Below are 57,671 nucleotides of genomic sequence, written 5' to 3' on the forward strand. Positions count from 1 at the left end.
CACAATGGTGAGAAAATGAATGTGACACTTTGGAAGAACTCGAAAGTGTACATTATTCAAAAGCTTTTATCAAATGGGTATTTTAGGAAAATGAAACTGTATGATATGAGTGCTCAAGAGGTTGGATTGTTGTCAAGTGGTAACATCACTTGGAGAGAACTTTCAGGAGCCTAATACGGAAAACGTACGTTGGGTTCTGTGAGAGCGATGAGGTCGAGATTAATTACCTTGACCTCTAGCTACTCGATTTATAGAAACTAAATTACATCACTAAGGATGGACTGAAGACCTTGGTATCTTATTTGGATATAAGACTTAATTTGTGAAAACTCACAAAAAACTTTGTAAGGATAGTATGGCAAAAGTGATGTATAATAAATTTGGAAACGATTCAAATTGGTTTTTAGTCGATATTCTGGGTATAGAAAAATTGAATCTATGTCCATGAATGAGGAGGTTTTATGAAATTGTTAATGCCAAACTTCGATGATTTATCACTTATTAAGACTGGTGATATGCCTGGTGACAAAGTGGAAATAAACGAAAAACATATAAAAAATGCTGGGACAATCATCGAGAAGTTAGATGCAATCGGTATCAAGTCTAAGTCACTGATATCTGTTCATGGTGGGTCTGGTGTTGGTAAATCTGAGACAGCTTCCATACTCGGTCATATACTCAATCATAATGGCCTGAATACATATATTTTATCCGGGGATAATTATCCTAGAAGAATTCCATCTAAAAACGACCAAGAACGTTTGAGAGTTTTTAGAGAGTTTGCCTTGAAAGGACTCGTTAAATCTGGACAATATTCTAAAGAAAATAGAGACATCATCTTTGATCTAATGGAAAATGAAGATGATTTGAACGAAAAAAATGTGAGCCAGTATCCATTTTTAGAGATATACATTGAAGAAGGTAAAAAAGGTCTATCAAAATACCTGGGCACTTCTTCTGAAATCGACTTTGATGAAATCAATGCAATCATAGGTGATTTCAAGTCTGGTAAAAAAGACATCTATTTAAAGCGTATGGGTAGAAGTGACCATGTTTTATGGTATGACAAAGTAGATTTTTCTGATATTGATGTCTTAATTGTTGAATGGACCCATGGTAATAATAAGAACTTAGAGGGTGTAGATATTCCAATTTTACTTAACTCAACACCTGAAGAAACACTTGCACATCGTTTAAGCAGAAGCCGTGATGGCAAGGTAGACAGTCCATTTGTAAGTATAGTCCTTGAGTTAGAGCAAAAGAAGATATTTGAACAAAGTCATCTGGCAAAAATCATAGTATCTAAATCTGGTGACTATATACCTTATGAAGCGTATTTAGAATTAATGGGAGATAAAAATGAAAAGTAAAGTAACAAGTGGTGTTATGTTAAATGCCTATCCAGATAGCATGGGTCAGAACTTAAATGATATATTATCTGTTTTAGATAAAGACCAGTTAAAGGGTGTATTTGACTCATTTTATATCCTGCCTAGTGTATTTAATACAGATTTAGACAGGGGTTTTTCAATCATTGACTATGGTCTTAATACTGTCTATGCTTCTAAAGATGATATAGATAGACTTAAAAAAGCCGGCATCAGTTTAAAATTTGATTTTGTTTTAAATCACTTATCAGTATTATCCAAACAATTTCAAGATCTTATTAAAAATGGTAGTAAGTCTGCTTATAAAGACTTCTTTATCAACTGGAATGAGTTTTGGAAGGGAACAGGCCAAATAGAAGAGGGTGTTTTAAGACCGGATGAAAACTACATCAAAGACATGTTCTTTAGAAAACCAAGTTTGCCTATTTTAATGGTCAATCACCCAAATGGTGAGAAGCTGCCTTACTGGAATACCTTCTATCAAGAAGAAAAGTTTAGTCCTGTTAATGAACAAGAATTGATGTTTGCATTAGACCTTCAATACTTACAGGCATGTGTTTTAAGAGATAGAATCAATGGTGTGTTAAAAGAAGGTGGCAAGCTTGATCAAATTGATTTTTCAGGCTATGAAGCTATACAGGAAAAGATTGTTGATTTATTAGAAACAAAAAAACAGTATCTTGGTCAAATGGACTTAAATATACAGTCTCCACTGGTTTGGGACTTCTATGAAGATACTCTAGAGAAACTTTCAGACTACGGTGCAAGTATAGTAAGATTGGATGCCTTTGCTTATTCAAGTAAAAAAGTGGGCAAAAGAAACTTCTTCAACCTGCCTGAAACTTGGGATGATCTAGACAAGGTTAAGCAGTTGGCTGATAAACATCAGATAGAGTTACTGCCTGAAATTCACTCTAAATACGAAGAGAAGTTACATGAAGAAATATGTGAAAAAGGCTTCTTAACTTATGACTTCTTCCTACCAGGATTGATCATTGATGCTCTAGAGAGAAGTACAAATGAAGTGTTAATCAAGTGGATTAATGATATTCAATCTAAGGGATTAAAAGTTGTCAATATGCTTGGTTGCCATGATGGTATTCCTTTATTAGACTTAAAGGGCTTACTTTCTGATGACCAAATAGAAGATCTGATTAAAATTGTCGTGGATAGAGGCGGTTACGTTAAAGAGCTTCATGGAAAGAAGAACATGTACTACCAAGTTAATGCAACCTACTTCTCTGCACTTGGTGAAGATGAAAAGAAAATGAAGTTAGCCAGAGCCATTCAGATCTTTATGCCTGGTAAACCGCAGGTTTGGTATTTGGACTTATTTGCAGGTACCAATGATTATGAGGCCGTTAAAAGAGGCGGTGCTGGTTCTCATAAAGAGATTAACAGAACCAATCTAAGTTTAGAAGACATTGAGTCTAGACTTGAAAATGATTTGGTTAATGAACAAATAGAGCTTTTAAAACTGAGAAATACCCATAAGGCTTTTGGCTTTGATTCTAAGTTGACGCTTACACAGAGTGAAAACCATTTACTAGAAATGAAGTGGGAAAACAAGGGTGAAAGCATCAAACTTCTTGCCAATTTAAAAGATTACTCTTACACAATTGAAAAATAAAAACTTTTGGCTGATGCCAAGATTCTTTACAATAAAAAAAGTCTTCCAATACGGAAGGCTTTTTATTCTCTTGAGATTAAGTATTTGTTGAAAAACCAAAAGAATATACTGTAGATACTTGTGACACATGTAATAACAATCACCCAGATCGTGATATTTATAAATCCCATTTCCATCATCAAACTGATATCTGTAAGAAGACTTACAAGCGATATGACAAGGCCACCAAACATGAAGAAAAAAAGATTCTTAATAAAAAGCCATTTTTCCTTATGTCTTAGTCGTGGCAAGAAGCTTATTAAGTATTTGTGCTGGATAAAGTCTAAGATACCAATCATAAGGATGACCCATATAAAACCTATAGGAGGTGGGAAGTCAGCACCTAAAAACATGATCAGTGTCCATCCTATGAAAAATAAAATATCATGTAGTTTTATTATTTTTAAGTTATTCATCGACAAGTCCTTTTAAAGTCTTAATTACGTCGGAATTAATATTTTTTAGAGTACTTTTGTATTAGGTGATTGTTTCGAAATATCATCTTACTACATCCGTAGTTTGTCTCAAATCTATATCTACATAAGAGTTTTGATGATATCATTAAACACATTTTCAAACTCTTCAGGTGTGCGTTTACATCCTGTGTTAACCCATTCTCTTATTAAACCTGTTGTCCCATAGTACATGAATCTGTTGATTGCAACTTTAGTAACATCATCTGTCATATTTGCTGGTATGGGCTGTGTATGAAGTTCTTTTTCAAGCAGTTTTCTGATTCTGTCACTTTCTAAGTGATTTAAGAAAAACTCTCTGTAGAAACCTTGATTCTTGTAAATAAGATTTAGAAGTGTGTTGATTGAAAATGTTTGATCTGAATCTGATAAGATTTTGTCAATAAACTCTGTTTCTATCTCTTCAAAAAGGTCATAGATATCTTGATAATGTCTATAAAATGTGCCCCTGTTGACATCAGCATCTATACAAATATCCTTGATGGTTATTTTACCTAATGGATTGTTTTCTAATAGACCCAGTAAACTTTCCTTTATAACGCGTTTGGTATAAACAACTCGACGATCACTTTTCATAAAAAGGCTCCTTATGCGACACATGATGGCTAAGTGTCACTTATATGACACATAGCATCAGATTATTGATTGAATGGACTTTATAAGATTAGTATAATGAACATACGATTTAAAAGCAACACGCGTTCACAAACGAGGAGTATTAAATGAAGAGAAAATCAAATAAGAAAAAAATAATTATCGGTATCTTTGCTGGACTATTGGCTCTAGTACTTGTTTTTACAGGCTATGTAAACATTAAATACAGTCATATAGATTCGTCTTTAAGGTTAAAAGGCTATTTAGTTGATAAGATGATGAACTTTGATGACCAAGCTTCCATGATTGAGTACAGCAACAAGAGTAGGGCGTCCATGAGACCAGTAGCTGTAGATGATGATGTTACAGTTGATGAGCAAATCATTAAAGGCAAGGATGGGCATGATATCAGAGTTTTGGTGTTTAAAAATAAAGAAGCAACTGGTGATGCAGTTGGCCTTTTATGGATCCACGGTGGTGGTTATGTCATCGGTGCGCCAGATCAAGATGGTCTAATGATTAGCGAGTTTATGAATGCTGCCAATACAGTTGTTGTAGCGCCGGATTATAGATTGTCTGCCCAGGCGCCTTATCCAGCAGCTCTAAATGACTGTTATGATTCACTTTTATGGATGAAAGAAAATGCAGACGCATTAGGAATCAATCCTGACCAGCTATTTATAGCAGGGCAAAGTGCTGGTGGTGGTTTAACTGCAGCAACATCTTTATATGCTAGAGATATGAATGAAGTGAATGTAGCCTTTCAAATTCCAATTTATCCTATGATCAATTCTAAAATGGACTTACCATCTGCAATTGGTAATGAGGAATTCTTATGGGATTCAAAGAAAAACCATGCAGCATGGCAACTTTATTTAGATGATTTGTACATGACTGAGGATATTCCAAAGTATGCATCACCAAGTGAGGAAAAGGACTGTGAAGGCTTGCCGCCAACCTATACATTTGTAGGTAGCTTAGATCCTTTTTATGATGAGACCATTCAATATATCAATGAGCTAAAAGCCGATGGCGTTGAAGCAAGTTATGATTCCTATGAAGGTGCTTACCATGGCTTTGACATTGTGGGTATGATAGGAAGTGAGTCAAAACTAGCAAGACAGGCACTTGATAAGTTAATGGAAGCCTATGTCTATGCCAGTGAGAATTACACAGCACCACAAAACTAATATTTAAACCCCAAATTCTTTAAAGAACTTGGGGTTTGTTATTTTTTACTTCTTTTCATTTGAATCAATGATTGATTGAAGGACTTTTTTTAAAACTTCTTGTTCATCTTCACTATAACTATGTAAGTACTTATGGTTCATATCCTCTACAACAGACTCAATACCTTCTTTAAGAGACATAGCTTTTTCAGTAGGAGAAACGATAATGGTTCTTCTGTTGTTGGGATCAATTTTTCTGTCTATTAAATCTTCTTTTTGCATTCTATCTAATACACCAGATACTGATGAAGCTTCTAATTTCAAAATGCTTCTTATTTTAGATGGGTTCATTTCCCCATGGCTCCAAAGACAGCTTAAGACACCATACTGAGCTGGTGTAACACCGTATTTTGAGAGTTCTCCGGCAAAGTATTTGTTGACGATATTTTGTGATGCACTTAAAAGAAAGTTGATACAATTGTTAATTTCCATATTTTCACCTCATATTCCTATTGACAGTATACCATAATTCTGATATTGTTCAAGATGCAAATAGTTCGTAATAAGAAATATTCATAAATAAAATAATATCTATTAAGAAGGAGAAGTTATGAAAGAAAAGTTTAATGCATTAGTAGTGCGAGAAAAAGATGGTATTGTAAACCATGCCATAGAAGAAATTACAAGCGACATGCTTTCAGAAGGTAACGTAGTGGTGGAGGTTCATTATTCTTCAGTTAACTACAAGGATATGCTAGCAGTTCAAACTAAAGGTGGGGTTATTAGAGACTATCCAATGATTCCAGGCATTGATTTAAGCGGTAAAGTTGTATCATGTGAAAACGGTGAATTTAAACCTGGCCAAGAGGTCTTGGTTACAGGTTTCCAAACAGGCATGACACATACTGGCGGTTATTCAGAGTATGTACGTGTACCAGCAGAATGGGTTCTACCATTACCTGAAGGCTTATCATTAAGAGAAGCTATGGTTATTGGCACAGCTGGTTTTACTGCAGCACTCTCAATTATGTCACTTGAAGCAAATGGTATGTCAGCAGATAAAGACCAGGAAATTCTTGTTACTGGTGCATCGGGTGGCGTGGGTAGTGTAGCCGTTCAGCTTTTAAAGGCAAGTGGCTATAAAAACATCCATGCACTTGCAAGAAAAGAAGATGAAATACCAAAACTTTTATCATTGGGAGCAAGTCATATTTTACTAGCAGATGAGACTATTCCTGAAAAACCGAGGGTTTTAGGAAAGCAGAGATTCCACTACATTTTAGATGTTGTAGGTGGCAAAGTGGCATCAGGTTTATTACCTCAAATCTACTATGGTGGCAGCATGAGCATGTGTGGTAATGCTGGTGGTATTAAAATGGAGACGACAGTTATGCCTTTCATTTTAAGAGGTGTTAATCTACTCGGTATTGACTCTGTAAATTACCCAATTCAAGGAAGACAAGCTATATGGGAGCGTTTTGCAGGTGAGTGGCATATCATGAGCGAAGCCATTGTTAAAGATGTTAACTTAGATGAGTTAACACAAGTCTTTGATAATATTAAAGCCGGTAAACATATGGGCAGACATGTCTTAAAGATGAAATAAAAAGTATCAAGACTGCTAGGTTTTATTAGGATTCATTGGTGTATGTTAAGTAAAAAACGTTGCGTGAAAAACTATGAATGAAGGTATATGGATTGCATAATTCTATGACGTTCTGTTATCATAAGACTGTTGATAAAGATTTAAGACAAGGAGAGTAAGATGACATTTAGCTATGCATATATTTCAGTCACAATTATTTCACTCATATTGATACTGGGCATATTAGGGATTACATTTACACGGAGGGATAAAGAAGGTGTGAAAGCTTTTAGATTGGTAATCACCTTTATGTTTATTGCTTCACTTTGCGCCTTGTTTGAAAGGTCAAGCACAACATATGAGACCATGCATTTTTGGAGAAACATAAGCCAAATAGGTTTTTTTCTTTTGCCTGCATCTTCATATAATTTTGTTATGGCCTATACCAGGGAAGAAAACAAACTATTTAAAAGCTTAAGGTTGATTAACTTCATCTTTGCTATAACCTGCGTATTACTTATTTTTACCAATGGTTTTCATGGTATTATGCGTTCAGCAGTTTATTTAGGTGAAAGCAGTGCTGGCTACACAGTATTAAAGGTTGATCAAACCTTGATTGGCAAGATATGTGTTTCTATAAATACACTTATGAATGTTATTGCTTTAATTAAGTTATGGATATTTATGAGGACAACTTCTAAATCATCACGAATGCAAGTGCGTTTGGTTTTAATTGGCTTTTTCATACCAGTTGTTTTTACGTATACAAAATCTGCTATATTTTCTGTATTAAACATAGAAGTACCAGCAGCTTTTTCATTCCTGTTGGGTATAGCCATAGTTATGTTTGGTATGTATAGATATGATTTTATGTCCATTTCTCCAATTGCTAGAGATTGGGTAATTGATGAAATTAAAAGTGGTATGGTATTTTGTAAAAGAGATGGTACTGTAGTGGATGTAAACGCCTATATTCGTGAGCAGTTTGCTGCAACTTATGAAGGTGTCGAAAGTTATATTAAAGAACATTCGACTTGGTACGAAAGTATCATTAAAGGTGGAGACCATCAACTTGAAATTCAGACAGAAAATAAAACTTATGCTATTAAGGTGCATGATTTAACCAAATCCAATAAATCATTGGGGTCGGTTTCTTTAATAGATGATGTGACTAAGGAACGTTTACACCAAGAACTGTTAATGCAGCGTGCAGAAAGAGACAGTATGACAGAAGTGCTTAATAGGGCCTTCTTTGAAAAGAAGATTAAAGCTTACATAGATGCTTGTGAAGTCGATGATGAAGAGAGTGCAATGATCATTTTTGATATTGATTATTTTAAGCAAATTAATGACACCTATGGACATCAAATAGGTGATGATGTGATAAAAAAAGTAGTTGATGTCATTAATCTATCGAGTCGAAGTGGTGATCTTGTTGGACGACTTGGGGGTGACGAGTTTGGAATGTTCCTTAAAAATACTAAGGTCGAGTATGTCAATCAAATCGTTGAAAGAATCCAAGAAACATTAGATAGTTACAAGTTTAAGTATAATGGTTCTGAGTTTACACAGACTTTAAGCATTGGCGTTTCTATAAGAGAAACCAAGCAAATGACCTTTGATCTTGTGTATAATGAAAGTGACCAAGCTCTTTATAAAGCCAAACAGGCAGGGAGAAACACAGTGCGTTATTTTCATATAATCAATGGTTAAATCAATATTTCAGATGATTAAAAGGAGTTCGAAAGAACTTCTTTTTTGATGGATACACAATGGATATATGATGCCATTAAAATGGAGTTAGATTAATAAAGGAGCGAATAATATGAAGAAAATATTGCTAATCATTTTAGGATTAATTTTAATAGTTGGTATCTATTTTGGAGCTAAGTTTATGGGCGTGGGTTATAAAAAAGTGACAGAAACACCACTTGAAGTACCAGAGTGGAAATCAACTGGTGAGGTGACCAATGAAAATTACATGACTTATGTTGATGAGTATGACATCAACAAGGATACATCATCATTAGGTGGTGCACAAAGTAAATTCTATTCGAAATTCATTGAGTATACAGCACTAAATGGCAAGCCTATCAGAATTGTTGCCATGGATAAAGTCACAGACGACCAAATGCTTTATGCATATAACTTGTTGAGTTTTTATTTAAAACATGTTGGAGATGATGTAGCCAATCAAATGGCTATTAATAAGTCGGTTTTAATTCTTCCTAATGGTGCGGATAAAGATGGAAAAACACCTGCAGCAGCACTTGCGCTTGGACAGAACTTAAATCAAATGGAGATTGCCAATATTGGTTCAGCTTGGTATATCAACAACAACTACGAACACAGGGATGCCGCATTTGAAGAGATTTTCCATATGGTACATGATTATGGTATTGGTACGTCTAAGAACAAACAGGCATCACCAGAGATTTCAAAGCTTATTGCAGATGCTGAAAAAAATGCTTTGCCAACTGATAATAGTAAGTGGGGAAATGAAGGACTTTGGGGATTATCTTCAAAATCATGGTTGGATGAACTTGCAAAAGAAGGTTCTTTAGAACAAGAGTACATTGCATCTGTTATTGATTCTTATTATGGCTTATGGGAACCGTGGACAGAAGGTCAAGGTGGTATGTGGGGAATTTATGTTGCTAAGACAAGAGATGAGATTGCATCAAAAGATCCAAATGGTCTAAAGACCATAGAGTCAATTTTACCATCTGCTATTGATCAGATGATGCGTATAGATCCTACATTTAAAGGTGATTTTTATATGACAAAAGACGAAAGTAAGCCTTATACATTCAAGTCTCAATATCTGAAAAACATTACTTTGACGGGTAAAGAAAATTCTAATATATTGGCGAATGATCTTGATAATGTTTTAATGGGCAACAGTGGCACCAATACCATTGATGGTGGTAATGGCTATGATGTATTTCAGCTCAAGGGCAAACTTGAAGAATACATTATTGAGGAAGATGATGGTCTTATTACTGTGACGGATTCAGTCTCAGGCAGGGATGGCGTAAACATCTTGAAAAATATAGAAGTTATAAGAGCAATTGATGAAGATTATGATATAAGTAATGAATAGTTTTTAAGGAATAATAGTAGACTGATTACTATTTATAGCTGATACAAATAAAAATAAGCCAAAATCGGCTTATTTTTTGTTTGTATATTTTTTTCTGAATTGTAAAGGGGCTAATTGTTCTGAAGTTTTAAAGACAGTATAGAAGCGGCTAAGGCTTTTAAAGCCACACAGATCAGATACTTCATGAACACTGTACTTATCTTGTTTAAGCATTAGTTTTGCATGTTGAATACGTTCATGATTCACTAGTTCTGTAAATGTATTGCCTGTTAAGTTTTTAATGAGTCTTGATAAATGTCGTTCTGAATAACCAAGCTTTTTAGAAATTTCTTTTATAGAAAGCACCTCATTAAAAGACTGTCTAATGTATTTTATCACATCACTTACTGGATAAGGATAATTGATAGTTGCTCGATTTTCTCTCTCTTTCAAATAGCCTTTTAAGAAGCTGATACTGTATCTTTCCAATTCCTTCATACTATTTTTATTAGACAAGTTTGTGATGAAGTTATGCATAACCAAGACGTTTAAATCTAGATGATAACCAGAATGAACAAACTCAAGAGTTAATGATGAATAGGCAAACATGATGTAATACTTCATTATATCTAGTGATAGATTTTCTTCATGTTCGTTAAAGAGTTTAAATAGATTAACAAATAGTGCTTCTGCATCTTCTGTATGACCATTTTTAATAGATTCTGTCAAACTAGTAATGTTTTCAATGATGTCATAATGGGTGACAGTATTGACCAGGTCAAGTTGATTGGACTCAATATGTAGTTCATCATCTGATTCAAACTCTATAATGGGTGATGGTAAATTATCTAGATTACTTAAAATCATGATTTCTGTGGCAATCAAGGAAATAGAATCGGTCTTTGAAACTGGTCCAAGTACCGTATAAGCAATAACTTGATGATTTTCAGTAAGAGACTTAAAGAGATAATCTTGTCCGTCCTTGTTAATCTTGTATATTTTTTCATCATTAAAGTTGACTGGTACATCTATAGCATCCGGTAAATATATAGAAGTAGATAGAGAGGTGGCGTGAATAATTAACTCTCTAATACGATTTAACTTCTGCTGTTTGTGAAATATATTTTCTTTCATAATCTATCCTCTTTTAAACATTATAGCATGTATTAAGAGGCAATTTTATGAGTTTGATTACTTGAACCCAGTGATTTTGTTTGTTTGAACATCAAGATCAAACAAACAATGAAACTGACTAAATCAGAAAGTGGTTGTGCATATATCAAACCATATTTATCAAAGAAAAGAGGTAAGATAAACATAGCTGGTATTAGAACAATGACCTGTCTTGTTAGGGCAATTATCATAGATTCCTTCGCCTTACCTAGAGCTGTAAATAATGTAATTGCTGTTATGATTACACCCATAAGTGGCAAAAATGTTGAGACGGCTTTTAAAATAATAACCGATTCAATAATTGTTTCAGGAACATTTGAAAATAGAGATAAAACCTTTTCGCCCCAATTGGTAAATACCAAGTAGGATGCAGTTGAAATGATAACTGATGTTATCAGAGTATAGAGTGTTGCTTTTTTTAGTCTCTCAAAGTTTCCAGCACCGTAAGCATAGCCCGCCAAAGGTTGATAACCATTTGAAAGGCCTATCAAGATCATAATAGCAAGGGCAACTACTCTAGTAGATAGTCCCATTGAGGCAATAAAGGTATCACCATATTTTGCACCTAGTATGTTAAATAGTGAGAATGAAAGACTCATTAAAATTGAGAGCATAGCGCTAGGGACTCCAAGTGTTATAATATGCTTTAATTTATTTAACTTATATTTATATGATTTTAGGTCAATTGAAAGAACAGACTTGCCTCTCATGTAAAAATTTATATAGTAAGCAGCTGAAACAAGAGCCCCTAATGTTGTTGCAAGTGCAGCTCCGCTAATGCCCATATCAAAATAAAAGATAAATAATGGGTCAAGTACAATATTAACAAGTGCACCTATAACCATACCTATAGTAGAAATATTTGTAGCGCCTTCTGAGCGTATCAATGAGTTTAAAACGTTGTTCATAATGGTAAAGAAGTTGCCGATAAAAATGATTCTGGCATACTGTAAAGCATAGGTCATAACGAGTTCACTTGCACCAAACGTCCTTAAAAGATTGGCTGGAAACAAAGACGTTAATAGACTGAAAACTATAGCTATAAGACCACTAGATACTATCGTTGTAATAAATGTCTTAGATACATTTTCATAATCTTTTTTTCCAAGGGCCATAGATATAATAACAGCACCTCCAGTCCCAAATATAGCGCCTATAGCACCTAATATCATTAGAATAGGCATAACAACCATAATAGCAGCCAATGCGGTCGTATCATTAAGTTTTCCGATAAAGAAGGTGTCAGTCATACTGTAAATCATGTTGATGAGCATGGCAGCAATAGATGGAATAGCAAGTTTATAGAGGGCTCTTCCTACTGGCATAGATGATAAAATTTCTTCACGTTGATTCATATTATTTCCTTTCATGTATATAAGTTTTCATGAAAGATAATAACATTTCTTTTTAGTTTCACTTATTGTTTTAGGACGAAATTATTGAATAAAGACACAACTTAGACATTATGAGTATTGATAAAGGCATATATTTTACCCAGGATATTTAAATACAATTGTGTATGGTGTTTAAGATAAAACGAACTAAATAGGTTGGACCACTTCAGATGGCGTTTCAATTAAGTGAAATAATAGAATTATTTACCATTTGTATAGAAAAATAATTACTTTATATGGTAATATGAAGATATAAGAAAAGTATGATATTCAATTATATTATAAGTTCTTTGTTAAAAGTAATGTATGATATTGGAGGTTGAAATGAAAAAGATAATAATGATACTTCTTGCTGTTATGATTTTTTCAACAGGAGTATATGCAGAAAATGTTGATGTAACGATTCCAGAGTTTGATGTAAACCTAGGTGGAGAAAGCATTGATAATGTCAATAATGCTTATCCCTTAATCGTTTATAAGGACATTACATATTTTCCTATGACATGGAATTTTACTAGATCACTTGGCTTGAAAACCGATTGGAATCCTGAACAGGGCTTGATGATTGGTAAGACAGAAGAAACAGAGAAACTGAAGTTAGATACATCAGTTACAAATGATTTAAACAAGACTTATCAAGCTGAAATAGCCAACTTCAATATTGGCTTGAATGATAAAAACATCGATAACAGTCAAGAGGAGTATCCAATTTTACTCTTTAGAGATGTGACTTATTTTCCACTTACGTGGAGATTTACAGTAGATGAGTTTGGCTGGGAATCAAACTACGATGCAAATACAGGACTGAGTATTGTCAATAACAATATTTCCACAAACATAAATGTAGATAAAAGTGATAATAATACAACCACTGTGACAGATGTTTCTAAGAGTGAAGTTGTTATTACAAACAATAACATTGATAACAGTGTGAATAACAGCAACAACACCTACAACGATTATTCGACCAATATTGTGACCAATATTGATAACAGTATTAAGGTGGATGTTACTGAAGATCGATTAGATGAAATCATGAATCAGATAGAGTCTCTTAAAGACAATGGCATCACAAAAGGCAACACAGACATTACTTTCATAATTCAAGATAGTGAGACTGAGGATCCTATAGAAAATGTAGTTGTATATCTGAATAACAACCCAGTAGCAATCAGTAATGAAAAGGGTCTTGCAAACTTTGAAGTTTATCAGTATGTACAATATACATTTGATCTTGCAAAAGCAGGTTATTCATACGATACTTTTATGAAGTCTTATACTAAGAGCGAATCTGTCACCATAGATATGGTTAAAGATGAGACGGAAGAAGAACCAACAGAAGAACCAACAGAAGAACCAGTAGATGAACCAGTAGATGAACCAGCAGAAGAACCAGCAGAAGAACCAACAGAAGAACCAACAGAAGAACCAACAGAAGAACCAACAGAAGAACCAATAGATGAACCTGTTGATGAGATTGTTGAAGATTTTATTTCAGGCAAACTATACTTAGAAAATCATGGTCTAGCCAAAGAGGACATGACTTTTGTTGTTAACCTTTATGACTTAACTTCAAACAAGGTTCAATTACTTGATTCTAAGGAGCTTACATTAGATAAGGGCCAAAACACTTTGACTTATGCTTTTGATAAACCAGATGAAACTGCGGAGACTTATGGCATTTCATATGAAATCACCAGTGTAAGCGAAGACTATGTTAAAATGGGTACTTACAATCCATCAGGCTATGAAGCTTATATTGATCAAAGCGAAGGGTTCAGTGTAAAAGAATCAGCTGATCATATGGACATAGAGGTATTATCAGGTAAACCTTTAAACGGATGGCTTCACTTACCAACAGGGGTAGTCGCACCACAAGGTGGACTAGATGTAGAAATCAGAGTTTATCTTGAAGATGATCAAGAGATATTTAGAGACCAAGTAACCATAGATGAAGAGACAAATGCAACTAAGTTTTCATTTGCTATTCCAGAAATGTATGAGAAAGACCATATGAAATTGAGATATGAAGTGCTGACTGACTTTGAAGATTACTTCCATTCTAAAGCTTATTATGATGGTTTAGGCAGTGTTAGAGATAGCGAGAAAGCTGTTATGGTATATTGGTTCTATGAGCATATTTTCTTTGACATTATACCAAATGAAAAATAAGGAGACTTATGATGAAGAAAATTACTTTGATGATTTTTCTGTTTGTTTTTCTAACCACTTCCCTTGTATATGGAGAGAGTGTAGAGGTAACAATACCAGAATTTGATGTGACGGTGGATGGCCAAGCCGTTGATAATGAAAACAATGCTTATCCCTTGATCGTTTACAATGACATCACCTATTTTCCTATGACTTGGAACTTTACAAGATCGCTTGGGCTTAAGACCGATTGGCATGCAGACACAGGTCTGGTTATTGGTAAAACAGATCCTCTTGAAAAGCTTCAGATTGATACTTCTGTAAAGAATGATTTAAGCAAGACCTATACAGCAAGTGTCGCAGATTTTAAGATTGGACTTAATAATAAGACCATTGATAATAAAACAGAGAAGTATCCGATTCTTTTATTTAGGGATGTGACTTATTTTCCTTTAACATGGCGATTTGCGGTAGAAGAGTTTGGTTGGAAATCCGATTTTAATCCGACTTCAGGCCTTAATATTGTCAACAACAATATCACTAATAATGTGACAGTAGACCAGAGTTCAAATAATACGACGACTGTGACGGATGTAGAAAACTCTTCAGTAGTTGTCAATAACAACAACATTGATAATAGTGTGAATGACAGTAACAATGTTTACAATGATTACTCAACACATATTACCAATAACATTGATAATAGCGTATCTGTAACAACTGAAGAAAAAATAGACTTGCTTTTAGAAGAAATTATGAAGTTAAAATCGACAGGTGGGACAAGTGGTAACATTCTAGTTACTTATTTGATTAAAGATCAGGTGACTGGTGAGCCGATTCAAGATGCAGTTGTATATATGAACGATCAACCTGTTGGCATAAGTGGTGAAGATGGTTTGGTAAAAATAAGTGTTTTCCAGTTTGCCCAGTACTCTATTCAAATAGAGCACCAGTCATTTGATAAAATGGACTTTGTAGAAGCCTACAATGATTCATCTATTGTTGAAAAGAAGATGAGAAAAGACTTGGGGCCTTTGTCACCACTTGATGTGGATTACGCCATCAGCGAAGCTGGTGTAGAATCTATGGTGGGTCTAGAATTAGAGTTTGAAACGCTAAAAGTGGACCATAGTTTTAAAGATCCAGGCTATAAAATTAATTCTTTAGAAAAAGCAAAGCTAGACGATTATATCTATATAAGAATTGATTATATGGCACCTGAAGATGTTGATTCTGTAGGTATGAGATTTGCTGGTGATAAAGATGGCCTATGGGCCTTTGTTAGAGAAGGACAACCTGTTGTTCAAGGCAGAAATGTCTTAGTGTTTAAGATCAGCAGGCAAACACTTTTAGATGGCAAAAGAGATGTGTGCTTAGAAGTTGGTGATGAGTACAGTGTCACCATTTCGTACATCAAAATCCTAAAATACTAAAATAACCTCACACAATTGTGTGAGGTTTTCTTTAGATGTCGTGTCTGATAAAAGCAACACAATGATCTTCAGATGGCTTTATAAATCCTAGACTTCTGTAGAACTTGTCCTGTTGTTCAGACTCACCTGTTAACAAGGCCTTTTGTCTTACATGGCTGTATTTTTCAAGTACATCCTTTACAAGCTTACTACCAATCCCTTTACGGTGGTATTTTTCAAGTACCAGTATATCTTGAATATAGAGGATGGATTCGTCGTCTCCAACCACTCTAATAAGGCCGATTAATTCATCTTCCTTCCAAGCTGACTTGACGTAAAGTGACTTTTCAAGTGAACGCTTTAGTTTATCTAAATCATTGGTGTAGAGTGTCCAACCATTGTCGCCGTATAGCTTGTTTAAATCATCTTTAGAGATGTCTTTATTTTCTTTATATATAATATTCATTTTACCTTCTTTCTGCTTAATTAACTTCCAATAAAATAATATCACAAATAGAAGGGGATAAATATTTCACTTCTTTTACACCGAAAAACTCAAGCTGCTAGCTTGAGTCACTTTAGTTTTGAAATGATTGTATGTAAGAAGAGGACATCGTCTCTTTTAAGTTCTATAAACTTTGCACCAGCTTGGACCTCCATATCTTGATAATGAAAATTTGACCAAACAATTTCAAGTTTAAGTTCCCTGATTTCATAACCATCTTTGAGGTTAAAAACCAAGATATCTCCCTCATTTATCTTAGAGAGGGTCTCTATTCTCATACCACTGTAAGAGATGTTTTTTACCTTAAAGACCACAGGTTTTTTTTTGACCTTTTTGTGTTTATTGTCTCTGTGTTCATAACAGAGTATGGTTTTGTCATATAAAAAGCGTGTACGTTGTCTTTTCTCACTGACGCCAATTTCATTCATATATTGATCTATCATAAATACTTCCCCAGTTATCACATTGAAATAGAATAATTTATAGATACCCAATTAGAATTCTGATATGCAATCAGATAAAAATTTCCTACTTCTTATCTTATCCCTATTAATCTTAGAATGTAAGACAATGCCAACTATTAAGTCATCTTAAACATTGAAAAGAAAACTTACTAGTGGCGCTCGTCCTACAGGTTGTCGAGATTTTTTATTTTCCTTGAAATTAGTTTTAGCATATAATGAACATAGTAATCACGATTAGAATCATTAGTTTTGGTTAAATTATTCTGTGGAATATGTTAAGCATGGTATGAAATTATTTATTACAATAGATTTAGAAATATAAATGTAAAGAAGGTGAAGGTATGGATAAGGTTAGAGTTTGGACTAGACAGGATAAAAGAATACTAGAAGTCTTAGATAAACAAGGTCATTATAGAGTAGATAAGTCATACATACTCAAACGTTATGAAGACTGTTCTGACGTTTATCTAGATGCTTATCACTGGTTTTCAAAAGAGGCATCAAAAATAGTGAAAAGACCTGAGGGTTGTACTTATCCTATTTGGCTAACGGTAGATCCTCGAATTCAAATCAACCCAATAAAGGGTCAGGTACTTTTAGAACTGGAAGTTGATAAAAAAGACCTTCTGGTCATGGACGCTGCTAAGTGGGATCATATTTTAAATTACTGGTATATCCCTAAAGATTCAGAAGATCAAAAGGCTTATTTAGCGGACTTAGAAAAAAGAGGCATTAAAGATCAATCATCTATTTATACCAGTAACTTTTACCCTTTGTTAAAACGTCGTGTTTTAGATTCATGGAAGAGACTCTTTGATGAAAGCAACATGCTTTCTACCTTAACTCAGGGTGCCATATGGGAAATAAAAAAAGAGTGGATTGTAAAAATAACAAGACCATAAAGGTGGGACAATGGATAAACTTCTAATTGAAAAAATAATATTTAAAGAAGATCTTGTGAATGCCTCATTCGACTATGGTCAGCTGATTATTCCACTTCAAGGCTATACTGCTAATAGTCATGAAGATAAAATACGGATGATTCCACCGAATTGCCCCTACAGTTTTAAAGCAGATTTATGTAGAAACTACTTGGTCATGAAAATCCCATTAAGGATGTTCAGTCAGGAAGATTTAAGACGGTTAGATGGTGGTCAAAGTTTTGAATTGGACAACCGATGGATGGCCATCAGGATGCTTTTACTAGAAGAAATATATACAGGGGTAGATGAAAGTAATCTAAGGTCATTATTTAATTACATCTATCAATTTATTGGTGATGATAAGCTTTATAAGTCTGTTAAGTATATCCACGACCATTATGATGGTCCTATAGATATCAAGATGCTTGCCGACTTAGAAAACTATAATACCGCCTATTACAGTGAATGGTTTAAAAAGAAGATGGGCATGAAACCTAAAGAATACATTCAAAAGCTTCGTCTTGATAAAGCCAAAGATATGCTTATAAAAACGGATGATTCTATTATGGAAATCGCCTTAAAAGTGGGCTATCAACACCATGGTTCACTAACAAGGCAGTTTAAATCTACTTATGGTCAGTCGCCGACTGCATACAGAAAATCAAAGAGAGGTTTCTAAATGAGGGTATGGACAAGACAACACAAGGATGTCTTAAAGGTTATAGAAGAAAAAGGTGTTTATAGGGTAGACCCTAAACACATTAATATGAAGATGGAAGAATACGCAGACTATTATAAATCTCTCTACAAGTGGTATTCTAAACGTGCTGAAAAGCTGGTGACTAAACCTGATGATATCACTTATCCAGTATGGGTTTCTATTGACGAGGAAATGCAGCTTCAGATTGTTGATGATACCGTTATATTTGAAATGGAAATAGATGAAAGTGAGATTGTCATTACCGACTTAGAAAAGTGGGGGTATGTGGTCAACTACTTCTATCTTCCTAGAGATGAAAAAGATTTAAAGAAACACTATAGTGAACTAGAGCGTTATAGTATTGCAGATGAAAGTGCCATCATCATGTCTGGTCTTGGTAACCATTATCCACTTTTAAAACGTAAGATTCAGTCTTCATGGGAAAGGTTGTTTGAACCTTATAGATTATCAACCACACGACAAGGCACCATATGGGAAATTAAGAAGGAATGGATTACTAATATCATAAGAGGTAGTCATGAAGGTTTATAGCAGTCAAAGGCAACTTGTTATAGATGGCCTAAATGAAGCTGATTATTTTGTAAAAAAAACTTATATCACAAAGAAATATGGACAGGTTTCTCATATAATGCTTCATGCTTACGACTGGTTCATCAAACAGATGGGTCATATGTATAAGCCAGACCATGCTGAATACCCAGTCTGGCATGCATTGGATTCAGCTTACTTAACTCAGGGTCCTGATGCTAGTGTCTTAGAGCTCGAAATACCAGAGTCTGATTTGATTCTATTTGATAATCATGGCTTTGAAAGAATACTTCAGATGAACTATATAGGCATAGATCCAGATGATGAAGAAGCCTTTGACGAAAGCTTAAGAAAGAAAGGTATTTCCTGCGGGTCAGATGTTTTTTTAAAACCGCATTATCCTCTAGAAAAAAAGAAAATTTTAAGTTCATGGCCCAGGGTATTTGACATTTCAAGTACGAGTGTTGTCAGAGCCGCGACCTGGACCATAAAACCAGATTGGATCATAAATGTAAGGAGCTTTGATGAATCAAGTAGAAATATGGATTGAAGACTATGTAAAAACTTATAAGACCTTAAAAGAAACATCTTCTGAGTGGCGACCACCTGTTATAGGCACCGCTGATGCAAAAGATCCCCGCTTTGAAGAATTAAAGATACTTGTTGGACCTAGTCATTTTCTACCAAGTGATCTTTTATCGGATGCAAAATCAGTGGTTGTGTTTTTTCTGCCTTTCGATGAAGCGATTGTCAAGTCAAACATCGGTGAAATTGAAAGCTCTAAGGCATGGGATATAGCCAATATAGAAACCAATAATCTTATATTGGATATCAACCACCATGTCAACGCCTTGATGAAAATAGAGGGCTATGAATCTACGATTATGCCTGCTACTTATAATTATGATGAAAAGCTTCTAAAGAGTGATTGGTCCCATAGGCATGTAGGTCATATCGCTGGGATAGGCACATTTGGTATCCACGGCCTTTTGATTACAGATAAGGGGTGTTGTGGCAGAATGGGGTCCATTATAACCAATATGCCACTTAAAGAAAGTATGGATATAGGTTATGAAAGGTGTTTGTACAAGTACAACGGCTCTTGTGGTGCTTGTATTAACAAATGTGTTGTTGATGCTATTGAAAATTCTAATGTAAATAGACGTAAGTGCAACGACCAGATATACGATGACAATATACCTGTTTATGATATTGGTATAGGAGATGCATGTGGAAAATGCATGTGTGGTGTACCATGTTCGCTAATCAGTCCTGTTAAACCATCAAGTGAGTTAATCTAACTCTTTAAAAATCCCCATACGACTCAGTCGTATGAGGATTTTTTATTATCTAGATTATTCACCCCAGAAAAGTTGGATGGTCTTTTCATCATTTTTTCTACCAAAGATAGAACCTAATATAAAGGCTATTAGGGCAACCGTTAGTGTTGGTACAATCTGATGCATACCAAAAGGCTTTATCTTGTAAATGCTAAAGATAAAGAAGGACCCAATGCCTGTAACGATGGATAAAATGGCACCATCTGCATTGGCTTTTTTCCAATAAAGGCCGAGTACCGTTGGCCATAAGAAGGCTGCTTCTAGGCCACCAAAGGCAAATAAGTTGATCCATACAATGATAGTTGGCGGTTTAATGGCAAAGATAAATACGATGATACCAATTAAGCCTGTTGTTACAAAAGAAATTCTATTAAGACTCTTTTCTTGGATTTCTTTTTTACCGTAGTTTAAATATAAGTCTTTTATAATAGATGCTGAAGCAAGTATCAACATAGAGTCGACAGTAGACATAATAGCTGCTAAAGGACCTGCTATAAATATACCAGCAAGCACTGGAGGTAGGACCTTAACAGTAATACCAGGAATGGCGCCATCACCTGCTAAACCAGGCACAACGTAAGCACCTAAAGCACCAACCAAGTGCATACCTAACATTAAAAAACCTACAACGACTGTACCAATTACCATGGCTCTGTGAAGCGATTTGGAATCCTTAAAGCCCATACATCTGACCGTTGTCTGTGGTAGACCAAGTACTGCAAAACCAACCAGTACCCAGAAAGACAGTATAAATGGGATTGGGATTTTACCACCGGCTGTTGGTGTCAGTGCAGATGGATTGCTTTCAATCATCTTAGCTGTAATGGCTTCCATACCACCACCTATTTTGATGACAGCACCCAGTAGAAAGACAGTTGCCAGCACCATAACAATACCTTGAATGGCATCTGTAATGGCAACGGCTTTAAAACCACCAATGGTTGTATAAATAATAACTGCTATACCGAATATAACAAGGCCTGTTGTATAGGAATAACCTGTAACGGCTTCAAATAACTTAGCACCACCGATAAACTGAGCTACCATAGCTGCAGCAAAGAATATGATCATAGCAATAGACGTTGAAATAACGATAAACTTGTTGTTGTATCTTGCTTTTAAATAATCCGTAACAGTTACTGCGCCTATTTTTCTTGAAATGAGTGCAAATTTCTTACCTAGAACACCCAGTGTTAAAAAGGCTGTAGGTACTTGTATCATGGCAAGTAGGATCCAACCATAACCTAGAGAGTAGGCAACACCGGGGCCGCCAACAAATGAAGAAGCACTTGAATAAGTTGCTATGAGTGTCATGGCAAGGACAAAGCCCCCCATTGACCTACCACCAATAAAGTAATCTTCCATAAAGTTACCAGTAGAAGCTGAAAACTTATTGGTATAGATTGCTATAGCAAACATGAATACCAAGTAAATGATCATTGGTATAAGTATCATTGAATTTCCCATTAGTTTGCCTCCTTGTCTTCAAAATCAATGTCCTTGAAGTATCTCTTGACTACAAATGCTAAAAGCACACAAATCATAACATAGCCCATGATGCATGAGTAGAAGAACCAAGAAGGAAAACCAAGTATATACTTATACTCAGATACATCCTTTAAACCGATACCGTAGGCTAAAATAAACCACCATAGGAAAAAGAATATGTAAAGTCCTACAGTTATTTTGGCCTCTTTGTTGATTTGTAAGTTTTTTTCTTTAAAATTCATACCAAACCCCTCAATTTCAAAATAATTAGCTAATAAAAAAATGTAGCCATGACCTGATAGGTCTACTACACCTGCTAAATAAATATGTAATTAACTGCTTACAAATGATAGACCAATCATTTATTAATGTACCCTTATTAAAAGTTCTCAACACAAATAAAGAGTAAAACTCATCAAACTCAATTATAAACTTGGTCCGTCTTCGTCCGTAGATCAAAGCAGATTATCATCAAATAAATATATTCTAGCAGGTATGACTCTAATAGATATCATCCAATGGTAGGATATCATAGTTTTTATGATGATTCAATCTGATATGAATGTTTAAGTAATTATGAAACAAGGGTTTCTTGCTTTCTTGAGTAGAGAATTTCGTCGACTTGTCTCAAACTCATGTTATTGTTGATAGCAAATATGATAATGGCATCACGTTCATTTCTAGGATAAAGTTCATTGACTTGTCCAGCTTTTAAGAGTCTTTGAGTATTTTGTAAGTTAAGCTTCATGGCGATAGACAGCTTGATGATGATGTCTCTAGACGGTTTATGTTGCCCCCTAAATATCTTATAGCCATAGGATTGGTCTATTTCAGCTGTGTTGATGATGTTGTATATGGTCAAACCAGCCTGACCAGCATAGTGTTTTAAAAGTTGATCTAAGCTTGTTTGAGTTAAGTCATCCTTATGAAGGGCTTCAAAGTCTTCGTATGAGTTGACTTTTTTTAGTGCTTGAGTGAGTTCTGATGTTGCTTTTTTATACATGTTGGCCTTTCTATATTTAAGGGATAATTTGTATGATATAATCATACTAAATATCTCTATAAGTGTAAATCATAAGAGAGGAAATCAGATGGGGACAATAGATTTTTTAAAAAGTGTAGAATACGATTTATCAAAAGAAGAAAACCGTCATCTCTTTGATGAAGATTATATAGTTGTAGAAAGCTTATACATATCAGAAACCTCAACGGTCTATCTGATACAGAGTAAAGCCAATGACACTTACTATACTTTGAAAGCCATACGAAAATCAGAATATGTTTTAAATATAGATAAAGACCAGCTCATAAAGATCAAACATTCCAATATTGTCAGTGTCAAAGAAATCTTTGAAACTGAAGACTTTATTTATATCATCAAGACCTACATATCAGGTAAGACACTTAAAGGTCACGTTGAAGAACATGGGCCTTTTAAAGAAGAACGAACTGTTGAGATTGCCAAGGACTTATGTAGCATTTTGGCTTACTTTCATAGTTTACAACCCAATAAGGTCATATTTAGAGATCTAAAGCCTTCAAATATTTTAATTGATGATCAAGGTAAACTGAAATTGATAGACATTGCATCTATTAGAACCTACAAGGATAGCTCTGAAAAAGACACCTGTTACATAGGAACTGTAGGCTATGCTGCACCGGAGCAATATGGTTTTGGTCAAACCAGTGAAGCAACTGATATATACAATTTGGGTATGACCATTTATTATCTTTTAAGTGGACAAGAACCTGAGCTTGAAGGCAGTCATAAACAAGTATGGATTGAAAGACTAGATTGTTCCAAGCAGTTAAAGAGAGTCATCATAAAATGTACTCAGTTTGATCCTGAAAAACGTCTTAAATCTATTGACAAGGTCTTAGGCTTATTAGGGCCTAAGTATAAATACAGACCTCTTTTTATAGCCCTAATGTTAATTTTCATAATAGCTGGCTCTAGTTTTATTAATAAGAACTATATGGCAGATAACTTAAATGAGACAGAAAAAATAGTAGGAGAATCTTTAGAAACAGGTCTTGCTGAAACTGATAGCCTTGAAGGTGGTGGTAAGGGACAAGTGCTTTATCCTGACCTTAGCCTGATAGATACTCAGATAACCGGTATACCTGAAATTTCACTCAGGACTCTAAATGGTAGAGAAGTAGTTGTGGCGGATGTTTATACAGATGGGACATACGACTTGGATTTAACAGGTGTTGAAGAAGGCATCTACTACTTAAGAATTATTAAGGAATTTGAAGACGGTTATGCAGGTCCACCTGAAAAGCTTGTGGACGTGGTAAATGGTTCTTTATCAGATGAAGCTCTTAAACTCGTTTTTGAAAAACCTCAGATAAAAGGCTTTGTAAAAAATACTCAGGGACAAGGTTTTAGAGATGGAGCCAGTGTTTTTCTGCTTTCAGACGGAGGCACTAGATTTTTATCAAGTGTTTCACTAGATGGATCCTACTCAATTGGAGGTCTAAATAAAGGAGAACACACCATCATGTTTAGGTCTTATACTGGCAAATATGAAAATACCATGATACTCACGGTTGATGAGGCACTTCTTGAACTGGATGTGGTAATAGAATAAATGATTCGTCTACTATGAGTAGGCGATTTATTTTTTGCCCAATTAAAAGCAAGTATAATTTACTTTTTATTTTTGTATTTCCTTGTTAAACTGAAATAAAGTGAGGGTTTTATGAATTTAAATATAGGGATTATATCAGGGGTACTGAGCACATCGATAGCACTGAAGAAACAGTTGATGGAGTATTCGGAGACGTTTAAGGACATCGAATTATACGGTATAGAGGATTACTTTCCTGAAGACATTACATGTGATTTGATGATTTATTCAAGTGACATTGTTTACAATGAAATATATGAAATGAACCGGACTATTAATGCCAAAGAGGACTTAATTGCATCTAGGACGATTAACTTTGAAACGGTTGACGACCTGTTTAAGATCAGAAAAGGTGAGAAGGTTTATGTGGTTAATGATGCAAAGGTCACAACCTATCAGTTTATTGCTCATCTCAAGCATATTGGATTAGAAGACATAGAAATGGTTCCTTATTTTCCTGGCACAAAGATAGACAAACGCATACGGTATGCCATTTCACCAGGTACTATTGATGGCATGCCTGAAAATATTGAAAATATGATCAATATTGGTCCACGCTTATTTGGTTTAGAAACTATCCACCAAATATTAAAGGCTGCTGGTCTTTTAGATTCATTAGACAGATCATACAGTGAAAAGTATCTGTCTAAAGTTGTAGACATCACCAAGAGGAGTGGAAGATATGCTTCAGAGGTCATGCTTTTAAATGAAAGACTCAATCTGATCATGTCATCCATTGATGAGGGCGTCTTGGTAGTGGACACAAAAAATAAAATTTCTTTGATCAACAAACCGCTTTTGGAACTTTTAAATATGCCTTATAGAAACTTTTCAGGTGAAGGTATAGATAAAGTCATTCGTAATCAAGACATTGTAGATTTCTGTATTGGTATCAAACAAAGCCAGGAAGACCTGTTTACAATTAATCATGTGAATCTTTTATTCAGTCGCCAGAAGTTATCCTCAGGTGATATTATAGTCTTTGTCAAAAACATTGAAGAAAGAATATTAGAGTCTAATCGCTTTAATCAGGAACTTGTTAAGAAAGGCCATATAGGGAAATATACTTTCGAACATATATTGGGTACATCACCTGCAATTATGGAGGCTAAGTATATTGCCCATAAACTTGCCAAAAGTGAATTAACTATTTTAATAGAAGGTGAAAGTGGTACTGGAAAAGAGTTGTTTGCCTCTGCCATTCACAATGCTTCTAATAGGGCTGATAAGGCTTATCTGGCTATTAACTTTAGTGCCTTTACAGATGAACTTATAGAGAGTGAACTCTTCGGTTATGAAGACGGTGCTTTTACAGGTGCCAAAAAAGGTGGTAAGGTGGGGCTTTTTGAGTTGGCAAATGGAGGGACCCTCTTACTAGATGAGATTGGTGATATCTCACCAAAGATGCAAACCAAACTCTTAAGAGTCTTGCAAGAAGGTGAAATTATAAGAATCGGTGGTACTATCATCAAGTCGGTTGATGTAAGAATCATCGCTGCAACCAATAAAAATTTAAGACAAATGGTGGAACGAGGTGAGTTTAGAGAAGACTTGTACTATCGTTTGAAAATGGGGACGGTCAATTTGCCACCTCTGAGGGAAAGAAGAAAAGACATTCCGCTTTTGATAGAGCATTTCTTATTAGGAGAATATGAAATAACAAAAGAGGCAGAAGGTATTTTAACTCAAAAGACATGGCAGGGAAATATAAGAGAACTTAAGGGTAGCATTGAGTATATGAAGGCTATTTCTGAAGGTAATCTATTAAGCGAAAAGACCTTGCCAAAGTCAGTAGAAGTAAAATCAAGAACCGTTTCTCTGATTACGGATCAAGAGTATCATATATTGGAGCTTGTATATAAGTGTAACAAACAAGGCATTTCATGTGGAAGACAAAACATTCAAACTATGACTTATGATCAGCTTGGCTTAACTGAAAATCAAATCAGAGCTAGGATTAAGAAGTTGGTCCAAAAAGGGTATTTATCTTCAAGTAAAGGCAGGGCAGGCAGTTTTGTCACTGATGAAGGTATTAGGGTGTTAGACAACCACCTGTTAACCACCTAAAAACCACCTATATAGAATGACTGAGGCATCTATTTTAGTTTTTTACTGAAATAGGTGCTATTTTTACGCTCAATTTAACTTGGCATCCATTTTGCGTATATTCAGAATAGACAGATAATTTACCTTAGAAATCAAAAGGGGGGAGAAAGTGAATTACTTTGAAGAGATTCTGTATCTGAGTCAACGCTTGTTGAAATACGAATCTGTTTATGGTCATGGTGGTATATTGGAAGATGCAGTGTTTGGCAAGACCATTGTGGACTGTCAAAAGGACATGCTGGACTATTGCCAAGCTATTGGTTTAAAGACTTTTTTAGATCCACAAGGGATGTACGCCTATGCTGAAACTGGTGAAAGTGATGAATACATCGCCATTTTAACCCATTTAGATGTGGTACCTGCAGGAGATTTAAATCATTGGGAACATCCACCCTTTGAACCTAAAATTGTAGACGATAAGCTGATTGCGCGTGGTGCAGCAGATGATAAAGTGCCAGCAGCTTTAGCTGTTTTAGCAGTTAAGCAACTGTTAGATGAAAAAGTCGACATGAAGTACCCGATTCGTATCATATTTGGATCTGATGAAGAAACAGGCTTTAGAGGCATACAAAAGTATAAGGAAATCCATAAAGCGCCCAAGTATACCTTGGTATTTGACGGGACATTTCCATTTTCATATTCTGAAAAACATCTGCTTAATTACGAACTCCATACTGAAAGTCAAATCAAACTTCATGGCGGTCAGGGCTATAATTCAGTTATGGACCGCGTGGTATGGCATGGTAGAGACAAGATACAAGTAAAGGGCAAGTCTGCCCATGCATCTAGGCCTACACAAGGGGAAAACGCCTTGGTCAAGCTGGCTTATATGAATCCCGATTCTGATCCACTATTTGAGTTGGTCAATAATTTGATAGAACCGAGTGGTGACCATAAACTGACTTGTCTTGAAGAGATTTATAAAAAGGATACCACCATGTGCTTTGGCATGGTAAGAGATGGGGTGATTTATGCAGATCTAAGGGTGCCACCAGAAGTAGATTTAAATGATTTTGTAGATGCCTTTGAAGAGGAGATGAAGGCTTTGAAGATCAAACCTGTTCAGACAGATATCTTGTTTGGATCAGTAACCAACATGACTTCTGAGTTTTCTAAGACGGTTCTTTCTTGTTATCAAGATATAACAGGTGATTACGAGTCTGTACCTTTTAAAACTGGGAGTGCCACCTATGGCAGATCTTTCGAGACCAACTGTTTATCTTTTGGTCCAAGGATGAATTATCATATTACAAACACACATAAAGCAAATGAATTTATTTCATTTGATTTAATAGAAAACGCATTTAATATTTATGTACACACACTGAAAACAATAGAGGAGGAGCTTTAGAATGAAAAGATTAGTTGCTGTATTACTTGTTTTAGCGATGACATTTAGTATGATCGCCTGTTCAAGTGGTGATTCATCCAACACAGGAAATGTAAGTGAGACTCAAACAGAAACGTCAAGTCCACTAGATAATACAGATCCAGGAACTGTAGAAGTTGAAGAGGATGCAAAACTGGATACTTTTACATCTGTTTACTATGAGGAGATTCCAGTCTTAAATCCTTATAATTTAACCAATACAACTGAAATGAAAATGACTGCTAATACTTTAGACGGTCTTGTAGAAAACACAAATACAGGGAAATATGTACCTGCTCTAGCGGATTCCTGGGAAGTTAATGATGACTTTACTGTTTGGACTTTCAAACTTAAAGAAGGCATCAAATGGGTAGACTATCAAGGCAATGAAACAGACTTTGAAGTGACAGCTGATGACTTTGTTGAGGCTATGCGTTATATTGCTGATCCTGATAACAATGTAACCAATGTAAAAATCGCCAGAGATAATATCAAGGGTTTTTATGATTACTACTGGGAAATTGTTGATATCCAAGATGGTGTGATTACAGGTGATGAAGATGAAGTTAGAAAGACATTTGATGATGTGATAGGTATCAAGGCTTTAGATACATACACTGTGGAATACACTTTAGAGTATCCAACACCTTACTTCTTATCTATGTTGGTAACAGAGTTATTTTTACCTATGGAAAAAGCATTTGTAGATGCAGTGGGAGACGATTATGGTTTAACACCTGACAAGATGTTATACAACGGTGCTTACTACTTGAACAATTGGCAAAGAGACAAGCAGATCCAAATGGTAAAAAATCCATTCTATTGGGATGCTGAAAATGTAAAAATCGATAACATCAACATGTTAAAGGTTGCTGATGCGACCACATCTTTAGAGATGTTCAAAAGAGGTGAAATTGACAGTGTTGGCATCAATGGTTTACAACTTGAATCTTTATTAGGTTCTGAATATGAAGACAATATCTACACAGATATGAAATCAACAGTCAACTACTGGTTTGCACTTAACTTTGAATCTGTTAACCCTGAGTTTGATGCTTTTATTGATAATCACGACTTTAGAAAAGCTCTATATCACGGTCTTGACAGAACGGTTTTACAACAAGTATTTGATGCTTACAATCCAGCTAACAATTTAACCAATACAATCATTCCTTATGGTGTTGTATTTGACAACGACGGTAAAGACTATACAAGCTATGATTCACTTAAACCATACAAAGAAGTTCATGACGGCACTTATAATCCTGAACTTGCAAAGGAATATATGGCTAAGGCTATTGCAGCTCTTGCACCAAATGGCACAATTGAAGGTGTAAGTCCTGCTACAGTTGATATGAGTCCAATAACTTCTTATGAAATAGATGGCATGTTACCAATTACCATTACATTTGTAGATTCTATGGATGCAGATAATATTATGCTTGCTGAACTTTTTGAACTGACTGTTGAAGAGACGTTTGGTACAGATGTTGTGGATGTGGTAATCGCTCAGTTCTCAAATTCAAAGTATGATGATGTTATTGTACCTGGTTACTTTGATATTGTATATGACTCATTCTCATTCAAGTACGCAGATCCAGCGGCACAGCTTGGTAGACTGACAACAGGCGGCTCTGTAAACGATGGTAGATACTCAGATGAAACATTTGATAATATGGTGGATGCTGCCATTGAAGAAAATGACTTAAACAAGCGTTATGAAATGTTCTCTGAAGCAGAAGCTTATTACATTGATATGGTTTATACCATTCCTTATAAATCAGCAGGTGGTGGTTACTCTATGTCTAGAACAGATCAATTCCAAACACCGTATGGCGGATTTGGTATTACAAGATTCAAATACAAGGGTATGACAAAGTTAGATCATATCTTAACTAAAGGTGAATACTTCCAAATGAAAGAAAATGCAGGCTTCTAATTATGCTTAAATATTTATCAAAAAGAATGTTACATTCTTTAGTAACAGTCATCATTGTATCATTTCTTATATTTGCACTCTTGAGGCTGATGCCGACAACAGGTTATTTCACCAGAAATGACTATGAACGTTTAAGTGAGTCTCAGCGTGAAATGTATCTTGAGGAGATTGGTGTGAAAGGCAATGTCTTTCTCAACTATGGTAAATTTGTATTAAACACTACAAAAGGTGACCTAGGAGATTCTATTACAGTATCTCCTGGTACCCCAGTGTCATCGATCATCGGTGAAAAGGCGGGCTATTCCATTAGCTTTGGCTTGGCAGGGGTTGCCCTCAGCCTTGTGATGGGTGTATTCCTTGGTACATTGATGGCCCAGTATAAAGACACCATTATTGACCACATAGGGACTTTTTATGTTGTCTTTGTGCGAAGTGTCCCTAACTTGATTTACTTGTTTATGATACAGATTTTTGTCACCAAATGGCTCAATTTACCGACTCAGTTTGTTGAAACAGATCCTAGAACATGGTTCTTGCCGGTATTTTCTATAGCCCTTGTATCGAGCGCCAATTATGCCATCTGGATCAGACGATTCATGGTTGATGAAAAGACAAAAGATTATGTTCGTTTTAATACGTCTAAAGGCATCAGTGACACAAGAAACTTTTACGGACATATATTTAGAAATGCAGTAACACCAATTGCTCAAAGAATTCCTGTAGAGATCTTGTTAACCATAGCAGGTTTCTTAGTTGTAGAAAACCTTTATGGTATTCCAGGTATGGGCAGACTTTTAGTAACAGCGATACAAAGACAGGATAACAATCTTGTGCAGGTATTGGTACTTATATTCTCAGTACTGGGTGTAGTAGGTATCATGTTAGGTGATGTCTTGATGACGCTAATTGACCCTCGAATCAAACTATCTAAGGAGGAATAGGATTGGAAAATCAAAATCTGTTTAAATATGCCAATCGTACGATAGAAGAATTTCATATCGACACTGAAAATGTCTATTCCTACTGGCATGAGACCTTTAAGAAATTTTTTAGATCTAAGATGGCCACGGTCCTATCTATAGGCGTGGTAGGTCTATTAATCTTTACCATTGTCTATACCTTGTTTTCATCGACAGATCCATATGCAAAGTCTAAGATGATTTTAGATTGGAACCAACCAGCCTCTTCTGAGCACTGGTTTGGAACAGACCATTTAGGACGAGATATTTTTGCAAGAACTTGGTATGGTGTCAAAACATCGTTACTACTAAGCTTGACAGTTGGCTGTATCGATATGTTCTTTGGTGTTATTACAGGCTTGTTCTGGGGTTATGTTAGAAAAGCAGACCGCTTTATGACGGAACTTTATAACATCATCTCTAATATACCAAGAACCATTATTTTAATCCTGCTATCCTACCTATTATCACCTGGCTTTTCAACAATTGTTTTAGGCCTTTGCTTAACAGGATGGATAAAGGTTGCCAGATTTATCAGAAATAAGGTATTTACCATAAGAGATGCTGAGTACAATATTGCATCTAGATCTTTAGGCACACAGACTAATAAGATTATGTTTAAAAACATACTACCTTTTTTAGTCAGTATCATCATTTTAGAAACAGCGATTACTGTTCCTTATACAATTGGTTCAGAAGTTTTTCTAGGTTATATTGGTTTAGGCCTACCTCAGTCAACTATTTCACTAGGAACCTTGGTACAATCAGGTATTTCTTCATTCCAAGCCTATCCGTCGCAACTGGTATATCCAACAGTCATATTGTCATTTATCACTGTTTCCTTTTATCTATTAGGAAATAAACTATCAGATGTAAGTGAGCCAAAGAATTATGAATAAAATACTAGAAGTTAAAAATTTGCATGTTGCATTTCAGCTGAGAGGCAAGACCCTTAAGGTTGTTCGCGGTGTTGATTTTGATTTGAATAAAAATGAAGTTCACGCCATTGTTGGTGAAAGTGGTAGTGGTAAAAGTGTCTTTACCAAGGCCATTGCAGGCATGTTAGATGCCAATGGTCGTGTAACTGAAGGCAAGGCTTCTTTAGATGGACAAAGTCTTATTGATCTTAATAAGAAAGCCTGGCAAGAGATTAGAGGTAAGAAACTGGCTTTTGTTTTCCAAGATCCAATGACTTCATTAAATCCTCTAAAAAAAATAGGTCATCAGCTGGTAGAGGTCTTAAAGATTCACCATAAGATGAACCGAACTGATGCAAAAACGGCAGCCCTTAAACTCTTAAAAGATGTGGGTATTCATGAGGCTGAAGTACGCTACAATCAATATCCATTTGAGTTTTCTGGTGGTATGCGTCAGCGTGTGGTTATTGCCAATGCCATTGCCTGTAAGCCGGATGTGCTTATATGTGATGAACCGACAACAGCCCTTGATGTGACCATACAAGCACAAATACTGGACTTGTTAAAAAGTTTAAAGAAGCAGTACGGCATGAGTATGATCTTCATCACCCATGACTTAGGTGTTGTTGCCAACATAGCAGACCGTGTCAGCGTGATGTATGCAGGTGAGTTTGTTGAAACAGGAACGGCTGAAGATATTTTTTACAATGCTCAGTCACCCTATACCTTGGCCTTGTTAAAATCATTGCCTCAACTTGGTAGAAAGGGTGATGAACTGTTTTCCTTAAAAGGCACACCACCGAGTTTAACAAAAGATATAGTCGGGGATCCATTTGCACCGAGAAATGACATGGCTTTAGAGATAGATTTTGTTGAAAGCCCACCATTTTATGATATATCAGAAACCCACCGCGTTAAGACATGGGCTGTTGATGAAAGAGCACCAAAACGTGAAGACTTTAAGTTTCTAGAGCTTATTGAGGACTATAAGGCGCTTGATGAGAACATAGACCTTTATCATAAGAATAGAGAAAAGGTACTCACTTTTGATAAGCTGAATGTCGAGTTTAGAAAAGGACGGCGGGTTATTAAGGCTGTTAACAATGTTTCTTTTGATATTTATGAAGGGGAGACCTTTGCCCTAGTAGGAGAAAGCGGCAGTGGCAAGACAACCATTGGACGGACGGTTATTGGTGAAAATAGAATCAAAAGTGGTGATATCATCTTTAAAGATGAGAGCTTGAAAAAAGGTCTTAAAAAGGAATTAAAAAAAGAAATCCAAATGATCTTCCAGGACCCCATGGCTTCATTAAATGAAAGAGCCAAAATAGAGTACATCATCTCTGAAGGATTAAGAGCCCACTATACAAAGGATGAACTAAAAGGCAAAAGAGATCTTTTAAACAGTATATTGGATGAAGTCAAGCTGCCTAGAAATGTCATCAGTAGATTCCCCCATGAGTTCTCTGGTGGACAAAGACAAAGAATAGGTATAGCAAGAGCACTTGTTATGGAACCTAAGTTTGTTATTGCAGATGAGCCAATCTCTGCTTTAGATGTTTCTATTCGAGCGGGTGTCATCAACCTTTTAAATCGTTTGAAAGAGGAGTACAAGACAACTTATATGTTTATTGCTCATGATCTATCTATTGTTAAATTCATTGCAGACCGTGTAGGTATTTTGTACAAAGGGAGACTTGTAGAATTAGGTTATGCTCACCATATCTTTAACAACCCGCAACATGACTATACAAAGAGTCTATTAAATGCCATTCCACATCCAGATCCGAATGTGGAAAAACATAAGAAAGTTGTTAAATACGAAGCTACTTTTACTGGCAATGAAAGTCTTGTAGAAGTAAGTGAAGGGCATTTTGTACTGCGTTAGTTCATGGATGGATGAAATGGTTCTCTGGACCATTTCATTTCTTATTGGAGGCAATAATGATAAATGAAATCAGAAATCATATAGAAGAAAATAAAGAGGCCATCCTAAAGGTGAGCCATGACATACACGAAAGGCCAGAACTCGGCTTTGAAGAATTTGAATCCTCTAAGATTATGTGTGACTATCTAGAATCGCTTGGCTATGAAGTCAAAAGAGGTATTGGCAAGTTTGAAACAGCCTTTAAAGCATCATTAGGCAGTAAAGGACCTAAGATTGCTGTTTTAGCAGAATACGATGCCTTACCTGGTATTGGTCATGGCTGTGGTCATAATGTGATATCAGCAGTAGCAGCAGGACTTGCAGCCGGTTTAGGACCTCTTATCAAATCAAATCAACTTAAAGGACAAGTTGTGGTCATCGGTACACCAGCTGAAGAAACAGGTGGTGGTAAGATTGAACTACTTAAGCTGGGTGTATTTGAAGATGTTGATTATGTCATGATGGTTCATCCCGGTTCTACTAATATGGTCAAAAGAGGTGGTACGGCATTGGTGGAGTTGCAGGTTGCCTTTCAGGGAAAAAGAGCCCATTCATCAGTCCCTGAAAATGGGATAAATGCCCTAAAAGCCCTGATACAGATCTTTACAGGTATAGATGCTATGCAGGGAGAATTCCCTTTAGGCATCAATATCAACGGCATCATTAAAGAAGGTGGTCAAGCATCTAATATTATTCCTGAAAAGGCGTCGGCTGAGTTTATCATACGTGGCTTAAGACTGATGGACTTAAAGCAGGTCAAGGATAAAATCAAACGTGTTATTCAAGCAGCAGAAGTTATGACAGGGGCTAAGGCTACTTATGACTTTAAACTGCCTTATGCAGAAAGATACCCCAATCCAGTAATGGCGGATAAGTTTAAAGAAATAATGGAATCGCTTGGCCAAGAAGTTGTATATCCGGAACCTCAGATGAAGCTTGGATCTTCAGATATTGGCAATGTTTCACTTTATAAGCCAACCATTCATCCTTATATAAAAATTGGTGATAATCTTAAAGCTCATACCTTGATGTTTACTGAGGCTTCGAAAAGTTCTTGTGCAGACGATATGATACTTACCGCAGCTAAAGCACTGGCTGAACTGGCTGTGAAGCTGATCAATGACTCAGGCTTAAGACAAGAAGTAAATGATGCTTTTAAAGCACAAGTGCCAGACTACAGTGACTTTAAGTTTGAAGAGGTGTAGAAATGAAAAAGATATTGATTGTACTTCTCTTATTATGTTTGCTAGCATGCGAAAATCAACAACCACTTACAGAAAGCGGTCAAGTGGTTACTGAGTTAAGTATCGTATCAGAGGGCAAGAGGATTGATGATTATCAATTGGGCTTTTTACCTGGCAAGATATTAGAAGAGGATTTTCAGGCATGGCTTTTGTTATATGATCATGAAGACTTTGAGGCTGTTTGGTCTAAGCTTTCAGGCATGACGATTCAAGAAATAAAAGAATTATCAGATATGGACGGCGACAACAGGGCCTACTGGATAGATAAGTATGATTATGCAGATGGCCTAGGCAACACCTTAAATCCCGATCAGAAGACCTTTCTCGAAGGCGCTTCATTTAATCTGGGCATTTATCATTTTTATGTGGTAACCATCAGTAAAGAAGGAGTAGTAGGCTTGAAAAGAGCACAAGAAGTTATTGATGTAAGACCTCTACCAAAAGAGGTTAGACTAAGAGATAGAACACTTGAATACGACATCCAGTCAGACGACAGGCTGATGGGGCATGCTGTTTTTGTCAGCAAGGCCACTCTTTATGATTTAAAAGATAATCTAATTGATAAACCTTTAAAAGACTTAAAGAAGGCTTCAGATAAACATCTGATGATTATGGTAGATAAAGAGATAAACTCAGTCATCTTAAGCGATGACTTGTTAACACTTGAAGGTGAAAAAATTGAGGATGATGTGTTTGGTGTATTTGTGGCTTCTTATGGCCAAGAAGGGCTAATGGACATTGCAATGGCAAATACATACTTGATAGAAAAAGATTATCCTCTTAATAATACAATCCATAATGATGGTATGGGAACGATTATGCTAATTGGAGGCGGTGTTGCCTCATCTGATTCAGATAAGATAAAGATATTTGAAGCCATGCGTCAAGCGGGTGGCGAGCATCCAAGACTGGCTATACTATCGTCATCGAGGTTTGACAGGCAAGCAGTATATAACCATTTTTATTACAAAGACCCTGAGTTTGGTTCATTTGAAGACAACTATAAAAACTTAGGCTTTAAACCGGTTTTTATACCTCTTGCAACAGACAATGCCAACCAAATTAAAAATGATGAGTACTGGTCAGGGCTTTTAGAATCTTGTGATGGTGCCTATCTGCAGGGTGGTGACCAATACAAACATGTCAAATCACTTCTAAATGACGATGGAACACCTTCAAAGATGCTTTTAGCCCTTGAGAAGATTTTAGATAGAGGTGGTTTTGTGGCAGGCACTTCTGCTGGTATGGCGGCTATGGGCGACTTGGCTTATGGTTATGGCTATAGCCTTGAAGCACTAAGTCATAACAGCCTAGAACAAGTATCTCTTGAAGCCATTCCTGAAAAGGAGGGTTTGGTATCCTCATTAGAGGACAATAACATTGCGGTACCAGGTATAGGTCTAGTTGACCACGGAATTATTCTTGATACCCATTTTGATAAAAGAGGTAGACTTGGTAGACTCCTCGTTGCCTTAAGGGATTCTAAGAGTCAGCTTGCAATTGGTGTAGATGAGGGTACCAGCTTCAATATTCAAAATAAAATAGGAGAAGTGATCGGAGATCAAGGTGTCTTTGTTTTAGATGCATCTGAAGCTGTTTTTGGAAAGGCTGGCAGTGATGAAGTTTTCTTAGCAGAAAACATATACCTTCACTATCTGACCGAGGGGGATCGTTACGACTTATGGACCAAGAATGTAATGCAAGAAGACAAAGTCATCTTAGAAGGTCATGGTCTCTATAATGCAAGACATCCTGTATTTGAAAAAGACTATACAACAACTAAGCTCCTTATTGATTTTATTCATTCAGAAAATCAAGTTCTTGAAGTGCCTTATAAACTGGTGGATGGTTCAGTTATAACCATAGCTTTTGAAAAAGCTGAAAAAACCAAAGCTTATACTTCGAATCTAGACTATAAAGATTCTTCTTTAGAAGGCTATAAAAAAGCTTCCATAGAGGGCATGCTCATGCATGTATATGAGTTTAGAGGACAAGATAAGATACCACCAGTCATTTCATATATGAAGGCATACACAAGAGCCTACAAGGTTTATCTTGGTATAACGGATAATCTAAGCGGTATAGATGAAGACAGCATCAATGAGGAAACTGTTCAGTTTATCAGTGATGTAAACAGCCTTTATGAAGCGCCGTTTTATGATTTGGAATATAAAGAAATAGGAATCATCATAGCTGAAGAGGCCTTCGTAAAAGGAGACAAGGTTATTGTTGACGGTGTCAAAGATACGGCAGGCAATGTCGTTGAAAAGCAAACATGGGAGTTTGATGGTACAACCTGGTACAGAAAATAGACTGATTAAAGACTATGATAAATATCATGGTCTTTTTTTAGTGGCGTACTAGGCCACTACCTTAACAGGGAAAATATTATACACTAGAAAGAAATAATATGAATTAGTTAAGGAGTCCATATGAAGAAAAAAATATTACTTGTATTAAGCCTGATTTTACTTTTAAGCATGCCTGTTTTTGGTGAAGATGTGAATGTCGAATTAACATCAGGAGAGATTAGAATTAATGGTACCAGGGTTGACAATGAAAAAGCCAAGTATCCATTTTTAGTTTATAAAGATGTGACTTACTTTCCCATGACTTGGGATATAGCCAGTGCCATGGGCTTAGCTACTACTTATAGTTCTGAAGAAGGACTGAGTGTGAGCCAGTCAAATCAAGGTGGCTATGTAAAACTTGATGAAACAGGTCATAACGCCATGGGTAAAATATACTCTGCAAGTAAATGTAGTTTTCCTATAAAGGTTAATGGCAAGATGATTGATAACAATTCAGAAGAATATCCTTTGTTGTCTTTTAGAAACATTACTTATTTTCCTATGACATGGTCATTTATGGTTGATGAGTTTGGCTTAGAATCTTCTTGGACACCTGAAGAAGGTTTGAAGATAAGCTCTGATGATCATCTAACACATCATAAGGCTGTTATAGATCCTGAAATTGGACAGGTTCAGTTAAATGTAAGTGAATGGCTTTCAATATCTACAAAGGATAGGGCGGGACTTAAGATCATACAAGATGACTTCTATGTTTCACTTGAAGGCTTAGGCAAGCAATCGCTAATTAATGTGGTTAAACTGGATGAATCAAACTATGAATTAAAACGAGACAGCAAGAAAGTTATAATTCAGGTTGGATCAAATGAAATACTTGTAGATGGCAGTATAAAACTCATTTCAAATACTATAAAAGATATAGATGACATGGTCTATTTACCACTTGATTTTTACACGGTAGGACTGGGCGAAAGTGTTACTTATGTAGGGAAAACACAGAATAAGTGGAGAGAAGATTTTTATCATGATTTTATTGAAGTAAAGTCACCTTATATAGATAAAAAGATTCAAGAGGTAAAAGAGAATTTCATCTTTTCAAGTAACATAGAAACTTTTACACTGTATGCTTTTATGAACTTTACAGGCTATGATGTAGATCACAAAGGTTTTATCCATGAGACTAGATACAATGTCGTAAATGAACTTGATAAGATGAACCTAAATCTTACTAATAATAACTACTTTACTGATAAAGGCTTTATGCCATTAAAATATGTCTATCAGTCTAGAACACTTGGACCAGCACCTAATTTTGAAGCACAGTCACAGCTTATGGAAGGCTTTGAAGATTTACCTGCTGCCTTAAAAGAGTTTTATGAAAAAGCAGATATAGAGAATTTATATGAAAAATATAAGAATGATTATGATGAAGAAATTGCACTTTTTTATAACAACAGCTTCTCACCGACAAAATATGCCCAGTGGATAAACTTCTTGGATTTAGATGTTCAAAAGATAAACATAGATTATGAACTATTAGAATCTCATGGTACAGGTTATACATTGTATCCAAAAGATGGTGAGTATGAATATAAACTAACTTTAGGCCCTGAAACCATTTATGGCAATGGTGTAATAGGCATGCAGACATTTGGTGTGGAATACCTACACTACATTACAGAGCCTATTTTAAATGATATGGACCTGTCTAAAATAGAAGTTGATATGGATGCTATACCAGAAGGGACACTGGCAAAAAGCGAGTTTTATAACACACCAGAAGCAATTATTGTAAAATCATTAATCAGGGGCATGATGGCTAAATTAGATCAAGATGCCAATACAGCAGATGGATGGAGCGCTGTTAATTACTGGACCAGTCAAGGATTTATCCTTACTCAGTACTTCTTTGATAAGTTTGATGACTACAAGTATTTGGATGGTAATTTCGAGGAATACATTAAAGAGATTATACTGGAACTAGAATAAATAAGAGTCTAACCGCAATAGTGGTTAGACTCTTTATCTTATAAATCAAGTTTTACTATAGACCGCCAATATTTTCTAAAGGCCATTTCATGAAAAGCCTCATCAACAGATTGACTGGTTCAGTCTAGGTACTGTGATACAGGATTTGAAGACTTATTTAATATCAAAACAGACTGTAGATCAAGTTCTACAATCCGTTTTTTAGTATCTGCTGAAAGAGAAAGAGCTCATGCATATCAATTGACTTAAGGCCTGTAACTTCTTATTGTATTCTTAAAATGTTTTTCTCAATGATGTGAACATTGATGTATAAATTAAGAATTATTTTTCTTAGTAGTTACATGCTAAGACGGGGAGTGAATAAATTAAAACTTCTCAAAAAAGCAGTGGGGTCATTGAAGCTTTACAGAATCACAGGTATGTTCTGATAACTGGAATCTTGTATTCATTATTCTCGATTTGCTGAGTGTTTTCTATTTCAGTGTTAGTAGCGTTAACAGGAACAGAGGAGTAAAAAATGAATATCCCTGTTAAAATTATTAGAGCTGTTAAAACAAATATGTCTTTTCTTTTTTTCATCATTTTGCCTCCAATCCATATCTTGTAACCTTAGTATAAACTTATTTCAGTGTCATGGTTATAGCCACTTTCAAGCAAATTTATCATATCCAATTTTAGAATAAAAAATGATACCGAGATGGTATCATGATATGATTTGATTAATTTAGTTTGTTTAAATGTTTGTGTAGAATTTTTATGCCTTTGTCGAGCTGGCCTTCTGTTAGGTTACCATAGCCTAGGATTAAATGAGATTTATACTTGTCTGGATACTCAGTATTGTCACTTAACCTCATGATGTAGACACCATCACCTTCTATAGACTTTATTAACTGATTATCAAAGACAAGACCTTCAAATTCAGCTACAATGTGAATGCCAGCACTCACGCCATGGATTGTAACTTGGTCTGTGAAGTAGTGATTAAGAAGACCAATAAGATGATGTCGTCTGCGCTTGTAAACTGATTTCATCTTTTGAATATGTTGATCCAAGTATCCATACTGAATAAACCTATCCATGGTCAATTGATTTAAGATAGGACTGGTTATGTCTGAAATACGCTTTAACTTATAAATAGGTTCAATCATATGTGTTGGCAAAACCATATAGCCAATACGGAGACTTGGCATCATAACCTTACTAAATGAATCTAGGTAAATAACACGTTCTGGATCAAGTTCATGCAATGATTCTACAGGTGAGTTATCATAACGAAAGGCACTGTCATAATCATCTTCAACAATAAGACAATCATGTTGTCTAGCATATTTTATTAACTCAATTCTTCTTGAGATAGGGCTAGCCGTTCCCATCGGATATTGATGAGAAGGCGTCATTATAATACCGCTAATTTTTGTATCTTTAGGAAAGTTATCTGGATCTAAGCCAAACTTGTCAATGGCTTGATAAATAGTCTCGTTTTTTTCAAACATATCACGAATTGTATAATTAAAAGGATCTTCTAATATCACTTTACCATCACATGTCTTAAAGTATTGAGAAAGTAGCGATAAACCTTGAACAGAACCAGAAGTGATAATGATTTGATCCTCATGGCATTTAATGCCACGCTTTTTATACAAATGATCGGCTAGTGTCTTCCTTAGACTTTTTTGACCTGAAGGATAAGAGTATCCAAAAGAAGTAGATTCTGAATCATATAAGGCTTCTCTATAACACTTCAGCCACTTAGCCTTTGGAAACATATCTAGAGCAGGGATACGGGATTTAAAGCTAATTTCAATATGTTCTTGTTCAAATTCAGAAAAATCAACTTGAGGTGCAGGTAGTTGAGGTCGTTCAAGTGTTAGGTTTTTATTTATGTAATGTCCTGATCCTTTAATGGCATAAGTATAGCCTTCAGCCAAGAGATTCTCATATGCATCTACCACAACAATACGTGAAATGTTGAGTTCTGATGCTAACTTTCTTGAAGAAGGCAGTTTTTCATCTGCCTTCAATTTATTATTTAGAATCATATGTTTTATATGTCTATAGACTTGTTTTGTCAATGACTCTTTTGAGTTCCTATCAAGTTTAATATACACCATGACTTCCTTTCGATTATTACTTCATTATAAACTGTATACTTAAAAAGAAGTAGGACTAATTCGGGAATTATTTTATAGGTCCAGTTTACGTGTGTACCCTTTTAAGTAATGTTGATACATATAATAAGCACAAGAGTATTAGAAAAAGGAAGCTTGTGTCAGCTTCCATAGTTCTAAAGTTAATTTCTTATTTGCATAAGGCTAATTGCAATTATTTCATCAACCTTCTTGCAAAGTCTAAGACTGGGTCACTATTGTCGATGAGGTCTTGAACGCTTGGAATAATCTCATAATCAGGTTTGAGACCCTTACCAGGATCAAGCCCTGGTGCATCTACTTCAAATACCTCAGTTGAAAAAGATAAGTTTATTTTTGTGTTGGTTAAACTGAGTACTTTTGTAGTGTCTGAACTTATATATGTTGATCCTGATTCTTGACCGATGAAGGTTGCTATATTGTGATACTTAAGCAGGGCTATTAAATGGCCAGTGGTTGATGACGTGCCACCATCCATTAAAACATAGATCTTGCCTGAATAATTGATGTTCGAGCTCACAAGAGGTGATGACAGTTCTGTATGATCCTCTGAATGATCACTCCAGTATCTGTGAGGCACTGGTTGAAGATAAGTTAGTAGTTTTGCAACCAGTACTGGATTACCACCGTGGTTGCCTCTTAAATCTAAGATAAGATGATCAGTTTCTTTTACCTTCATTTCCATAAAGAAATCATAGAGTGCATACCTAAAGTTCTTTTGCTGTAGCTGTTCATAAACATCAAAAGTGTTGATGTCTAGATAAGCGTAGTCATCATAAACATTGTAGACAATTGGCTCATTAAAGTGACGTATGCTTTTTCTTTCTTTTGCAATTTCATTTAAGCCTAGTGCATGAACCGACTTTGATGCTTTTGATCCATTAGGACTTGTGTAGATTAGATCAAACTTGTCTGTATTTTCAAGGTATAAGAAGTAATACCAAGAAAAATTTGAGTTGAGTACATCATATTTTAAGGTCTTATTATGACCATCAGAAGCTATGAAGCCTAAGAGGGCATCGATGATTTCTGAAGATCTTTTACCATTGATGGACAAAATTTCACTACCCAAAGGTATTTCATAAAAAGTATTGTCATACAAGTAGAGCTTATCTTTGTAAATATGGATCTTGTCTGCAAAAACCTGGACATTGGAATCAAAGACATCTTGAGAATAAGCACCACCTAAAGACTTTGCTCTTTGATCGACAACAGAGTAAGATAGACTTGTTTGCCAGCAGTTTGCTGACGAAACTAAAGGTGTTACCAGTCTTAAGAACTCAAGTTTAGTCATATCATCATGAAGCTCATTTCTAATAGAATCTTCAAGTGATTCGAATAAGTCCATATCTGTATAGAGATTGGTATGACGATTTTTTAAAGTGTCTACAATGACATCTAAGTCACTGGTTAAATCTTCTTTAGAGAATACTTCAAAGAGTCCCTCCATATTCATGTTGTAAAACTCGCCATAGTGTATCTTGTCTTTGAGTACCTCTTCTACATATGCCAGCTGGCTATCCTTCTTACTGACTATGTCCTCTATAATAGGTGTGACTTCATAATCAGGTATGATGCCTGAAGTTAGATCAGCTTCAATACCCATGTCTGACACTTGTGTTGAGTAGTTAAAAACCAAATTAGAGTTTTCTAGCATCTTTGATTCTACAGAAGTGGTGATGACAGAAGACGATCCAGCTTCATCACCGAAAGAAATACCAACGCGATTAGACCTTAGCTGAGAAAGAAACTGACCGGCGATAGAAGTCACAGAACCATCTTGTAAAACCAGCACTTCTTCATGATAAGAAGCGTCAGCTTTTAGTGGATGATCAGGGACTAAATAAGATAACAAGTAATCTGAAACATCAGTATCACCACCTGCATTGCCTCTTAAATCAAGCACTAAATATTTAAGGTCTTTTTCTTTAAGCGTCTTAAAGAAGTCATCTATATCATCTTTGATAAGAGGTGAGAAGGCTCTTATCTTTAAGACAGCATAATCATCTCTAAAGTCTTGACTAAGATTTTCTAGATTGTCTGTTTGATATCTATCTTCAATATCTTTAGCTTCAATGCCTTCTACAGATAGGGAACCTCTAAGACCATCAGGTCTTATGTATTCGATGTCAAAGTAGTCTAGATATTCCACATATTTAAAATAGTTGCCACCAAAATCTTCATTGAGTAAATAGTACTTATAAGTCAGATTGTCACCATCTGAAGATAAAGATGAGCATATCAAATCAATGATATCAGAAGCTTGTCTGCCATTGATACTCAGTATCTGACTACCTAGAGGTATATCACTGTAAAAGGCATTGTCACTTAAGTATAGCTTGTCACCTTCTGCATATACCTTATCAGCAAGTAGCTTTACATGATCATATTCGTCTTGAGAAAAGACGAGTGTGTTATGGGCATTTAGGGATGCCGCTATAGGCTGTAATAGTCTCATAAACTCAAGCTTGGTCATACCGTCAGAAAGCTCTTCTTCTGCATGAACGAGTAGGATTTCCATTTTTTCTTCATCTGTAAAGAGATGAGGATGATGTTCTATTTGAGTCTTGAAATCATCAAGGTCATCTTTTAACTCTTTCTTTGTATAGGTCTCAAAGAGCCCCTCTGGTGATAAACTAGAAAAGTCATCTATGGCTAAGTCTCTATCCACTATATGTGCTGCTAGATTGAGAGCGATATCTTCATTATTTATCATGTCTTCTACGCTTGCTAGTATCTCATAATCAGGTAATACTCCTTGACCAAGGGTTACTTCTGAAACCCCAGCACTCGACAAGTCTCTTGCCATTGAAAGTCTTAAGTTTGTATTTTCTAAATCAGACCCTTGTACATTCCTTGAAATGAGAGAGCCGTTAGAGCTTTCTACGCCTATATGGTAGGCTCTGTTTTTATCTTTAAGGACTGAAAGGACTTGTCCTGTAACAGAACTAGAACCACCATCTTGTAAGATGAAAAGCTTACCTGTAAAGTGGTTGTCAGAAAGCGCTATCTCTGTATCCAAAAACATAGCTTCTTCTGATAGTAAATAAGACATGAGATGTGATGCAATATTTACTTGTCCCTGATCACTGCCCCTTAAGTCTAGAATCATATAGTCGAGTTCTTTTTCTTTAAGTGTCTTAAAGAAATCATCTATAAACTCAAAGGACTTGTTATAATCATTTTCAAGTGGCATAAGTGACTTAACTGTCAGTAGGCCATAGGTGTCGGTAAATGACTGTGCATACAAGTCGTCATCCGTTTCTAAAGTTGCCTTGTAGTCGACAGCATCTACTAGAGTTTCGCCTGATGTGCCATCAGGTGAAATGTATTTGACTTTAAAGCTTTCAGCATACTCAACAGATATTAAGTAATTAATGGCAAAGTCACTATTGATGACAAAGTATTTAAAGGTATCGTTTTCGCCTTCAGATGATATCCTATAAAACATGGAGTCAATGATCTCTGATGCTGGTTTCTTGTTGATGCTGATGATTTCACTGGCTTTTGGAATGTCTTTATAAAAGGCATTGTCTTCTAGATAAATCTTACCATCTAGAGCATAGATCTTATCAGCAAAGACCTTAACTTGGTCCAAGTCATCTGTAAAGCTTATATCTGTATGAACACTGTTTAAAGACGATGTAATTGGCTTTATGAGTCTTAGATACTCAAGTTTGGTCATATCATTAAAGATATGTTCCTTAGCATACTCATGAGACGCCTTGAATGCATTGTAGTCTGTATTTAAATGGGTATGGGTATAAATCTTGCCGGTTAAGTAATCAAAATCACTTTGAAGCGCCTCTTTAGAGAAGGTTTCAAATATGCCTGTTGGACTGACATTTGAAAAGTCATCTCTGTTCTCATATCTTGTAGTCGTGGCTTCACTTTCAAAGTAGGCCAAAAGCTCAAACTCTTTGTTGGTTACTTGGGCAATACCTAAAAGACATAAGAGTAAAAGGACTAAGGCAACTTGTTTTCTAATGGTCTTCTTATTGTGTCCAGTGTCTTTGATATTGGATAATACAGATTCCCTTAAGATGATGGAGTTTGATATATAAACAATGATCACAACAAAGACAGTGACAATACCAAATAAGGCTAAAGCCAAGAGTGGTATATTGATGATCTTAAAGACATGTGAAATGCTTGTGATGTAATCGATTCTTAAATACATAATAAAAGCTGTAACTAAGAGAATGATCATGGATACTATTAGGGATATAAAGCCTAAAAAGTACATCTCAAGTCCAAGTATCTTCATAATATTATATTTTGTATAGCCTTTGGTCCTATAAAGACCTATCTCATATTTTCTTTCAAAGATAGAGGCTGATAATAAGGAAACAAAGGATATGGATGCAATGGCAATGATGACATATAGAAAGACCACTGATAAGCTGAAGAAGGAATCAATTTTGTTATAAGTGGCACCGATTCTTTTTTCATGAGAGCCATCCACTCGATAGCCTTCATCTTTAAGAACTGATAAGAGCTGGTCATGAGACTCTCTATACACATTCTCCTTGTAAATGATAATCTTACTTAACTCAAGCTCTCTAGGCAATTCTAGATAGGAAGGTCTATCACTTGATGTGTATTCAAATAAATCAGTAAAATCCTCTGTGATGTAAATGGTAGGATTTTTTTCATAAATCTTTGAGTCATCAATGATACCTGCTATTTTAAACTTTGGCCAACCTTTTTCAAAAACAGTAAAGTTAGATAAATCTACTAAATCAAAAACATCACCTGCATCAAGTTCGCCTGTGGCATATTGGTCTTTAAGTCTTTGACCGCCAAGCCCCAGTCTGGTAAGCATGGCGATGACAGACTCTGATGTCATGAGGACTTCAGAATCTTCTTCAGGTAGTTTACCTGCAAGTAAAATCTTTTCAAAGTAGGCCTTATCAGTCATTTGAACCATATCTGTTGAAAAGAGCTTAGGTGGTTCGTAGATTCTACCAGTCGTCAATCTGACTTGAGTATTGTACATAAGTGCAATGGATTCGACTGCTTCTTTATCCATTAACAAATCAAGTTTTTCTTTACTATGTTTAAGACCAACATAATCTGTTCTTATGGATTTGATCCCTGTATCAAGTGAGATATCATGGATATATTTTTTTACATACTCACCTTGAATAACAATGGAGGTGGATGCAATAAGCATGATAAAGACGATGAATAAGGCATACCTGATGGTGTGCTTGTATCTTCCTATGATATTTTTAAAGGCCAGCCAAAGGACATTGGAATCGTAGATCCGTTCATGATTAGACGTGTCGAACTGACCTTGTTTGATCAAGTGGCTATGGTTAACAATCCTACCATCTACAGTTTCAAAAATCATATCACTATAGAGATTGGCAAGATCTAAGTTATGGGTGATAAAGATGACCAACTTTTCTTTAGAAAGCTCTTCTAAGATATCTGTGATGATCTTTTTAGTATCGTTATCCAGTGAACCTGTCGGTTCATCACAGATGATGATATCGACGTTTTTAGCGATTGTTCTGGCAATGGCTACTCTTTGCTGCTGACCACCTGATAGTTGGTCAGGACGTTTATACAAACTTTCTTCAAGGCCTAGGCTAAGAAGGATTTCCTTGGCTCTTTCTTTTTTATTTTGAGTTTCATCTGATATGCCTAAAATAACATTGTCTAAAGCATTGAGATGAGGAATTAAGTTAAGGTCTTGAAAGATAAAACTGACTTTTTCTCTTCTGAAGGATTCGAAGTCTTCTATCTTTTCCTTGTTAAAGTAGATCTCACCTGAATCAGGTGTGTCCAAGCCACCAATGATGTTAAGGACCGTGGTTTTACCATTACCACTGGCACCTAGGAGTGTCACAAAACCAGAGCTAGGAAAGGTGACCGAAAGGTCTTTTAAAACATGTTGGTACTTGTCTTCTCTTATTTGAAAGCTTTTATTTATTTTTTTAAGTTCTAACATGGTTCACCTCACGAATTCCTAAGTAGTTCGAGTAGATTGATGTTTCTTAACTCACGGTTGATGGAGTAGACGATGGTTGTTAGTATCATAAGAAGGACTAATACAGCAGACGTTGTATTGAGATTGACAATACTGCTGGATTCAATGATCCGATAAGGGTCAAAAGACTTAACGATGGCTTCATTGATGAATACATTGATGAGTGACCATAAGATCATGGTTGTGGTCATCAAAATGACAATGAGTATAAGGCCTTCTTTTAAGAACATGGATTTTATATTAGTAGAAGTGTAGCCTAGAGACTTATAGATACCAATGTTTCTTCTGTTTTCAGCTATACTGGTTCTTATGCCGTTGTAGACTGACACCATGGCAAATACAAATAGAATCCAGCAGCCTGAGATGATGGCTATTTTATAGGCTTTGATTTCGTTGTAATACATGTCTCTTTCTTCCATGATGTAGTCTTTACCAAACATAAGATCCTTATGGTTAAGAAAGTTGTTAAACTCTGTTTGTCTCATGTCTAAGTCTTCTCCACTGATGGACAAGCTGTATTCGCTAAATTTAGCAGAACCAGCACCAAAGTAGGTAGCCCCTAGTAGTTCGTTAAACTCTTCTTCTAGGACATAGAGGTTGTTTCTATACTTGTATTTTTCAGCAGTAGAACTGTTTAAGGTCGATGGGTTGAACCAGTACTTGGAATCGTTGATAAGGCCAACAATCTTAAGTTCTTGACTGTAGGTCTTATTAGAAAGTCGTCGATTGTGTTTGTAATAATTAAGTTCAAGCTTCTGAATCTCATTTAACAAGTCTTCATCTGATAAAAAGTCAAGTGTCAACTTAGGTTTGTTCTTGATGCATTCATCCACAAGTTTCAAAGCAGACTCTTTGCTGTAGAGCACTTCTCCTTTTTTCTCAGGTAAGCGGCCTATTAATATATCTTTTTCTAATGAGTCCAAATCGCTGGCTTGTACCATGACCATCCTATAATCCAGGTTATAAACACCATTTGATAGATTGGATATCTGAATAGGTAAAGCAGCCATAAAAGCGTTTATGGCACCATTATGTTCCTGGTTGTAGCTTGCAATAAATTCCTGGAAGCCTGCATATGTCATGTTAGGTGTTTTGACTAAAATCTTATCAACTGAGTATTTTTCATAGAGGTAATTATCTATCTCCGTTTCAACACCTTCAATGATGCCTGTTGCAAATATAAAGATGGATGCTATGATAACAAATAGGTAAGAAGCATTAAATATGGTCAGTTCGTTTGCCAGTAAGTTAAACTCAAACCTCTTCTTAAATGTCTTACCACTTACCGCTGCATCTTCTGAATGAGTAGAAGTTCCATTAGAATGATTGGTCTTCATGACAACTAAATCTTTATCTACAATATTTAAAATGATATCAGAGTAACCTTCAGCCACTTCTGTATCATGTGTAATAAAGATGAGTGTTTTATCATGAAAAACTTGAACAATCAAGTCCATAATCTCTTTTTTAGTTTTCTTATCAAGCGAACCAGTCGGTTCATCACAAAATAAAACTTCGGTATCTCTTGCTAGTGCCCTAGCTATAGCCACTCTTTGCCTTTCGCCACCTGACAGTTGATGTGGAAACTTTTCTGAATGGTCTTTAAGGCCGACCTTATCAAGCAGGTCAAGTGCACGCTTTTTTTTATCTAAAACGTCATTGGTTAAGGCAAGAGTAATGTTCTTGACTAAGTTTAAGTGTGGTATAAGGTTTAAGTCCTGAAAGATAAAAGAGACATTTTCTCTTCTATACTTGTCAAAGTCTTTAATAGGCTGGCCCATATAAAGCAGGTCGCCTTCAAAGTCTGAATCCACACCACCCATGATCCTTAAAAGGGTAGTTTTACCACAACCACTTGCACCTAAAATAGAAGTGTTGAGACCTTTCTTAAAAGAAAAGCACACATCTTTTAGGACTTCTTCTGATGAGCTGCCAGACTGATAAGTCTTGGACACATTTCTCAGCTCAATTATTCTATCATTGACCATCTAAACCTCCCCCTCAAGATATCAAATACATAAATCTACTTTCTAACCCTAAAATAAATTTTCGAAAAATTCAGTTAATACTACTTAAACATTAGCACTTAATAATAAATCGATTCAAGCAATTTACTTAATATTACAATTGTTTAAACTAGTAGAGCTTTTAGGCACTAATGATCACACTGGAATGAAGTGATTTACTTCATAGCATTGCTGAAATCAAAGCCTTTTATATGATTCTTGTAACAAATTAAGAATCCTAGTTGTTGTACAAAAAGGAACAAGAACCATACTAAATTCAAGACTATAATCTAAATGCAGACATAATTCTAAATTCAGAGGGTATAATATTTCTAGAGCTATTTTAATAAAAATGAAATCTAAGCAAATACTTAATGATGATTCTAGCATCAGAAAAAGATAAGACTTATTAAAACCATATATATGAAAGAGGTATAATATGAGAAAAATAGTATTATTAATTGGCCTAATTCTACTGTTGAGTTTATCTGTAAGCTGTAACAATGAAAGTGAGTCAGTCACAAGCAATAAGGATGAATCAAAGGACGACTATTTTATACTTGAAAATGGTGATTTACAGATAAATATAGAGAATCAGACAAGAGTACTAGAGATCAATGCTCTACCAGACAGCCAAATCATTAAGGATGAGAAGGAACGTATACTCATTCTGACGGATCCAACTGTTCAGTACAAACACGGGATACTTGGTGATGATATTGAGGCAAGGTCAGTAACTATAATAGAGTTGTCAGATCACCCTGAAGTCATTAGTAAATTTTCAGTGCCTGCAGATTGGGTAAGTGAAAGCATTCTTCCTATATGGCATGATTGGGATGAAGATGGCCAAAGAGAAGTCCTTTTAACACTCAGCAATGATAAAAGCGGAGCTAAGCTTAGCTTGTATGATGAAGAAGGTAATGTCTTAGCAGAAAGTGATCCTATAGGTTTAGGTTATCGTTGGAGACATGCGTTAGATATTGCAGAATTTGGAGATGACGGTCAAAAGCTACTAGTAGAAGTACAAACACCTCATATTGGAGGCATTGTTAACTTTTATAGCTGGCATAAGGACAATGGAGTGCTTAAAAAGGAAGCTACACTTTCAGGTTATTCAACACATGACATAGGCTCAAGGGATATGGGCATGTTTACTTTAATAAAAGATGAGCAGAATGAACAAGTCCTGTTGATACTTCCCAATCAATCTAAAACGGAACTGGCTGCACTTAGATTAGTAGAAGGCAAGATTAATGAAGAATGGCATATACCAATAGGAGGAAGGCTAAGTGGAAATCTTAAGTTGGTAGATATAAATGGTGTTAAGTCTATTAGGGCTACTCTTGATAAGAATCAAGAAGTATTGTTGAAACTAACCGAATGATAGTGGTGTTGTAAAATTCTCTCTTCTATATGATCTGCTGGCTTTTTGTATATACAACTTTTCAATATACTGCTGGCCAGTTAATAAATACTATTCACTATTAATTTATTATACTAAAGTATAAAACTCACTATTCGATATGAAAAGTGAGTTTTTGGCTTGTTGAGGAGTTCAACAATGAGTTTTCTAATTTTGATTGTTTAAGTCCTTATTCAATAGTTTTGGAAGCGATTATCTGCACTTGATTACGACCATTTTCCTTAGCTTTGTATAATGCATTGTCAATTTTAGACATCAGTTGATCAATATCCATGATAGAATTATATGATCCGACTCCCATAGAAACTGTTATTCTATTTACTGTATCAAAATTATAAAGTTCTATAATTTTCCTTATGGATTCAGCTTTATTATATGCTTTACTAATTGGTGTGTTTTGCAAGATAATTATAAATTCTTCGCCTCCCCAACGACCAACAAGATCTGTTTCACGGGTGTTACTTTTAAGGATATGTGCGAATTCTTTGAGTACTTCATCTCCTACTAGATGACCATAATTATCATTAACCTTTTTAAAAAAATCAATATCTAATAAAATGATTGAGAAGTCTTTTTGACTGTTTTTAAAGTTGTTTCTGCAGTGTTCCAAATCCTTATCTATTTTTAGGCGATTAGATAGTTTTGTTAGAGCATCTGTTTCAGATGAGTGTTGCAACTGAGTGTTCAGATTAATCAATAAGTTTTGCTCATCAAGTAATTGTTTGTTTTTCTGGTCAAGTTTATCCAAAGTAGTTCTTAACTTTAGGGCAATGAAGTTAATCGAGTTTGCCAAGTCTCCGATTTCATCTTTATTTGAAATATTCAGCTTTTTATCAAACTTTAAGTCTTTAATCTCATTGACAAGATCATTAATTTGCAAAATAGGTCTTGTTAAATGTATTGATAAAGGGATTGATATTATTGTCCCTAGCAATATTAAAAGTCCTGACACTGCAACATTTAACTTGTTCGCTGAATCCTTTGCCTCTGACAAGAAATATAAATCTTGTTCCATAATTATGATATCCTCATTGGAGAGTATGCCTACATACAAGATGACTTTTTTATTTGTAAATTTAAATGTATGTTCATAAAAATTGGACTTGATGTCAGATTTAATCAAATCATCAACATAATTTTTAAGGTATTGTGGTAAATTACTTGTGTTGCTAAGATACTGAACATTAGTAGCCTTAATTGTTCCTGTCTTATCCAGTACTATTGCATTTGTTTTTACTATTTCTTCTATTGAAATATAATAATCATTTTCACCAAAATCAGATTTCACTTTATTATTCAGTTCGTCGAATTTCGTTTCAAATTCGTCTTCAAATCCTAAAATCATAACTTGATCTTGAAGCTTCAGTGTCGCGAATATTGAGACGATGTTACTAATAACGATAATGATAATTATGTATAGTGACAATTTATTCTTTATAGATAGATACATTTCTTTACTCCTATTGTAGCAATAACTGGAAGAAACTCACATGTTTTTTCGGTGCTTAAAGTTGTGAATTTACCATAGCTGATCAATTCCTCATAGGTATTCATTTAATTAATGTAATTTTAAAAGATATAGTTGGCTCTAGAATAACAAGTATGTATTGCTAATATACCCTTATAAGATACCAGAAAACATTAAGAATTCTGTTAAACAACCACCAGTTTCTATATAAGAAATTGTAGGTAAACGCAGATTTTTTTATTATATTAAGTTTTTTTCTTTTTCATTTAAATTGGAGAAAAAGTTAAGCGCGATGAGTTAAAATTTGATTTCAGCTTACAACATTTTATTCGAATTTTTAATATACTTTTATTTACCTAGTAGTTGCTGGATTTTGAATGATACAGTTTATAGTAATTTATCAATCTGTTTATCTTCAGTTTATTATTACACTCTATTATTGCCTTAAGCAATTTATTGGAGGATTTTATGGTTTTAATTAATATGTATATTATTTTTATAATATTTTATTCAGAGAGTTTGGTGAGAGAGAGTTCCATTGAATGGATTCTAAAATACCCAATTAACGTTGGAATAAATTTCATAATTTATATATCGACAGTATGTTTATTAGGTTTATTTATTCCTTTACAGTTTAGTCTTGCAAGTGTTACAAGTTTAGTTCTCTTATTGGGTTTTATAAATAGATACAAGATCAGTCTAAGAGGAGATCATTTTTATCCATGGGATGTTGCATTGGGGAGAGAATCATCAAATATGATGTCGTACGTGAAGTTCTATGAAGTTCTTATCAGTATTTTTCATAGTATGTTACTAGTTGGCATAGTTTTTTTTTTAGAAACTCAATCTCTATATACATATAAATTGTTATATGTTGTCTTTGGAGTCATGATACTGATACTTTCATATCAAAATCACAAAGTTAATTTGGGAATCAATCAGCATAAACTACATTTTAAAAAGGGGATTATTTTGGCTTTTATATTGAACTTAAAGGAGTGGAAGAATTGTAGTTATTTGCAGCTTGCAAATGAAGAAGATCTACAGACAACAAAATCTATTGATAATGAAAGACCAAATATCATTGTGATTATGAATGAGTCATTTTGGAATCCAGAAAACTTGCCTAACGTAAAATTCTCAAAACCACTGACTTCCTCTTTAGATTCATTAAAAATAGAATCTATGTTTGGAAACATGGTATCTCCTGAGTTTGGTGGCGGGACAAGTAACATTGAATATGAAATCTTATCAGGACAAAGTATGTATTATTTACCTACAGGCATGATGGCATTTAATACTTGTATCAATAAAGATGTTGCTGCTTTACCAAGATTACTTGCAAACAATGGGTATGAAACTATTGGGGTCCATTCATATAAAAAGTGGTTTTGGGACAGAGAGAAGGCATATAAACATTTAGGATTTCAATCATTTATTACAGAAGAAGATTTCGCTGGTGAAGTTAAAGGAGATTATATTAGTGATATAGCCTTCTCAAGAAAGATCATAGATATATACAGGCAAACTAGGAAACCGTTATTTCTTTATGGTGTTACAATGCAAAATCATGGACCTTACTATTATGAAAGATATAATACTTACGATGTAGACGTAAAGGCGCCTTTGAACAGGAAAGAACTTGGTGAGTTAAGATGTTATGCACAAGGAGTATATGATGCGGATCGTGCATTAGGGGTATTAATTGATTTTTTCAGAAAAGAAAAAAAGGAAACATATGTTGTATTCTTTGGAGATCACTTACCAATGTTAGGGAGACAGTTTTCTGTTTATAAAAAGTGTGGATATATAAAAAGTAAATACATGGTAGATTGGAACCGTGAAGAACAGTATAGAATGCATTCGACACCATTTGTTATTTGGTCGAACAAGACTTGTAATTCTGCAGATGTGGGATATTTGAGTCCAGCAAAAATAGGAGATTACATTCTGGATTTAACTTCTACAAAGAAAACAGATTATTATAGAATGATTCATAATCGATATAGTAAAAATCCAGTAATTAGTAAACGGATAGGTTAGATTTTGAGCGACTAAGAGGTGTAATATATTAAGTCGCGAAGGAGGATAGAATCTTTATTTGGAATAGAAAGTTTGATTAAGATTATAATGAAAGATACTTTTGAATGAGTAGTTGATTCCTAAATCAACTTGAATGCATATAGGATCTCTGAAATATGTGGATTATTAATAAAGGAGTTAAGCATGAAAAATATAAATTTAAGTATACGTTTTTTTGCTGTAATGATAGTTATAGTTGTTGCATTGATATCTTTGAGTTTAGTGTCATGGAATCATACCAAAACTGTGTCAACTGAAATAACGAATGCAAAGGACTTTAATTTGGCAATTGTTGAGTCATTAAACAATATCAAAAATTATGAATTACATCAGGAGGTATTTGCCTATAGGACCATGATGTTTTCGCTGAATGCTCAGTCAAGTAGTAATGATAATGAGACTATAGAAGATAATAATGAAGAGTCAATGGACGATGAAACTGTAGATGAAATAATGACGATAGAGAACATTAACTCATATATAAATGATGAATATGATAATGCTCAAACTTTATTGAGTGAGTTAGCAAATAGAACAGTTGGTGAGAGCAGAACTAATATTTTAGAAATTAAAAAAATGGTTGAAATGTTACAGAATAAACATAATATATTTTCTGAAACAATTACTGCACTGGAGACAGATTCAATTTCAGCAATGGAGGATATTTCTTTAGATACAAAACAGACTCTCTTAGAGGATAGCGTTGAAATATCAACTGCAATACAAGAAGTTACTGATATTGTTGGCAATGCGATGATTGAAAACATGCTAACGATAGAAACTTCACAATCTTTTGGACGAGTTATGACTAATGTGTTTATTTGGATGATTATACTGATGGTTATTCTCAGTATTATTATAGTAAGTAGATATATTCTGAGTCCGGTGAAGCAGTTTGACGAGATATTAGATAAAATATCTGTTGGTGACTTTAGAATTGAAGTTCCAGAAGAACTAATAAAGAAACGTGACGAAGTAGGTTCGTTAGCAAACTCATTAGAAAAATTAAAATCAAATGTGGGATATCTTTTGGCATCTGTAAAAGACGCTTCGGCTTCTGTTTCAAGTTCCTCAACAGTTTTAGCTGAGGTAAGTACGCAATCTTTGCAGGCTATGAATGAGATCACAGAATCAATTACGCAAATTGCAGATGTATCACAGATACAAGCTGATCGTGCAAGTGTTGCAGTTGTTAAAACTAATGATTTAGGAAACGAAATTCATGCATCAGAAGAGTTAATAACAAGTGTGAGAAATTACTCAATTGAAACTAGTGAAATGAGCCGCAAGGGCATTAAAATAATAGAAGATCTGAATAAAAAAACTAAATCATCAAATGAAGCTACCATTGAAATTCAAGATATGACAGATGGAATTTATACGTCTGCTACAGATGCTGAAGAAATAATTGAAATGATTGAAACTATTTCTAGTCAAACAAATCTTCTAGCATTAAATGCATCAATAGAAGCGGCTAAAGCTGGTGAGTCAGGTCTTGGTTTTGCAGTAGTAGCTGATGAAATACGAAAACTTTCTGATGAAACGAAACATGCAACAGATAACATTAGGCAAATCATTGGAGATATACAAGATAAATCGAGAGAAACAGTTAATAAAATGCAAGAGATTAAATTAACATTTGAAAATCAAAATAGTTCTATTAGGACTACAGGCAATATATTTATTGAAACCGTTAATGCCTTAGATGAGTTAAGAGTTAAAATTAAAGATGTTAGTAAAATATCTGGAAAAATCAATGAAAGCAAAGAGGAAATTGTAACTTCTATATATGAGATATCAAGATCAATCGATGAAACCACTAGTAATGTAGAGCAAGTTAGAGCCACTACTGAAGAACAGATGACTGCCATTCATGAATTATCATCATCTGCTAACTCTAGCAAAGAACTTTCAAATGAACTTACAAGAACTGTGGAGCAGTTCAAGATATAGATATTGCTCATATTGTAAAGGGCTATTTTACCATGTCGGTGTTATGTGTTTTATACATACTGTTAATGCTTTCTTAGTCTGACCTTACCTTGCTCACTACTTTTGCCAATAGTTGATTGCTTAGATTGCCAAACTATTGTGAGTGGAAAACCATGGTGAACCATGGCTTATTCCATCTCTAATTTTTTATTTATTTCTTTTATCGTGTACGCCAGGCATTCTGAATTGATTGGATTGATGTGTTTATCTAGTTTCTCTGAATTCCAAAATGTATCAGAATACGAAGCTAACTCACAACCGATTTCCCAGTTAGGGATACATATGAAGTTTCCTCCAAGATGCGAACCCAGTAGAATGTGAAAACTACTACCATTAACTGATACATTGAATTCAAAGGGTTCTTTGTCTGAATAAACATCTACAATAGATTTATAAGTTCTAGTATTTATAGTGTGTTCAAACTCGAAGGTTATCATCGTTTACCACCTCCAGGCATTTCAGCTTGGATGACAGTACGAATCATATGGTCATCAATTAGTCGTTTAGCTCTTTGAAAAGCGTATAGTAAAGCATGAGTACATAGCTTATTTATAGATCTTGCTGAACCGACTGAAAATCTAAAGATTTCATCGATTGCCTTATCAGTAAATATATCAGTGGTACCGTCAGCGTATTTTAGATGTGCTTGGATATATTCTTCTGTCTGTGCTCGATCCATTTGTTGTAATTCACAAATGAGATCAATCCTTTGTTTGATTGCTGCATAATTCCTTAGTTTAAGTTTGTCCCATAGTTCTTTCTGACCGACTAAAATTAGGGACATAGGTGTACGTGAATCCATTCGAGTGTTTAAAAGAAATCGAATTTCTTCTAAAGTTTCCTTTGCGAGCAGGTGTGCTTCATCAATGACTGTCACGACGTTCTTTTTATAGACCCCTTGTATAAGTTCTAATTGTTGATGTAATTGATGTCTAGCATCACCACGATAGAATTTGGATTCAATGCCTAATTGATCTAAAAGTCCTTTGTAAAACCAGCGTGGTGTCAGTTTAGAATCTGATAGATAAAGAACCTCAAAGTCATCTGCTGGTAAATCATCAGTGAATTTTCTGATGGAAGTAGACTTACCACAACCAACATCTG

Annotated in this window: 43 protein-coding genes (1 of these 43 running past the window's edge); 26 read left to right on the forward strand and 17 right to left on the reverse strand. The window is 35.1% G+C overall.

Features of this window, described 5'->3' with window-relative positions:
• Positions 1-461: 461 nt before the first annotated feature.
• Entirely contained in the window at positions 462-1,370 is a 909-nt protein-coding gene (locus EZV73_RS25095) for an adenylylsulfate kinase (RefSeq protein ID WP_240843206.1), read from the forward strand.
• Positions 1,360-3,018, forward strand: coding sequence for a glycosidase (locus tag EZV73_RS25100; protein ID WP_240843208.1), 1,659 nt, complete (start codon positions 1,360-1,362; stop codon positions 3,016-3,018). Before EZV73_RS25095 ends, EZV73_RS25100 begins: the two co-directional genes overlap by 11 nt.
• Before the next feature lie 62 nt (positions 3,019-3,080).
• Here the strand turns inward: EZV73_RS25100 and EZV73_RS25105 are convergent, their stop codons facing one another.
• Positions 3,081-3,473 carry a hypothetical protein gene (locus tag EZV73_RS25105; RefSeq protein ID WP_240843209.1) on the reverse strand — a complete coding sequence of 131 codons (393 nt, stop codon included), beginning with the start codon at positions 3,471-3,473 and terminating at the stop codon, positions 3,081-3,083.
• 120 nt (positions 3,474-3,593) lie between these two features.
• Positions 3,594-4,106 (reverse strand): TetR/AcrR family transcriptional regulator, encoded by a 513-nt coding sequence (locus tag EZV73_RS25110; RefSeq protein ID WP_240843210.1) that lies wholly within the window; start codon positions 4,104-4,106, stop codon positions 3,594-3,596.
• 146 nt (positions 4,107-4,252) lie between these two features.
• Between EZV73_RS25110 and EZV73_RS25115 the strand changes: the two genes are divergently transcribed.
• On the forward strand, positions 4,253-5,314 hold the full coding sequence (locus tag EZV73_RS25115; RefSeq protein ID WP_240843211.1) for an alpha/beta hydrolase: 1,062 nt from the start codon (positions 4,253-4,255) through the stop codon (positions 5,312-5,314).
• 45 nt (positions 5,315-5,359) lie between these two features.
• Here EZV73_RS25115 and EZV73_RS25120 read toward each other — a convergent pair whose 3' ends face one another.
• The gene (locus EZV73_RS25120) at positions 5,360-5,785 is read right to left on the reverse strand and encodes a MarR family winged helix-turn-helix transcriptional regulator (protein ID WP_240843212.1); all 426 of its coding nucleotides are present in this window, start codon (positions 5,783-5,785) and stop codon (positions 5,360-5,362) included.
• A 118-nt stretch (positions 5,786-5,903) separates the two neighbouring features.
• Here EZV73_RS25120 and EZV73_RS25125 point away from each other — a divergent pair, with 118 nt between their 5' ends.
• From EZV73_RS25125 to EZV73_RS25135, 3 genes are all read left to right on the forward strand, one after another.
• Entirely contained in the window at positions 5,904-6,899 is a 996-nt protein-coding gene (locus EZV73_RS25125) for a YhdH/YhfP family quinone oxidoreductase (RefSeq protein ID WP_240843213.1), read from the forward strand.
• A gap of 159 nt (positions 6,900-7,058) precedes the next feature.
• Positions 7,059-8,591: a diguanylate cyclase gene (locus tag EZV73_RS25130; RefSeq protein WP_240843214.1), complete on the forward strand. Its 1,533-nt coding sequence runs from the start codon at positions 7,059-7,061 to the stop codon at positions 8,589-8,591.
• 112 nt (positions 8,592-8,703) lie between these two features.
• On the forward strand, positions 8,704-9,981 hold the full coding sequence (locus tag EZV73_RS25135) for a hypothetical protein (RefSeq protein ID WP_240843215.1): 1,278 nt from the start codon (positions 8,704-8,706) through the stop codon (positions 9,979-9,981).
• A 69-nt stretch (positions 9,982-10,050) separates the two neighbouring features.
• On the opposite strand, the gene EZV73_RS25140 is transcribed toward EZV73_RS25135, so the two are convergent.
• On the reverse strand, positions 10,051-11,094 hold the full coding sequence (locus EZV73_RS25140) for a helix-turn-helix transcriptional regulator (RefSeq protein ID WP_240843216.1): 1,044 nt from the start codon (positions 11,092-11,094) through the stop codon (positions 10,051-10,053).
• A gap of 32 nt (positions 11,095-11,126) precedes the next feature.
• Complete coding sequence (locus EZV73_RS25145) at positions 11,127-12,488, reverse strand: MATE family efflux transporter (protein ID WP_240843217.1); 1,362 nt, start codon at positions 12,486-12,488, stop codon at positions 11,127-11,129.
• A gap of 363 nt (positions 12,489-12,851) precedes the next feature.
• On the opposite strand from EZV73_RS25145, the gene EZV73_RS25150 reads away from it, so the two are divergent.
• Both EZV73_RS25150 and EZV73_RS25155 read left to right on the forward strand, forming a co-directional pair.
• A complete protein-coding gene (locus EZV73_RS25150; RefSeq protein WP_240843218.1) occupies positions 12,852-14,699 on the forward strand; it encodes a PT domain-containing protein in 1,848 nt (615 codons plus the stop codon).
• Between the two features lie 11 nt (positions 14,700-14,710).
• Entirely contained in the window at positions 14,711-16,111 is a 1,401-nt protein-coding gene (locus EZV73_RS25155; RefSeq protein ID WP_240843219.1) for a hypothetical protein, read from the forward strand.
• 31 nt (positions 16,112-16,142) lie between these two features.
• Here EZV73_RS25155 and EZV73_RS25160 read toward each other — a convergent pair whose 3' ends face one another.
• Together EZV73_RS25160 and EZV73_RS25165 are read right to left on the reverse strand one after the other, a co-directional pair.
• Complete coding sequence (locus EZV73_RS25160; RefSeq protein WP_240843221.1) at positions 16,143-16,556, reverse strand: GNAT family N-acetyltransferase; 414 nt, start codon at positions 16,554-16,556, stop codon at positions 16,143-16,145.
• A 107-nt stretch (positions 16,557-16,663) separates the two neighbouring features.
• Positions 16,664-17,038, reverse strand: a complete 375-nt coding sequence (locus EZV73_RS25165) for a PilZ domain-containing protein (protein ID WP_240843222.1) — start codon at positions 17,036-17,038, stop codon at positions 16,664-16,666.
• Between the two features lie 362 nt (positions 17,039-17,400).
• On the opposite strand from EZV73_RS25165, the gene EZV73_RS25170 reads away from it, so the two are divergent.
• Genes EZV73_RS25170 through EZV73_RS25190 form a run of 5 tightly spaced genes read left to right on the forward strand, consistent with a single transcriptional unit; the run spans position 17,401 to position 20,532 of the window.
• Positions 17,401-17,961 carry a DUF3841 domain-containing protein gene (locus EZV73_RS25170; protein ID WP_240843223.1) on the forward strand — a complete coding sequence of 187 codons (561 nt, stop codon included), beginning with the start codon at positions 17,401-17,403 and terminating at the stop codon, positions 17,959-17,961.
• Positions 17,962-17,971: 10 nt separating this feature from the next.
• Positions 17,972-18,661, forward strand: coding sequence for a helix-turn-helix transcriptional regulator (locus tag EZV73_RS25175; RefSeq protein WP_240843224.1), 690 nt, complete (start codon positions 17,972-17,974; stop codon positions 18,659-18,661).
• Positions 18,662-19,234: a DUF3841 domain-containing protein gene (locus EZV73_RS25180; RefSeq protein WP_240843225.1), complete on the forward strand. Its 573-nt coding sequence runs from the start codon at positions 18,662-18,664 to the stop codon at positions 19,232-19,234.
• The gene (locus EZV73_RS25185; protein ID WP_240843226.1) at positions 19,221-19,781 is read left to right on the forward strand and encodes a DUF3841 domain-containing protein; all 561 of its coding nucleotides are present in this window, start codon (positions 19,221-19,223) and stop codon (positions 19,779-19,781) included. The genes EZV73_RS25180 and EZV73_RS25185 overlap by 14 nt, the downstream gene beginning before the upstream one ends.
• Positions 19,756-20,532 carry an epoxyqueuosine reductase gene (locus EZV73_RS25190; protein ID WP_240843227.1) on the forward strand — a complete coding sequence of 259 codons (777 nt, stop codon included), beginning with the start codon at positions 19,756-19,758 and terminating at the stop codon, positions 20,530-20,532. Before EZV73_RS25185 ends, EZV73_RS25190 begins: the two co-directional genes overlap by 26 nt.
• Positions 20,533-20,586: 54 nt before the next feature.
• Here the strand turns inward: EZV73_RS25190 and panF are convergent, their stop codons facing one another.
• From panF to EZV73_RS25205, 3 genes are all read right to left on the reverse strand, one after another.
• Positions 20,587-22,038 (reverse strand): sodium/pantothenate symporter, encoded by a 1,452-nt coding sequence (panF, locus tag EZV73_RS25195; protein ID WP_240843228.1) that lies wholly within the window; start codon positions 22,036-22,038, stop codon positions 20,587-20,589.
• Positions 22,038-22,301, reverse strand: coding sequence for a YhdT family protein (locus EZV73_RS25200; RefSeq protein ID WP_240843229.1), 264 nt, complete (start codon positions 22,299-22,301; stop codon positions 22,038-22,040). Before EZV73_RS25200 ends, panF begins: the two co-directional genes overlap by 1 nt.
• A 332-nt stretch (positions 22,302-22,633) precedes the next feature.
• The gene (locus EZV73_RS25205) at positions 22,634-23,062 is read right to left on the reverse strand and encodes a hypothetical protein (RefSeq protein WP_240843230.1); all 429 of its coding nucleotides are present in this window, start codon (positions 23,060-23,062) and stop codon (positions 22,634-22,636) included.
• A gap of 88 nt (positions 23,063-23,150) precedes the next feature.
• Here EZV73_RS25205 and EZV73_RS25210 point away from each other — a divergent pair, with 88 nt between their 5' ends.
• The 10 genes from EZV73_RS25210 to EZV73_RS25255 all read left to right on the forward strand — a co-directional run bounded on the left by EZV73_RS25210 (position 23,151) and on the right by EZV73_RS25255 (position 39,451).
• Complete coding sequence (locus tag EZV73_RS25210; RefSeq protein ID WP_240843231.1) at positions 23,151-24,653, forward strand: serine/threonine-protein kinase; 1,503 nt, start codon at positions 23,151-23,153, stop codon at positions 24,651-24,653.
• Positions 24,654-24,764: 111 nt separating this feature from the next.
• The gene (locus tag EZV73_RS25215; RefSeq protein WP_240843232.1) at positions 24,765-26,759 is read left to right on the forward strand and encodes a sigma-54-dependent Fis family transcriptional regulator; all 1,995 of its coding nucleotides are present in this window, start codon (positions 24,765-24,767) and stop codon (positions 26,757-26,759) included.
• 148 nt (positions 26,760-26,907) lie between these two features.
• Positions 26,908-28,149, forward strand: a complete 1,242-nt coding sequence (locus EZV73_RS25220; protein ID WP_240843233.1) for a M20/M25/M40 family metallo-hydrolase — start codon at positions 26,908-26,910, stop codon at positions 28,147-28,149.
• A gap of 1 nt (position 28,150) precedes the next feature.
• Entirely contained in the window at positions 28,151-30,106 is a 1,956-nt protein-coding gene (locus EZV73_RS25225; RefSeq protein WP_240843234.1) for a peptide ABC transporter substrate-binding protein, read from the forward strand.
• A 2-nt stretch (positions 30,107-30,108) separates the two neighbouring features.
• Complete coding sequence (locus EZV73_RS25230) at positions 30,109-31,047, forward strand: ABC transporter permease (protein ID WP_240843235.1); 939 nt, start codon at positions 30,109-30,111, stop codon at positions 31,045-31,047.
• Positions 31,048-31,049: 2 nt separating this feature from the next.
• Positions 31,050-31,964: an ABC transporter permease gene (locus EZV73_RS25235; RefSeq protein ID WP_240843237.1), complete on the forward strand. Its 915-nt coding sequence runs from the start codon at positions 31,050-31,052 to the stop codon at positions 31,962-31,964.
• A complete protein-coding gene (locus EZV73_RS25240; RefSeq protein WP_240843238.1) occupies positions 31,957-33,870 on the forward strand; it encodes an ABC transporter ATP-binding protein in 1,914 nt (637 codons plus the stop codon). Before EZV73_RS25235 ends, EZV73_RS25240 begins: the two co-directional genes overlap by 8 nt.
• 56 nt (positions 33,871-33,926) lie before the next feature.
• Positions 33,927-35,114, forward strand: a complete 1,188-nt coding sequence (locus EZV73_RS25245) for an amidohydrolase (RefSeq protein ID WP_240843239.1) — start codon at positions 33,927-33,929, stop codon at positions 35,112-35,114.
• A gap of 2 nt (positions 35,115-35,116) precedes the next feature.
• Positions 35,117-37,465 carry a cyanophycinase gene (locus tag EZV73_RS25250; protein WP_240843240.1) on the forward strand — a complete coding sequence of 783 codons (2,349 nt, stop codon included), beginning with the start codon at positions 35,117-35,119 and terminating at the stop codon, positions 37,463-37,465.
• A 120-nt stretch (positions 37,466-37,585) separates the two neighbouring features.
• Entirely contained in the window at positions 37,586-39,451 is a 1,866-nt protein-coding gene (locus EZV73_RS25255; protein WP_240843241.1) for a stalk domain-containing protein, read from the forward strand.
• 411 nt (positions 39,452-39,862) lie between these two features.
• Here the strand turns inward: EZV73_RS25255 and EZV73_RS25260 are convergent, their stop codons facing one another.
• The 4 genes from EZV73_RS25260 to EZV73_RS25275 all read right to left on the reverse strand — a co-directional run bounded on the left by EZV73_RS25260 (position 39,863) and on the right by EZV73_RS25275 (position 49,584).
• Positions 39,863-40,033, reverse strand: coding sequence for a hypothetical protein (locus tag EZV73_RS25260; protein ID WP_240843242.1), 171 nt, complete (start codon positions 40,031-40,033; stop codon positions 39,863-39,865).
• 137 nt (positions 40,034-40,170) lie between these two features.
• Positions 40,171-41,559: an aminotransferase class I/II-fold pyridoxal phosphate-dependent enzyme gene (locus EZV73_RS25265; RefSeq protein WP_240843243.1), complete on the reverse strand. Its 1,389-nt coding sequence runs from the start codon at positions 41,557-41,559 to the stop codon at positions 40,171-40,173.
• Positions 41,560-41,773: 214 nt separating this feature from the next.
• The gene (locus EZV73_RS25270) at positions 41,774-47,557 is read right to left on the reverse strand and encodes a S41 family peptidase (RefSeq protein WP_240843244.1); all 5,784 of its coding nucleotides are present in this window, start codon (positions 47,555-47,557) and stop codon (positions 41,774-41,776) included.
• Positions 47,558-47,565: 8 nt separating this feature from the next.
• On the reverse strand, positions 47,566-49,584 hold the full coding sequence (locus tag EZV73_RS25275) for an ABC transporter ATP-binding protein/permease (protein ID WP_240843245.1): 2,019 nt from the start codon (positions 49,582-49,584) through the stop codon (positions 47,566-47,568).
• A gap of 457 nt (positions 49,585-50,041) precedes the next feature.
• Here EZV73_RS25275 and EZV73_RS25280 point away from each other — a divergent pair, with 457 nt between their 5' ends.
• On the forward strand, positions 50,042-50,986 hold the full coding sequence (locus EZV73_RS25280; protein ID WP_240843246.1) for a hypothetical protein: 945 nt from the start codon (positions 50,042-50,044) through the stop codon (positions 50,984-50,986).
• A 208-nt stretch (positions 50,987-51,194) separates the two neighbouring features.
• On the opposite strand, the gene EZV73_RS25285 is transcribed toward EZV73_RS25280, so the two are convergent.
• Positions 51,195-52,370 (reverse strand): diguanylate cyclase, encoded by a 1,176-nt coding sequence (locus EZV73_RS25285; protein WP_240843247.1) that lies wholly within the window; start codon positions 52,368-52,370, stop codon positions 51,195-51,197.
• A 591-nt stretch (positions 52,371-52,961) separates the two neighbouring features.
• Here EZV73_RS25285 and EZV73_RS25290 point away from each other — a divergent pair.
• Positions 52,962-54,536, forward strand: coding sequence for an LTA synthase family protein (locus EZV73_RS25290; RefSeq protein WP_240843248.1), 1,575 nt, complete (start codon positions 52,962-52,964; stop codon positions 54,534-54,536).
• 183 nt (positions 54,537-54,719) lie between these two features.
• A complete protein-coding gene (locus EZV73_RS25295; protein WP_240843249.1) occupies positions 54,720-56,528 on the forward strand; it encodes a methyl-accepting chemotaxis protein in 1,809 nt (602 codons plus the stop codon).
• A gap of 167 nt (positions 56,529-56,695) precedes the next feature.
• On the opposite strand, the gene EZV73_RS25300 is transcribed toward EZV73_RS25295, so the two are convergent.
• A complete protein-coding gene (locus EZV73_RS25300) occupies positions 56,696-57,004 on the reverse strand; it encodes a DUF6618 family protein (protein WP_240843250.1) in 309 nt (102 codons plus the stop codon).
• The coding region annotated (locus EZV73_RS25305) for an ExeA family protein (RefSeq protein WP_240843251.1) crosses the window boundary (this coding region is incomplete at its 5' end): on the reverse strand, positions 57,001-57,671 show 671 of its 684 nt. 13 nt of the annotated region lie beyond the right edge of the window. The genes EZV73_RS25305 and EZV73_RS25300, both read right to left, overlap by 4 nt.

Source organism: Acidaminobacter sp. JC074 (assembly GCF_022496765.1).
Classification (GTDB): Bacteria; Bacillota; Clostridia; order Peptostreptococcales; family Acidaminobacteraceae; genus JABXKX01.

Bases quoted from the DNA above. Each gene is read 5' to 3' on its own strand.
- EZV73_RS25190 (WP_240843227.1), top strand. From the start codon at position 19,756: ATGAATCAAGTAGAAATATGGATTGAAGACTATGTAAAAACTTATAAG.
- EZV73_RS25125 (WP_240843213.1), top strand. From the start codon at position 5,904: ATGAAAGAAAAGTTTAATGCATTAGTAGTGCGAGAAAAAGATGGTATT.
- EZV73_RS25170 (WP_240843223.1), top strand. From the start codon at position 17,401: ATGGATAAGGTTAGAGTTTGGACTAGACAGGATAAAAGAATACTAGAA.
- EZV73_RS25130 (WP_240843214.1), top strand. From the start codon at position 7,059: ATGACATTTAGCTATGCATATATTTCAGTCACAATTATTTCACTCATA.
- EZV73_RS25150 (WP_240843218.1), top strand. From the start codon at position 12,852: ATGAAAAAGATAATAATGATACTTCTTGCTGTTATGATTTTTTCAACA.
- EZV73_RS25105 (WP_240843209.1), bottom strand. From the start codon at position 3,473: ATGAATAACTTAAAAATAATAAAACTACATGATATTTTATTTTTCATA.
- EZV73_RS25175 (WP_240843224.1), top strand. From the start codon at position 17,972: ATGGATAAACTTCTAATTGAAAAAATAATATTTAAAGAAGATCTTGTG.
- EZV73_RS25135 (WP_240843215.1), top strand. From the start codon at position 8,704: ATGAAGAAAATATTGCTAATCATTTTAGGATTAATTTTAATAGTTGGT.
- EZV73_RS25145 (WP_240843217.1), bottom strand. From the start codon at position 12,488: ATGAATCAACGTGAAGAAATTTTATCATCTATGCCAGTAGGAAGAGCC.
- EZV73_RS25285 (WP_240843247.1), bottom strand. From the start codon at position 52,370: ATGATTTTAGGATTTGAAGACGAATTTGAAACGAAATTCGACGAACTG.
- EZV73_RS25270 (WP_240843244.1), bottom strand. From the start codon at position 47,557: ATGTTAGAACTTAAAAAAATAAATAAAAGCTTTCAAATAAGAGAAGAC.
- EZV73_RS25260 (WP_240843242.1), bottom strand. From the start codon at position 40,033: ATGATGAAAAAAAGAAAAGACATATTTGTTTTAACAGCTCTAATAATT.
- EZV73_RS25110 (WP_240843210.1), bottom strand. From the start codon at position 4,106: ATGAAAAGTGATCGTCGAGTTGTTTATACCAAACGCGTTATAAAGGAA.
- panF (WP_240843228.1), bottom strand. From the start codon at position 22,038: ATGGGAAATTCAATGATACTTATACCAATGATCATTTACTTGGTATTC.
- EZV73_RS25225 (WP_240843234.1), top strand. From the start codon at position 28,151: ATGAAAAGATTAGTTGCTGTATTACTTGTTTTAGCGATGACATTTAGT.
- EZV73_RS25185 (WP_240843226.1), top strand. From the start codon at position 19,221: ATGAAGGTTTATAGCAGTCAAAGGCAACTTGTTATAGATGGCCTAAAT.
- EZV73_RS25230 (WP_240843235.1), top strand. From the start codon at position 30,109: ATGCTTAAATATTTATCAAAAAGAATGTTACATTCTTTAGTAACAGTC.
- EZV73_RS25295 (WP_240843249.1), top strand. From the start codon at position 54,720: ATGAAAAATATAAATTTAAGTATACGTTTTTTTGCTGTAATGATAGTT.
- EZV73_RS25120 (WP_240843212.1), bottom strand. From the start codon at position 5,785: ATGGAAATTAACAATTGTATCAACTTTCTTTTAAGTGCATCACAAAAT.
- EZV73_RS25200 (WP_240843229.1), bottom strand. From the start codon at position 22,301: ATGAATTTTAAAGAAAAAAACTTACAAATCAACAAAGAGGCCAAAATA.
- EZV73_RS25250 (WP_240843240.1), top strand. From the start codon at position 35,117: ATGAAAAAGATATTGATTGTACTTCTCTTATTATGTTTGCTAGCATGC.
- EZV73_RS25245 (WP_240843239.1), top strand. From the start codon at position 33,927: ATGATAAATGAAATCAGAAATCATATAGAAGAAAATAAAGAGGCCATC.
- EZV73_RS25100 (WP_240843208.1), top strand. From the start codon at position 1,360: ATGAAAAGTAAAGTAACAAGTGGTGTTATGTTAAATGCCTATCCAGAT.
- EZV73_RS25275 (WP_240843245.1), bottom strand. From the start codon at position 49,584: ATGGTCAATGATAGAATAATTGAGCTGAGAAATGTGTCCAAGACTTAT.
- EZV73_RS25280 (WP_240843246.1), top strand. From the start codon at position 50,042: ATGAGAAAAATAGTATTATTAATTGGCCTAATTCTACTGTTGAGTTTA.
- EZV73_RS25290 (WP_240843248.1), top strand. From the start codon at position 52,962: ATGGTTTTAATTAATATGTATATTATTTTTATAATATTTTATTCAGAG.
- EZV73_RS25210 (WP_240843231.1), top strand. From the start codon at position 23,151: ATGGGGACAATAGATTTTTTAAAAAGTGTAGAATACGATTTATCAAAA.
- EZV73_RS25180 (WP_240843225.1), top strand. From the start codon at position 18,662: ATGAGGGTATGGACAAGACAACACAAGGATGTCTTAAAGGTTATAGAA.
- EZV73_RS25155 (WP_240843219.1), top strand. From the start codon at position 14,711: ATGAAGAAAATTACTTTGATGATTTTTCTGTTTGTTTTTCTAACCACT.
- EZV73_RS25300 (WP_240843250.1), bottom strand. From the start codon at position 57,004: ATGATAACCTTCGAGTTTGAACACACTATAAATACTAGAACTTATAAA.
- EZV73_RS25140 (WP_240843216.1), bottom strand. From the start codon at position 11,094: ATGAAAGAAAATATATTTCACAAACAGCAGAAGTTAAATCGTATTAGA.
- EZV73_RS25165 (WP_240843222.1), bottom strand. From the start codon at position 17,038: ATGATAGATCAATATATGAATGAAATTGGCGTCAGTGAGAAAAGACAA.
- EZV73_RS25115 (WP_240843211.1), top strand. From the start codon at position 4,253: ATGAAGAGAAAATCAAATAAGAAAAAAATAATTATCGGTATCTTTGCT.
- EZV73_RS25205 (WP_240843230.1), bottom strand. From the start codon at position 23,062: ATGTATAAAAAAGCAACATCAGAACTCACTCAAGCACTAAAAAAAGTC.
- EZV73_RS25215 (WP_240843232.1), top strand. From the start codon at position 24,765: ATGAATTTAAATATAGGGATTATATCAGGGGTACTGAGCACATCGATA.
- EZV73_RS25160 (WP_240843221.1), bottom strand. From the start codon at position 16,556: ATGAATATTATATATAAAGAAAATAAAGACATCTCTAAAGATGATTTA.
- EZV73_RS25095 (WP_240843206.1), top strand. From the start codon at position 462: ATGAAATTGTTAATGCCAAACTTCGATGATTTATCACTTATTAAGACT.
- EZV73_RS25255 (WP_240843241.1), top strand. From the start codon at position 37,586: ATGAAGAAAAAAATATTACTTGTATTAAGCCTGATTTTACTTTTAAGC.
- EZV73_RS25240 (WP_240843238.1), top strand. From the start codon at position 31,957: ATGAATAAAATACTAGAAGTTAAAAATTTGCATGTTGCATTTCAGCTG.